Origin of the sequence: uncultured Roseovarius sp., assembly GCF_947259555.1 — a bacterium.
In the GTDB taxonomy this organism is placed as follows: Bacteria; Pseudomonadota; Alphaproteobacteria; order Rhodobacterales; family Rhodobacteraceae; genus Roseovarius.
The window spans coordinates 1-53,338 of the sequence record NZ_CAMYMD010000087.1 but is presented as its reverse complement, the minus strand read 5'-3'; the positions used below and the strand labels follow the sequence as shown (position 1 = coordinate 53,338).

Annotated in this window: 54 protein-coding genes; 33 read left to right on the top strand and 21 right to left on the bottom strand. The window is 62.6% G+C overall.

Features of this window, described 5'->3' with window-relative positions:
- Positions 1-221: 221 nt before the first annotated feature.
- The 4 genes from Q0X85_RS14885 to Q0X85_RS14870 all read right to left on the bottom strand — a co-directional run bounded on the left by Q0X85_RS14885 (position 222) and on the right by Q0X85_RS14870 (position 7,178).
- On the bottom strand, positions 222-2,237 hold the full coding sequence (locus Q0X85_RS14885; protein WP_297773178.1) for a CocE/NonD family hydrolase: 2,016 nt from the start codon (positions 2,235-2,237) through the stop codon (positions 222-224).
- 82 nt (positions 2,238-2,319) lie between these two features.
- Complete coding sequence (locus tag Q0X85_RS14880; RefSeq protein WP_297773177.1) at positions 2,320-3,618, bottom strand: ATP-grasp domain-containing protein; 1,299 nt, start codon at positions 3,616-3,618, stop codon at positions 2,320-2,322.
- A 70-nt stretch (positions 3,619-3,688) separates the two neighbouring features.
- Entirely contained in the window at positions 3,689-6,331 is a 2,643-nt protein-coding gene (gene cphA, locus Q0X85_RS14875; protein ID WP_297773175.1) for a cyanophycin synthetase, read from the bottom strand.
- Complete coding sequence (locus Q0X85_RS14870; RefSeq protein WP_297773174.1) at positions 6,318-7,178, bottom strand: cyanophycinase; 861 nt, start codon at positions 7,176-7,178, stop codon at positions 6,318-6,320. Before Q0X85_RS14870 ends, cphA begins: the two co-directional genes overlap by 14 nt.
- Before the next feature lie 218 nt (positions 7,179-7,396).
- On the opposite strand from Q0X85_RS14870, the gene Q0X85_RS14865 reads away from it, so the two are divergent.
- The gene (locus Q0X85_RS14865; RefSeq protein ID WP_297773172.1) at positions 7,397-8,323 is read left to right on the top strand and encodes an isoaspartyl peptidase/L-asparaginase; all 927 of its coding nucleotides are present in this window, start codon (positions 7,397-7,399) and stop codon (positions 8,321-8,323) included.
- 416 nt (positions 8,324-8,739) lie between these two features.
- Here the strand turns inward: Q0X85_RS14865 and Q0X85_RS14860 are convergent, their stop codons facing one another.
- Positions 8,740-8,952 carry a DUF1858 domain-containing protein gene (locus Q0X85_RS14860; RefSeq protein ID WP_297773171.1) on the bottom strand — a complete coding sequence of 71 codons (213 nt, stop codon included), beginning with the start codon at positions 8,950-8,952 and terminating at the stop codon, positions 8,740-8,742.
- A 120-nt stretch (positions 8,953-9,072) separates the two neighbouring features.
- Here Q0X85_RS14860 and Q0X85_RS14855 point away from each other — a divergent pair, with 120 nt between their 5' ends.
- From Q0X85_RS14855 to Q0X85_RS14825, 7 genes are read left to right on the top strand one after another with little or no spacing between them, the layout of a single operon-like run.
- Positions 9,073-9,525 (top strand): cytochrome c, encoded by a 453-nt coding sequence (locus Q0X85_RS14855; protein ID WP_297773169.1) that lies wholly within the window; start codon positions 9,073-9,075, stop codon positions 9,523-9,525.
- A 12-nt stretch (positions 9,526-9,537) separates the two neighbouring features.
- A complete protein-coding gene (locus Q0X85_RS14850; RefSeq protein WP_297773168.1) occupies positions 9,538-10,887 on the top strand; it encodes a cbb3-type cytochrome c oxidase subunit I in 1,350 nt (449 codons plus the stop codon).
- A gap of 3 nt (positions 10,888-10,890) precedes the next feature.
- Positions 10,891-11,685 carry a CbbQ/NirQ/NorQ/GpvN family protein gene (locus Q0X85_RS14845; protein ID WP_297773166.1) on the top strand — a complete coding sequence of 265 codons (795 nt, stop codon included), beginning with the start codon at positions 10,891-10,893 and terminating at the stop codon, positions 11,683-11,685.
- A 5-nt stretch (positions 11,686-11,690) separates the two neighbouring features.
- Positions 11,691-13,574 (top strand): VWA domain-containing protein, encoded by a 1,884-nt coding sequence (locus tag Q0X85_RS14840; RefSeq protein ID WP_297773163.1) that lies wholly within the window; start codon positions 11,691-11,693, stop codon positions 13,572-13,574.
- 1 nt (position 13,575) lies between these two features.
- Complete coding sequence (locus Q0X85_RS14835; protein WP_297773160.1) at positions 13,576-13,752, top strand: protein NnrT; 177 nt, start codon at positions 13,576-13,578, stop codon at positions 13,750-13,752.
- Complete coding sequence (locus Q0X85_RS14830; RefSeq protein WP_297773157.1) at positions 13,749-13,997, top strand: NnrT protein; 249 nt, start codon at positions 13,749-13,751, stop codon at positions 13,995-13,997. Before Q0X85_RS14835 ends, Q0X85_RS14830 begins: the two co-directional genes overlap by 4 nt.
- A 22-nt stretch (positions 13,998-14,019) precedes the next feature.
- Positions 14,020-14,142, top strand: a complete 123-nt coding sequence (locus Q0X85_RS14825) for a hypothetical protein (RefSeq protein WP_297773154.1) — start codon at positions 14,020-14,022, stop codon at positions 14,140-14,142.
- On the opposite strand, the gene Q0X85_RS14820 is transcribed toward Q0X85_RS14825, so the two are convergent.
- The 3 genes from Q0X85_RS14820 to Q0X85_RS14810 form a co-directional block, all read right to left on the bottom strand.
- Positions 14,139-15,182 carry a patatin-like phospholipase family protein gene (locus Q0X85_RS14820; protein WP_297773152.1) on the bottom strand — a complete coding sequence of 348 codons (1,044 nt, stop codon included), beginning with the start codon at positions 15,180-15,182 and terminating at the stop codon, positions 14,139-14,141. The two genes, Q0X85_RS14825 and Q0X85_RS14820, sit on opposite strands and share 4 nt — an antisense overlap.
- A 110-nt stretch (positions 15,183-15,292) precedes the next feature.
- Positions 15,293-16,306: an NAD-dependent epimerase/dehydratase family protein gene (locus Q0X85_RS14815; protein ID WP_297773150.1), complete on the bottom strand. Its 1,014-nt coding sequence runs from the start codon at positions 16,304-16,306 to the stop codon at positions 15,293-15,295.
- A gap of 22 nt (positions 16,307-16,328) precedes the next feature.
- Complete coding sequence (locus tag Q0X85_RS14810; protein WP_297773148.1) at positions 16,329-17,501, bottom strand: PatB family C-S lyase; 1,173 nt, start codon at positions 17,499-17,501, stop codon at positions 16,329-16,331.
- Between the two features lie 96 nt (positions 17,502-17,597).
- Here Q0X85_RS14810 and def (Q0X85_RS14805) point away from each other — a divergent pair, with 96 nt between their 5' ends.
- From def (Q0X85_RS14805) to Q0X85_RS14785, 5 genes are read left to right on the top strand one after another with little or no spacing between them, the layout of a single operon-like run.
- Entirely contained in the window at positions 17,598-18,116 is a 519-nt protein-coding gene (def, locus tag Q0X85_RS14805) for a peptide deformylase (protein ID WP_297773147.1), read from the top strand.
- Positions 18,113-18,601 (top strand): peptide deformylase, encoded by a 489-nt coding sequence (gene def, locus Q0X85_RS14800; RefSeq protein WP_297773145.1) that lies wholly within the window; start codon positions 18,113-18,115, stop codon positions 18,599-18,601. Before def (Q0X85_RS14805) ends, def (Q0X85_RS14800) begins: the two co-directional genes overlap by 4 nt.
- 59 nt (positions 18,602-18,660) lie before the next feature.
- The gene (fmt, locus tag Q0X85_RS14795) at positions 18,661-19,569 is read left to right on the top strand and encodes a methionyl-tRNA formyltransferase (protein ID WP_297773143.1); all 909 of its coding nucleotides are present in this window, start codon (positions 18,661-18,663) and stop codon (positions 19,567-19,569) included.
- A 4-nt stretch (positions 19,570-19,573) separates the two neighbouring features.
- Positions 19,574-19,816, top strand: coding sequence for a hypothetical protein (locus Q0X85_RS14790; RefSeq protein ID WP_297773142.1), 243 nt, complete (start codon positions 19,574-19,576; stop codon positions 19,814-19,816).
- 3 nt (positions 19,817-19,819) lie between these two features.
- Entirely contained in the window at positions 19,820-20,059 is a 240-nt protein-coding gene (locus tag Q0X85_RS14785; protein WP_297773140.1) for a GlsB/YeaQ/YmgE family stress response membrane protein, read from the top strand.
- 171 nt (positions 20,060-20,230) lie between these two features.
- On the opposite strand, the gene Q0X85_RS14780 is transcribed toward Q0X85_RS14785, so the two are convergent.
- Positions 20,231-21,070 carry a universal stress protein gene (locus Q0X85_RS14780; protein WP_297773138.1) on the bottom strand — a complete coding sequence of 280 codons (840 nt, stop codon included), beginning with the start codon at positions 21,068-21,070 and terminating at the stop codon, positions 20,231-20,233.
- 204 nt (positions 21,071-21,274) lie between these two features.
- Between Q0X85_RS14780 and ccoN the strand changes: the two genes are divergently transcribed.
- The 4 genes from ccoN to ccoP are packed head-to-tail and all read left to right on the top strand — an operon-like array spanning position 21,275 to position 24,693.
- Entirely contained in the window at positions 21,275-22,879 is a 1,605-nt protein-coding gene (gene ccoN / locus Q0X85_RS14775) for a cytochrome-c oxidase, cbb3-type subunit I (protein WP_297773137.1), read from the top strand.
- A 14-nt stretch (positions 22,880-22,893) separates the two neighbouring features.
- Complete coding sequence (gene ccoO / locus Q0X85_RS14770) at positions 22,894-23,619, top strand: cytochrome-c oxidase, cbb3-type subunit II (RefSeq protein ID WP_297773135.1); 726 nt, start codon at positions 22,894-22,896, stop codon at positions 23,617-23,619.
- Positions 23,620-23,631: 12 nt separating this feature from the next.
- Positions 23,632-23,826 carry a cbb3-type cytochrome c oxidase subunit 3 gene (locus Q0X85_RS14765; RefSeq protein ID WP_297773134.1) on the top strand — a complete coding sequence of 65 codons (195 nt, stop codon included), beginning with the start codon at positions 23,632-23,634 and terminating at the stop codon, positions 23,824-23,826.
- A 3-nt stretch (positions 23,827-23,829) separates the two neighbouring features.
- Complete coding sequence (gene ccoP, locus Q0X85_RS14760; RefSeq protein WP_297773132.1) at positions 23,830-24,693, top strand: cytochrome-c oxidase, cbb3-type subunit III; 864 nt, start codon at positions 23,830-23,832, stop codon at positions 24,691-24,693.
- 400 nt (positions 24,694-25,093) lie between these two features.
- On the opposite strand, the gene Q0X85_RS14755 is transcribed toward ccoP, so the two are convergent.
- Positions 25,094-25,261: a hypothetical protein gene (locus tag Q0X85_RS14755; RefSeq protein WP_297773130.1), complete on the bottom strand. Its 168-nt coding sequence runs from the start codon at positions 25,259-25,261 to the stop codon at positions 25,094-25,096.
- A gap of 102 nt (positions 25,262-25,363) precedes the next feature.
- Here Q0X85_RS14755 and Q0X85_RS14750 point away from each other — a divergent pair, with 102 nt between their 5' ends.
- From Q0X85_RS14750 to ccoS, 5 genes are all read left to right on the top strand, one after another.
- A complete protein-coding gene (locus tag Q0X85_RS14750) occupies positions 25,364-26,251 on the top strand; it encodes a LysR family transcriptional regulator (protein WP_297773128.1) in 888 nt (295 codons plus the stop codon).
- 96 nt (positions 26,252-26,347) lie between these two features.
- Positions 26,348-27,784, top strand: coding sequence for a cytochrome c oxidase accessory protein CcoG (ccoG, locus tag Q0X85_RS14745; protein ID WP_297773126.1), 1,437 nt, complete (start codon positions 26,348-26,350; stop codon positions 27,782-27,784).
- On the top strand, positions 27,784-28,239 hold the full coding sequence (locus Q0X85_RS14740) for a FixH family protein (RefSeq protein ID WP_297773124.1): 456 nt from the start codon (positions 27,784-27,786) through the stop codon (positions 28,237-28,239). Before ccoG ends, Q0X85_RS14740 begins: the two co-directional genes overlap by 1 nt.
- A 3-nt stretch (positions 28,240-28,242) precedes the next feature.
- Complete coding sequence (locus Q0X85_RS14735; RefSeq protein ID WP_297773122.1) at positions 28,243-30,426, top strand: heavy metal translocating P-type ATPase; 2,184 nt, start codon at positions 28,243-28,245, stop codon at positions 30,424-30,426.
- Between the two features lie 3 nt (positions 30,427-30,429).
- On the top strand, positions 30,430-30,588 hold the full coding sequence (ccoS, locus tag Q0X85_RS14730) for a cbb3-type cytochrome oxidase assembly protein CcoS (RefSeq protein WP_037241323.1): 159 nt from the start codon (positions 30,430-30,432) through the stop codon (positions 30,586-30,588).
- A 63-nt stretch (positions 30,589-30,651) separates the two neighbouring features.
- On the opposite strand, the gene Q0X85_RS14725 is transcribed toward ccoS, so the two are convergent.
- From Q0X85_RS14725 to Q0X85_RS14695, 7 genes are all read right to left on the bottom strand, one after another.
- Positions 30,652-32,109 carry a D-alanyl-D-alanine carboxypeptidase family protein gene (locus tag Q0X85_RS14725; RefSeq protein WP_297773121.1) on the bottom strand — a complete coding sequence of 486 codons (1,458 nt, stop codon included), beginning with the start codon at positions 32,107-32,109 and terminating at the stop codon, positions 30,652-30,654.
- A gap of 268 nt (positions 32,110-32,377) precedes the next feature.
- Entirely contained in the window at positions 32,378-33,370 is a 993-nt protein-coding gene (locus Q0X85_RS14720) for an ABC transporter substrate-binding protein (protein ID WP_297773120.1), read from the bottom strand.
- 33 nt (positions 33,371-33,403) lie between these two features.
- On the bottom strand, positions 33,404-34,249 hold the full coding sequence (locus Q0X85_RS14715) for an ABC transporter permease (protein ID WP_297773118.1): 846 nt from the start codon (positions 34,247-34,249) through the stop codon (positions 33,404-33,406).
- Entirely contained in the window at positions 34,249-35,124 is an 876-nt protein-coding gene (locus Q0X85_RS14710; RefSeq protein WP_297773115.1) for an ABC transporter permease, read from the bottom strand. The genes Q0X85_RS14715 and Q0X85_RS14710 overlap by 1 nt, the downstream gene beginning before the upstream one ends.
- A gap of 198 nt (positions 35,125-35,322) precedes the next feature.
- On the bottom strand, positions 35,323-36,108 hold the full coding sequence (locus Q0X85_RS14705; RefSeq protein WP_297773112.1) for an ABC transporter ATP-binding protein: 786 nt from the start codon (positions 36,106-36,108) through the stop codon (positions 35,323-35,325).
- Between the two features lie 95 nt (positions 36,109-36,203).
- On the bottom strand, positions 36,204-37,667 hold the full coding sequence (hydA, locus tag Q0X85_RS14700; RefSeq protein ID WP_297773110.1) for a dihydropyrimidinase: 1,464 nt from the start codon (positions 37,665-37,667) through the stop codon (positions 36,204-36,206).
- 77 nt (positions 37,668-37,744) lie between these two features.
- Positions 37,745-38,995, bottom strand: a complete 1,251-nt coding sequence (locus Q0X85_RS14695) for a Zn-dependent hydrolase (RefSeq protein WP_297773179.1) — start codon at positions 38,993-38,995, stop codon at positions 37,745-37,747.
- Positions 38,996-39,180: 185 nt separating this feature from the next.
- On the opposite strand from Q0X85_RS14695, the gene Q0X85_RS14690 reads away from it, so the two are divergent.
- The 10 genes from Q0X85_RS14690 to preA all read left to right on the top strand — a co-directional run bounded on the left by Q0X85_RS14690 (position 39,181) and on the right by preA (position 47,857).
- On the top strand, positions 39,181-39,822 hold the full coding sequence (locus tag Q0X85_RS14690) for a TetR family transcriptional regulator C-terminal domain-containing protein (protein WP_297773109.1): 642 nt from the start codon (positions 39,181-39,183) through the stop codon (positions 39,820-39,822).
- Positions 39,823-39,981: 159 nt separating this feature from the next.
- Positions 39,982-40,548: a dTDP-4-dehydrorhamnose 3,5-epimerase gene (rfbC, locus tag Q0X85_RS14685; protein ID WP_297773106.1), complete on the top strand. Its 567-nt coding sequence runs from the start codon at positions 39,982-39,984 to the stop codon at positions 40,546-40,548.
- 139 nt (positions 40,549-40,687) lie between these two features.
- Entirely contained in the window at positions 40,688-41,533 is an 846-nt protein-coding gene (gene rfbD / locus Q0X85_RS14680) for a dTDP-4-dehydrorhamnose reductase (protein WP_297773103.1), read from the top strand.
- 245 nt (positions 41,534-41,778) lie between these two features.
- Complete coding sequence (locus tag Q0X85_RS14675; protein WP_297773101.1) at positions 41,779-42,717, top strand: glycosyltransferase family 2 protein; 939 nt, start codon at positions 41,779-41,781, stop codon at positions 42,715-42,717.
- Between the two features lie 77 nt (positions 42,718-42,794).
- A complete protein-coding gene (gene cobO, locus Q0X85_RS14670; RefSeq protein WP_297773099.1) occupies positions 42,795-43,403 on the top strand; it encodes a cob(I)yrinic acid a,c-diamide adenosyltransferase in 609 nt (202 codons plus the stop codon).
- Positions 43,404-43,406: 3 nt separating this feature from the next.
- A complete protein-coding gene (locus tag Q0X85_RS14665; protein ID WP_297773098.1) occupies positions 43,407-43,754 on the top strand; it encodes a Lin0512 family protein in 348 nt (115 codons plus the stop codon).
- On the top strand, positions 43,751-44,137 hold the full coding sequence (locus Q0X85_RS14660; protein ID WP_297773096.1) for a Lin0512 family protein: 387 nt from the start codon (positions 43,751-43,753) through the stop codon (positions 44,135-44,137). The genes Q0X85_RS14665 and Q0X85_RS14660 overlap by 4 nt, the downstream gene beginning before the upstream one ends.
- A gap of 164 nt (positions 44,138-44,301) precedes the next feature.
- Positions 44,302-45,069: an FCD domain-containing protein gene (locus Q0X85_RS14655; protein ID WP_297773095.1), complete on the top strand. Its 768-nt coding sequence runs from the start codon at positions 44,302-44,304 to the stop codon at positions 45,067-45,069.
- 139 nt (positions 45,070-45,208) lie between these two features.
- Entirely contained in the window at positions 45,209-46,537 is a 1,329-nt protein-coding gene (locus Q0X85_RS14650) for an NAD(P)-dependent oxidoreductase (RefSeq protein WP_297773094.1), read from the top strand.
- A gap of 15 nt (positions 46,538-46,552) precedes the next feature.
- Positions 46,553-47,857 carry an NAD-dependent dihydropyrimidine dehydrogenase subunit PreA gene (gene preA, locus Q0X85_RS14645; RefSeq protein WP_297773092.1) on the top strand — a complete coding sequence of 435 codons (1,305 nt, stop codon included), beginning with the start codon at positions 46,553-46,555 and terminating at the stop codon, positions 47,855-47,857.
- Between the two features lie 36 nt (positions 47,858-47,893).
- Here preA and Q0X85_RS14640 read toward each other — a convergent pair whose 3' ends face one another.
- The 3 genes from Q0X85_RS14640 to Q0X85_RS14630 all read right to left on the bottom strand — a co-directional run bounded on the left by Q0X85_RS14640 (position 47,894) and on the right by Q0X85_RS14630 (position 51,443).
- Positions 47,894-48,898: a hypothetical protein gene (locus Q0X85_RS14640; protein WP_297773090.1), complete on the bottom strand. Its 1,005-nt coding sequence runs from the start codon at positions 48,896-48,898 to the stop codon at positions 47,894-47,896.
- A 33-nt stretch (positions 48,899-48,931) separates the two neighbouring features.
- Positions 48,932-50,353, bottom strand: coding sequence for a mannose-1-phosphate guanylyltransferase/mannose-6-phosphate isomerase (locus Q0X85_RS14635; RefSeq protein WP_297773088.1), 1,422 nt, complete (start codon positions 50,351-50,353; stop codon positions 48,932-48,934).
- A gap of 115 nt (positions 50,354-50,468) precedes the next feature.
- On the bottom strand, positions 50,469-51,443 hold the full coding sequence (locus Q0X85_RS14630) for a GDP-L-fucose synthase (RefSeq protein ID WP_297773086.1): 975 nt from the start codon (positions 51,441-51,443) through the stop codon (positions 50,469-50,471).
- Between the two features lie 216 nt (positions 51,444-51,659).
- On the opposite strand from Q0X85_RS14630, the gene Q0X85_RS14625 reads away from it, so the two are divergent.
- The gene (locus Q0X85_RS14625; RefSeq protein WP_297773085.1) at positions 51,660-52,118 is read left to right on the top strand and encodes a hypothetical protein; all 459 of its coding nucleotides are present in this window, start codon (positions 51,660-51,662) and stop codon (positions 52,116-52,118) included.
- A 10-nt stretch (positions 52,119-52,128) separates the two neighbouring features.
- Here the strand turns inward: Q0X85_RS14625 and Q0X85_RS14620 are convergent.
- The coding region (locus Q0X85_RS14620) for a cobaltochelatase subunit CobN (protein WP_297773083.1) at positions 52,129-53,338 on the bottom strand (1,210 nt) is incomplete at its 5' end.

Here is a 53,338-nt window from a genome sequence, read left to right as displayed (position 1 = left end):
GCCAGGCCGCGGGACGGCCCGGCGATCGCGCGGCACCTTCGGTGCTGTTCGCGCGGTTGGCTCTTAGGTCCGCTCAAGGCCAAGCCAAGCCGAGGTTCGTTTCTAACGCAATCGACAGTCTGGGCTCAGACCCGCCATTAGCTGCAGGCTAAACGAATGGCCGCTTTGGGAAACTGCGCCAAACTTTGCAAACTAACCTGCCCGCGACCGGTGCTTGCGCGTCACATGGCCTGTCTCGGAATGCTCGCCGTATAGGTCTTGTCGCGGACAAAGGTGTCTCCGTCGAAGGCCTGCATCCGCGCGCGGAGATGGAAATGCGTGCTGTCGCAAGACAGGTGGGTGTGCGTCACCGTCCGCACGATCCAGTCGTCGCGCCGCATCTCGTGGGTCCAGGTGACCTCTCCTTCGGCGGATGTGGGATCGCCCGGCAGAATGGAATAGCGCTCGGTGCATTCGGCGGAATGCGTCAGGCCGTGCTCGATTATACGGGCCGCACCTTCGTGGACGCCGATATCTGCCGTGACGCGCCCGGTGGTCCGGTCCTCTGTCACGGTCCATTCCGCGGTCGGGGGCGTCGCGACGTCCTGCTCCAGGGGTTCAGCCGCGCGTGGCGGGCCGAACGGCGCGGCCTCACTGTGATCGCCGTCCCGCAGCGGCAGGGTGAGCGTGCTTTGCTCGGTCAGGACGCGCAATTCAACCGGCTCGGGCGCAGGCCAGGCAATCGGGAAGTAGCTGGTCGACAGGGCCAGGCGGATGCGATGACCCGCGCGAAAGGTCTGGGCGACGTGCTTCATCGGCACATCGACGGTGTAGATCTGCCCCGGCGTCAGGGGCTCGGGGTGCTCGTGCCCGTCACGATGCGTGAGATTGAGCAAGCCGTAGCTGACCCGGGTCGCCGCCCCGTCGGGTGCCACGTCCATCAGCCGAACGGCGGCCTGCGCGACAGGCCGGTCCGAGGTGAACGTCAGTGTCAGGCGCGCATCGCCCACCATGTGCAGAGGCTCGGCAAGCGGCCCGGTTTCAAAGCACAGGCTGCCCGCGTCATCCCGCCGCTGATCGCCCGGCTGATCGCCGGGCAGCGCATAAGAGCACCACTTGCCGCCCTGAAACCCGACCCAGAGCGGCGAGGCGATGTTCAGCCAGCCGCCGGGGACTTGCCCGGCGCTCGACAGCCGCCCGTCGGAGCCCAGGGCGAATTCGGTCGGGGTGACAGTCGGCGAGGGCCAGGCCGGTTCTGTGATCCAGTGCCCGTCGCGGTGCTCGTAATGCGTTTGGGGCGCGGCGTGATCCTGAAGATAGACCCGCAGGGGTGGCTCATCCGCGATGCCTGTGTCGATGCCCTTGAGCCATTGATCCCACCACCGGGTTTCCTCGCTCAGCCAGTCGATCGCCGGGCCCGGCGCCCCGACATGCGGATAGCGATGCGACCAGGGGCCGATGATTCCCTTTGCAGGACCCTTGAGGTTCTCGACCAGCCGAAAGACAGCCCGGCAGTAGCCGTCGGCCCAGCCGCTGACGGCATAGACGGGCACCTCGATATCGCCGAAATCCTCGCAGACCGACCCGTGTTTCCAGAACGCGTCGCGGGTTTGGTGCTCCATCCAGGTCTCGAGCCAGAATCCCGACCCGTCGAGCCGCTCTTCCCAGATCTCGCGCCAGCGCTCGCCGACATGCGCGGGGTCCGGCGGCAGGGTGTTGATCCCGAACATCACCGACGCCCAGGACAGATGATCGCACAACATGGTACCGCCCATGTAGTGGATGTCGTCGGCATAGCGGTCGTCGGTCGAACAGATCGACACCACAGCCCTGAGTGCCGGGGGGCGCAGGGCCGCCAGTTGCAGCCCGTTGAAGCCGCCCCAGGAAATGCCCACGATCCCGACACCGCCATCGCACCACGGCTGATCGGCGATCCAGGCGATGACATCACATCCGTCCTGAAGCTCGATCTCGGTATATTCGTCGGTCATAACCCCCTCGGATTCGCCGGTCCCGCGCAGATCGACCCGGACATAGGCATAGCCCTGCGCCGCCATCCAAGGCGCGCGTGCATGGTCGCGTTCGAGCGTCTTGTCGTTCTTGCGATAGGGGATGTATTCGAGGATCGCGGGCACGGCCTGTCGTTCCGCCCCGTCCGGCATCCAGATACGTGCCGCGAGGCGGGTGCCATCCGGCATCGGGATCTCGAGATGCTCGATTTCCCGAATGGTGACGGGAAGCGGGTGGTCGATCTTCATGACGTTTATCCTGCATTACGTGCGACGCGATGCGCCCAGCCTATCGCGCCCCCGCGTCACAAAGTCCAGCGCTGGCGTTGGCCTATTCCTCGATGTCGCTGAACTCGTAATTCAGCTTCTTCATGACCTGCTCGTAATTCCACAACAGCTTGGATTGCTTGTTGGCCCCCATCCAGATCGACGCTACGGCATAGCTATAGGCATCCTGCTCGGGCAGCTCCGACAGGCGCATGCCCTTCTTGACGTAGGAGACGATGCGCGTGCCGTCGACCTGTTCCGAGGCGACCTCCAGCTCGGCGCGCGAGGGCGCGCGTGTGAGGGTCGCGTCGTTGAAGAACACCCGGTAGAAGAATTCGGCGGCGACATTCTCCGGCCCCTCGCCGCTGGGCATGTCGGGCTTGCGCCCGAGCCCCAGATCGACCGTGACCTGCTGATGGCTCACCCCGTCCACCATCTCGAACAGGTCGCAATGCGACTGCGCGATGCGGGTGTTGATCTCCAGCAGCCAGATCTTGTTCTGCACCTCGTCCCAGTAATACTCGATGTTGAAGCCCGCATTGTCATAGCCGATATGCGCCATCACCTTGCGGGTGATCTCGTTCATCTCGTCTTGCACGCGGCGCGGGAGGGTTGAGGGATAAAGATAGTAGAAAAAGCTGAGGACCTGTGGATAGCGGATCGAATCCACCGTGCCGTAGGGGACAACCTCGCCGTCATGCACATAGCCTTCCACCGTGCATTGACGCCCGCCGATCACGCGCTCGGCCATGCAATAATGTCCTTCGATCGCCTTGATGTCATCCGGCAGGTTCGCCTGATCGAGCACGTAATTGAACGGCTCGGATATCTGGCCAATTTCTGCCCGAAAGGCGGCAATCGCGTAGTCGAAATCCTCTGGGCTGTCGATGCGAAAGCCAAGCCGTGAGCCCGACGATTTGATCGGCTTGACGAAGAACGGAAAGCGCAGGTCTGCCTCGCCAATCTTGGAGAGGGCGTTGTCGTCGAACGGATCGAATGCGGTGAAGGTAGGCGTGTGGTCCGGCACCACTTCTGCCATGACCTTGCGCGACCAGAATTTGTGCTCGCATTTCAACAGGCTCTCCAGCGAGGCGTTGCGGGTGCCGTATTTCGCGCACAAGAGCGGCAGCATGGTCGAGACCGGAAAGTCGATATACCCCACGATGGCGTCAATCGAGCCGTCAAAGGCGTCGAGCGTCGCCTCGGCCTCGCGCAGCATTGCGGGGATGTCGAACTCCTGCGTGTCCGAGACCGCCTCGGAGGTCAGCAGCGGGTGAAAGACGATATCCTCGACCCCCCGCAACCGGGTCAGTCGCTCGGCGTTCATCGCGTTCAATCCGACGACGAAGACATTCTTGGTCATGATGTTGGTCCTTCCTGTTCAGGGCGTGCGCACCGGTGAGGCTGACGCACCGAATGGGTGCAGTTTGTCCTCAAGCCTGGGTGAGATCGGACTGAACCGGAAAACTCCGTCCCTTGAGCCGCTCCGTTGTGCCGGTGATATCGTCCACCAGCAACAGCAGGAAATCGCCCGGCACGGCATCCGCCATGGCCCGGTCAACGGCGTCTTTTTCCTTCATGATGACCTCGACCGCGCAGTCCGATCCGGAGTCGGCGGCGCCTTTGCGGATCAGGCCCGCGGTCTCGCCCTCGGCGCGCCCGCGCGCATCGGATTCGTAGACGTAGAGCACGTCACACATCTTGGCGAGTTGCGCGCCCAGAGCGGCAAGGTCTTCGTCGCGGCGATTGCCCGGCGCGGTCGACACGCCGATCTTGCGCTGTTGTCCAAGCCCGTTCACCAGCGGCTCCAACGCCACCAGCGCCGGCACGTTGTGACCGTAGTCGATCAGGCAGTAGACACCGTCGGCCTCGAAATAGTTGGTGCGCCCGGGCATCTGCGCCGGGGTCGGGTGGAAGGTCAGCAGCCCGGCGCGGATATCGTCGATCTCGATGCCATGCGCCAGTGCCACGGCGGCAGCGGCCATCGCGTTCTGCACGTTGAAGGGCGCGTGCCCCTCGAAGGCGATGGGCACATCGTTCACATCCACCACATCGACCAGAACCTTGCCGCGCAGCAAGACGATACGCCCGTTCTTGACGGTGACGACCATGCGCCGCTCGCTCAGGTGGTCTTGCAGGTCGGGGTTGTCCGGGTCCATCGTGAAATAGATGATCTCGCCCCGCGCCCAATATGTACCATGCTCCATCACCAGAGGATCATCGGCATTGAGCACGCAATAGCCGCCCTCCTTCTTGACCGAATCGACGACCACGGTCTTGCAGCGTGCCAGCTCTTCCAGCGTGTGGATATCCCGCTCGCCGAGATGATCCGACGCGATGTTCAGCAATACACCGACATCGCATTCATCAAAGCCCAGACCGCGGCGCATGACGCCGCCGCGCGCGACCTCGAGCACCGCATGCTCGACCGTGGGCTCGCGCAGCACGGCCTGTGCCGCCGCCGGACCGGAATAGTCGCCGCGCAGGATCACATGGTTGTCGATCTCCACCGTGCCGGTGCAGCCCATGCCCACCGAATGCCCCGACTGACGCAGGATATGCGTGGTCAGGCGGGTCGTGGTGGTTTTGCCGTTGGTGCCGGTGATCGCGGTGATCGGGATGCGGCCATCGTCGGTCGGGTCGGGAAACAGCATATCGACGACATGCTCGCCCACCGGGCGCGGGGTGCCATGCGTCGGGGCCATGTGCATCCGGAAACCGGGGCCGGCATTGACCTCGACCACGCCCGCCGACTGCTGGTCCAGCGGCTTGCTCAGCGTTTCCGCAAGCAGGTCTATGCCGATGACGTCCAGGCCCACATGCCGCGCGATCCGTTCCATCGCAAAGCGGACATCGGGATGGACCTCATCGGTCAGGTCGGTGGCGGTGCCGCCGGTCGAGATATTGGCCGTCGATTTCAGGAACACCATCTCGCCCTCGGGTGGCACGCTATCGAGCGTGAGCCCGGCCTGTTCGAGCACCCGGTGGGTCTGCACATCCACATGGATCTGGGTCAGCACGTTTTCGTGGCCGACACCACGCCGGGGGTCCTCGTTCGCCTTGTCGATCAGCGCCTGGATCGTCGATTTGCCATCGCCGGTGACATGCGCCGGGCGGCGGCGCGCGGCGGCCACCATCTTGCCGCCGATCACCAGGATGCGGTGATCCTCGCCCTTGATATAACTCTCGACGATCACGGCACCGGAATCGTCGCGCACCCGCGCCAGCGCCGCCTCGTAGCCCGATTCCAGATCTACCATATTGGCGATGTCGGTGGTCACGCCGCGCCCGTGATTGCCCGCCAGTGGCTTGGTGACCACCGGCCAGCCGATCCATTCGGCGGCCGCCTTGATCTCATCCCAGGAATAGCAGGTATAGCCCTGCGGCACCGCGATCCCCGCATCGCCCAATATCTGCTTGGTCCAGTCCTTGTCGTCGGCGATCGAGTGGCCGATGATGCCCGACTCGTCGGTCACCGTGGCCTGAAAGCGGCGCTGTTTCACGCCGTGCCCCAGCTGGGTATAGCTGGTCCCCTCGGTCAGATTGACCCAGGGGATGTTGCGCTCCTTGGCTGCATTTACAATCGACCCTGTCGAGGGGCCGAGCGCATTGGCGTCCCGCACCTCTTTGAGGTGCTCGATGATCGGCTCAAGATCGACATACTCGCTATTGTAGAGCTTTTGAACGATCTCGACGGCGGCCTCGCCCGCGGCAAGGCCTGTGGCCTCGTCGCGGTAGCGATAGACCACGTTGTAGACGCCGGTTTCATAGCTGTCGACGGTCTTGCCGTAGCCGACCGAGAACCCGAGCATGTTCTGCAATTCGATGGCCACATGTTCGACCATGTGCCCGGCAAACGTGCCGTTTTGCACCCGTTGCAGAAATCCGCCCGGCTCACCCACCGAGCAGCGATGCTCGTGAATTGAAGGTATGACCGCTTCCAGTTTTTCGGAAATACCGGGAACCTTGTCACTCGGGCGGTCTTCTAGTTCCTCGATGTCCAGCCGCATGAAAATCGCTTGATAGCGGCTGTAATAGTTCGGCCCGCGCAGCGCGCGATGCTCAAGTATACGCATTCCTTTGCTCCAGACTGCCAGCCCTGGACTCTGTTGGCCCAAGAACCCGCCGGTCCGTCAAACTGTACCCGTTCCCGTCGACCAGCGCATGCATTATGACATTGTGGACGCTCACCGCCTCACCGTCAGAAAGATCAAATACATTGGAACTGGTTATGGCCGAGCTGTCAACGAGGATGACGTGACCGGGGCCAAAAGCGTAAATTGTATCGTTCTCGAAGAGGACTGCCGCATCTTCTCCGAGACCAACGCCGAGATACTCGGGATTCGTCGTCCCGACCTCCATCAGACGCGAGAACCGCCCGCGTTCGAGGAAATGCGTGTCGATGATCACGCCCTCGATCAGGCCAAAGCCCGCAGACATCTTGACCGCGCCCTTGCGCAGGGAATCCGTCGCATGGCCGCCATAGACCATGGTGGTCGACTGGCACGCCGCACCCGCGCTTGTCCCCGCGATGACAGCGCCCTCGTCATAACGCTTGCGGATCATCCCAAGCGCGTCCGACGCGCCCAGGATACTGGTCAGGCGCATCTGGTCGCCGCCGGAAATAAAGATCACGTCACTGCGCGACAGCATGTCGAGCATAGCTGGTGCGGCCGCATCGGCGCGCTCGCGGATGCGAACGTCCAGTACGTCGCCAGCGCCCAACCTCTCGAACACCTGACGGTAATCAGAGAAAACATCGTCGGGAATACTGCTGGCCGTGGTGATGACCCCGACAACCGGTTCCGAGCTCTGGCTGAGTGCCAGAACCTGCCTCAGAATCTCGGTATCCGAGGTTTTATCCTCGGCGCCGCCGATAGCGACAAGTTTTCCTATGGGCACGGGACGAATCGACATGTCCATGAACGGACCTCCAGTCAACGGTAGACAAGACCTACATATTGTGGAAACTGTCACTCCACAAACAAGTTTGTCACAATATGCTCGACGTCGGTATGCGATGCGCCGCAACGTAACAAGCTTGTCACACTTTCAAACAGGTTTTCTCGGGCATTATGGTACCAGAAAGTCGGTGGCACCTGTGACACTGCATTTATGAATGACTCAAGGAGGGGTGTTCCATGACCAAAGGGTTCGTGCTTGCCATTCACGGTGGCGCCGGTGTCTTGCCTCGTGCCGAGATGTCGCCCGAACGCGAGGGCAGCTGCCACGCCGCCCTCGCGCGCGTTCTGGCCGCCGGAGAGGCGGTCTTGGCGCGCAACGGCACGGCCCTCGATGCGGTCACAGTCGCGGTCGAAACGCTTGAAAACGAACCTCTCTTCAATGCCGGGCGCGGCGCGGTATTCACCCGCGATGGCACGCATGAGATGGATGCCGCGATCATGGACGGCGGCGGCCGCAGGGCCGGGGCGGTCGCCGGCATCGCCGGGGTGCGCAACCCTGTACACCTTGCCCGCGCCGTCATGGAGCGGACCGATCACGTGCTTATGGTCGGCGACGGGGCACTTGAGATCGCGCGCGACGCGGGCCTGGCCTTTGAGGACGAGGCCTATTTCTTTACGCAGGACCGCTGGGACAGTCTGCAAAGCACCCTGAAGATGCAAGCCGATGGCACGCTCGACGATGACCCGGCCCGGCGCCACGGCACGGTGGGGGCCGTCGCGCTGGACCGCGCGGGCAATCTCGCCGCCGCGACATCAACAGGCGGCATGACGGCCAAGCGCAGGGGCCGTGTCGGCGACAGCCCGATCATCGGTGCCGGAACCTTCGCGGACGATGCCACCTGCGCGGTTTCGGCCACCGGCGACGGCGAGGCCTATATCCGCCTGTCGGTCGCGCATGAAATCGACGCACGCATGCGGCTGGCAGGACAATCGGTGACTGACGCGGCACAGCAAGTCATCCTGGGCGATCTGACCGCCATCGGCGGCTCGGGCGGATTGATTTGTGTCGGTCGGGACGGGGCAGTCGCCATGCCGTTCAACTGTGAGGGGATGTATCGGGGGGTCGTGGTAGAAGACAGCACGCCGGTAACGGCTATTTATTGAACCTGAGCCCGAAAAAAGCACGTTCAGGACATCAAATCGATTGGTTTGTACCCAGATACGCACTGCGACGCCTTTGAGGAGCGTAAGGTGTTATCCGTCCATACCGACATTCAGTACTTGGTCTTCACCCCCAAAGCAATTTCAGAAAAAGTTGATAGACTTTTTCGGTTCGAAATTTCGCAAAAACAACGAATTACAGCGTTACGACTGTTTCAACGAAAAGTCGAAACGCTGTAAGGTCAGGCCCGAAAAACTCAATCCTACGACAGAACGCGAACATCCGCTGCACACGGCGTCTAACACCGACGTGTATGATGGAGAATCCGGACCGTCCATCAAGAAACAGGCAAGATTGACTGTTCAGAAGGCGGCTCTGGTCGGTCCTGCAAACACGCGATGCCTTCGAGGGTCCGGTCTTACCCCGGGTCCGCCGCCTGGATCAGTTCGGCCAGGAAATCCTCTTCGTCGAGATCGTATTCTGCGCAGGCGTCCATCACCGTGTGAAACGGGCTGACGAGGCATCCGACGCAGAGCATCCGGTGCCGGACAAAGACCGGGACGGTCTGGGGCCATCGTGTCATCAGATCCGCCAGCGGCAGATCGGGGTCATCTGGTCGGGGGTGCCGCATCGTGCGCTCCTTTCTCCGACCAGCCTAGCCGCGCAATCGCGCCAAACGTTGCGCTGGCGCAAACTCGCATGCCGAGTGCCCGCCTAAAACAGGTCATCCCGAATTCAAGGAGGCCTGAACATGGCTGAAATCTTAACGAAATCGAGGGCGCGCAACATCTTCTACGGGGGCTCGATCTTCTTTGTCGTGATCTTCGTGGCGATGACCGTCCACAGCCACAAATACGTGGTCGAAACCTCGACGGCGGGCATGGCGCTCAGCGAAGAGGTGATCCACGGCAAGCATGTCTGGGAAGAGCATTCCTGCATCAACTGCCACAGCCTGCACGGCGAAGGCGCGTATTTCGCGCCCGAAGTGGGCAACGTGATGACCCGCTGGGGCGTGCAGGACAGCCCCGAAGACGCCTTCGAGGTGCTCAAGGGCTGGATGGAAAGCCAGCCGAGCGGCATCGAAGGCCGCCGCCAGATGCCGAATTTCAACCTCAGTGACGAAGATATCCGCGGCCTCGCGGAGTTTCTGCGCTGGGCCGATCAAACCGACACGCAGGGCTGGCCGCCCAATGATGCCGGGTAAGGAGTGAACCTCATGAAATACCAATCACAAAAAGTCGCGCTCTACTATTTCGTCGTGGCGATGGCCCTCTTTGGCATTCAGGTGCTGGGCGGGCTGCTGGCGGGCTGGGTCTATGTCTCGCCCAACTTTCTGGCCGAGATCCTGCCGTTCAACATCATCCGCATGATCCACACCAACGCCCTGATCGTCTGGCTGTTGCTGGGCTTTTTCGGGGCCGCCTATTTTCTCGTGCCTGAGGAATCGGAGCGTGAGATCTGGTCGCCCAAGCTGGCCTATCTGCAGCTTATCATTCTCGTTGTGGGAACGTTGGGGGCCGTGGGCTCCTATCTGATGGGCATCCATGGCGGGCGCGAGTTTCTCGAACAACCCTTGTGGGTCAAGTTCGGCATTCTCGTCGCGGCGCTGATCTTTCTGCTCAACATCTCGATGACGGTGCTGGCGGGCAAGAAGACCGCGATCACCAACGTGCTGCTGATGGGGCTCTGGCTGTTGTCGCTGCTCTGGGTTTTTGCCTTCATCAACCCCGACAACCTCAGCCTCGACAAGATGTACTGGTGGTTCGTCGTCCATCTTTGGGTCGAGGCGACCTGGGAATTGGTGATGGCTGCAATCCTTGCCTTCCTGCTCCTGAAGCTGACCGGGGTGGACCGCGAAGTGGTGGAAAAATGGCTCTATGTCATCGTCGCCACGGCGCTTTTCTCGGGCATTCTCGGGACCGGGCACCATTTCTACTGGATCGGTCTGCCGGGCTACTGGCAATGGGTCGGCTCGATCTTCTCGACCTTCGAGGTGATCCCGTTCTTCCTGATGATGTCGTTTGCCTTCGTCATGGTCTGGAAAGGCCGCAAGAACCATCCCAACAAGGCCGCGCTCTTGTGGTCGCTCGGGTCGAGCACGGTCGCCTTCTTCGGGGCCGGGGTCTGGGGCTTTCTGCACACGCTGCACGGGGTGAACTTCTACAGCCACGGCACGCAGATCACCGCAGCCCACGGCCACCTCGCCTTTTATGGGGCCTATGTGGCGCTGAACCTCGCGATCTTTACCTATGCGATGCCGATGCTGCGGGGCCGCGCGCCCTATAACCAGGTGCTGAACATGGCGTCCTTCTGGCTGATGACCGGCGGCATGGCCTTCATGACCTTCGTGCTGACCTTCGCGGGCACCATCCAGACGCATATGCAGCGCGTGATCGGCGACTACTACATGCCGGTGCAGGACAGCCTGTCGGTGTTCTACCTGATGCGGTTCGGTGCCGGTGCGGCGGTGGTGATCGGGGCCTTGCTGTTCCTCTATTCCATGCTGGTCGTGCGCAAATCCGAGGTGATCGCGCCCGGCCCTGCAAACCCTGTTCCGGGAGAATAAGCCATGAACATGGTCTATAAACCAACCCTGCCGTTCTATCAGGCAACGGGCCGCGAATGCGACCTCTTCGAGACGGCCCATGACAACGGTTTGCCCCTTCTTCTGAAGGGGCCGACCGGCTGCGGCAAGACCCGCTTTGTCGAGCATATGGCGGCCCGGCTGGGCAAGCCGCTCTATACAGTCGCCTGCCATGACGATCTGTCGGCCTCGGACCTGATCGGGCGCTACCTGCTCAAGGGCGGCGAGACGGTCTGGGTCGACGGGCCCCTGACCCGCGCGGTGCGCGAGGGCGGCATCTGCTATCTCGACGAGGTGGTTGAGGCGCGCAAGGATGTGACGGTCGTGCTGCACCCGCTGACCGATACGCGCCGCACGCTGATGATCGACCGCACCGGCGAAGAGCTGGTGGCGCCGTCGGGCTTCATGCTGGTGGCCAGCTACAACCCCGGCTACCAGAACGTGCTCAAGCGGCTGAAGCCATCGACGCGGCAGCGCTTCCTGTCGATCTCGTTCGACTTTCCGGGGGCCGAGACCGAGATTGCGGTGGTCGCCAGCGAAAGCCGGCTGGAGCCGGGGCGCGTGGCCCCTCTGGTGCGGCTGGCCGGGCATATCCGCAACCTCTCGGGCATGGATCTGGAGGAAGGTGTCTCGACCCGGTTGCTGATCTATGCCGCCACGCTGATGGCGGGCGGCATGGGCGTCGATCAGGCGTTGGAGGCCGCGGTGATCGAACCGCTCAGCGACGAGCCGGATGTGCAGCAGGCGCTGCGCGATCTGGTCGCGACGATCTACGGGTAAGTGCCATGCATCTTCTCGATCTCATGGAGCCCGAAGAGACGGTCGGCAACCTCTGGCATGACATGGCCAGCGGGATCGGGGCGGATATCGGCCACCCCGAGGCGGGTGTCACACTCGCCTCGGTCCGGCCCAGCCTTGCGGTGCTGTTTCGCGGTCTGGGTGGCGCACCCGGCGTGGAACTGAGCGAGGCGGCGGCGACGCTGGTGCGCCATCGCCGCACGCTGCGGCGCAAGCTGGGGGCAGAGCGCGACCGCGAATGGGTCGCGGTCTTTGACGGCGAGCGGCTGACGCTGCCGCCGGTTATCGCCGCCTTTCCCGACCCGGCACTGAACCGGGCCGCGTATTTCTGGCTTACGGCGCTGGCGGCGGTTTGCGATCTGAACGGGATCGACCTGACCGGTGAGGGCATGGCCTTTGATTGTGCACAGATCCGGGCCAATGCGGCGGCGGCGGATGCGGCCTATGTCGCCTGTGCCGGCCTGCGCAGCGCCTATGATCGCATGACGTGGCTTTGCATGCAGGGGCGGCCGGATGTCATTCGCCCCCCTCAGGAAGCGATCATCGAAACCGCCATTCGCAATCAGCTTACCGGTGCATCGCCCGAGGTCACGTCGCATTCTGTGCCGGGCAACTACATGCCATTTGCGCCGGTGCCGATCTGGCTGCGCTTTGCTCCAGCGTCTTCTGGCGAGGCCGCGACGGACGAGGCGGCCGACCCCGCAGCACCGCCCCCCGCTGCCGCGCAGACCAGCCGCAAGCTGGGACGGCGCAAGGATCAGGACCAGCAGAACCGCAAGGACAGCTTTATCATTCACCGGTTCGAGTCGATCCTGTCATGGGTTGAATCGATGAACATCAACCGCAGCGTCGATGATGACGATGACGAGAACGCCCAGAAGGCGGCGGATGATCAGGATGAAATCACGCTGTCCAAGCAGGTCCGCAAGGCCGCGACACGGCTGCGCCTGCATCTCGATCTGTCGCCCGCCGATGCCGATCACGAGGCGCTGGCAGGCACGCACACATACCCCGAATGGAACCACCGGTCGCGCAGCTACATGGCCGATCACTGCCGGGTTCTGGATGCACCGGTGGCCGCGTCCGACACGCCCTTCGTGCCGAACGAACGCCGCATGCGCGAGGTGCGGCGCCAGTTCGAGGCGCTGCGCCCGCGTCGTATCCTGCAACCGCGTCAGGTAGAGGGCAGCGAGCTTGATCTCGACGCGCTGCTGACCTCGCGCGCCGATCTGATGGCCACCGGGCGCGGCTCGGACCGGATCTGGCAATCGGCACGGCAGACCGAGCGTGACCTGTCGGTGGCCTTCCTGATCGACACGTCGCGCTCGACCGAGGCGGCGATTGGCGATACCTCGGTGATCGAGGTGGCGCGCGAGGCGATGGCGGCGCTGGCGGCAGGCATCGACGCGGCGGGCGACCGGCTGGGCATCTGGGGGTTTTCCTCGCTGCGCCGCGACCGGGTATTCCTGAGCCGCTGCAAGGGGTTCGGCGACGACCTGTCCCCCGCGATCACCGCCAATATCGGCGCGCTGAAGCCTGGGCATTACACCCGGCTCGGGGCGGCGATCCGCCATGTCAGTGCGCAACTGGCCAAAGAGCCGAGCGCGCGCAAGCTGCTCATTGTGCTGACCGATGGCAAGCCAAACGATCTGGATCATTACGAGGGCCAGCACGGTATCGAGGACAGTCACATGGCCGTCCGCGAGGCCCGCATGGCGGGCCACAGCCTGCATGGCATCATCATCGACGAGGACGGGCAGGACTGGTTTGCCCGTATCTTCGGGCGGGGCGGGTTCACCCTGCTGCCCGATCCCGCGCGCCTGACCCGGGCGCTTCCCGACATCTATCGCACCCTGACACAGGAGAATTGACATGCGTTATCTGACAGTTTTGATCGCGACCCTCATCGCGTCCCCGGTCCTTGCCAAGAGCTTTGACCGGCCGATCCCGCAGGCCCAATCCGCCACGGCCGAATTCTGGTATGCGCTGGCCTGCCTTGCGCTCATCGCATCCATGATCGCCGTACATCGGCTGGTCTCTCGCCGATGACACGCCAGGGCTGGTCCACGCGTCAGATCGCGCTCGCCCTCTATCCCTTTGGCGCAGGGGCAGCGGCGGTCAACGTGTTCTTCGCCTCGCTGATCTTCAGCTGGATCGGCGGGCCGGTGGCCTCGACCGCATGGTCGATTGGCCTCGGCTGCGTGATCGGGGCCCCCGCCACCTGGTATTTCGCCCGCCATATCCGTCACTTGATGGACGTGGCGGATACGCGCGCAGAAGGCTCTGACGCCTGAAACTCCACCGCTCTGCGAGCAGTTGACAGCCGAAGAGATCAAGGATCTCAAGACGACGGGCAGCAAATGGGGCGGCACGCTCAAGATGTATCTGGATGCGCTGAATACGCTGGATGACGGGCCGCACAACCCGTCCAGTGTCTAACCCTGGTGCTCTGCCCCGATGCCCTGGAACATGGCGCGCAGATCAACCGTGCTTTCGACGCCGATGCGGTCGTAAGTGGCATCGAGCCAGGCCGCTGCGGTAGATCGACCGATATCGCGCAGGCGGGTCAGGAACGCCCATTCCACATTCATCTTCGATGACGCGCCCATCGGGTTCATCAGGTCTTCATTCTCGATCAGGTGCACCTTGACGGGACGATAGTGATCAACGTCGAGCTTGCCCTCGTAGATCAGCCGGTCGACGAAATCAATCGCGCGCAATTCCTTGAGAAGACTGGCATTGAAGCTGATTTCATTGAGCCGGTTGTGGATCTCCTGCGCGGTGCGCGGTGCGCCCTTGCGTTCGATCGGGTTGATCTGGATGACCACGATATCGTCGGTTCCGGTCTTGCCATAAAGCGGAAACAGGGCCGGGTTGCCCATATAGCCGCCATCCCAATAGGGCACGCCGTCAATCTCGACCGCTTGGTAGAGATGCGGCAAACACGCCGAGGCCATGACCATGTCGGGCGTCAGATCCTCTCGCGGAAAGACCTTGACGCGCCCGGTCTCGACATTGGTGGCCGACACGAACAACTCGAAGGCGTCGCATTTGCGCACCATTTCGAAATCTATGCTCTCCTCGACCAGATCGCGCAGTGGATTGATGTTCATCGGATTGAGCTGGTAGGGCGACGCCACGCCGGTGATCGCGTTCATGAAGTGGTAAAAGGGATTGTTCTCAAGTCCCCAATTGCCTGTCATCCGGTCAACGGGCGTGCGTTGCAAGGGCGAGTGGCGCACGCTGCCGCTCATGCTCTGCCAGAAATGATCAAGTGCGGCGCGCGCGCCCTCGGGCCCGGCGCGGGTGTACCCATCGGCAAGGGCGACCGCATTCATGGCGCCGGCCGACGTGCCAGAGACGCCGGCGATCCGCAGGCGCCCATCCTCGAGCAGATAATCGAGCACGCCCCAGGTGAAGGCGCCATGCGCCCCACCGCCCTGAAGCGCGAGATTGATAGGTTTGCCGGTCGTGCCCATGGCCCGTTCACCTCTCTGGTACTGCGCCCCTGCGGCTGCGCGATCCCGAGGCTATCAGCCCCGGCGGTCGGGCGCCACCGGTGGCTGTGTTGGCCGGGTCACATTCGCGTTCAGACACCGTAATAGGCGCGATACCAGGTCACGAAACGGGCGATGCCGTCGCGGATGTCGGTTTGCGGGCGGTAGCCGGTCAATCTCTCAAGCAGCTGCGCATCGGCCCATGTGGCCGGCACATCGCCCTTTTGCATGTCCATCATGTTGCGAAGTGCCGGTTGCCCGACGGCCTCTTCGATGGCCGCGACGAAATCCAGTAGCCGGACCTTCTCGGAGTTGCCGATATTGACGATGCGATAAGGCGCCACGGGAGACAGGCTGTCACCGGGGCAGATATCTTCGGGGCGGTCCGGGCGCTGCGGTATCGCGTCCATCAACAGGCGGATGCCGCGTACCAGATCGGTGACATAGGTGAAATCCCGGTGCATGTCGCCGTGATTGTAGATGTCGATGGGGCGGCCTTCGAGGATCGCGTTCACGAACTTGAAATAGGCCATGTCGGGCCGCCCCCAGGGACCGTAGACCGTAAAGAACCGAAACATCGTGGTTGGCAGGTTCCATAGATGCGCATGGGCATGGCCCATCGATTCCGTCGCTTTCTTGGTGGCGGCGTAGATCGTCATCTGACTGTCGGCCTTCATCGTCTCGGTATAGGGCATGTCCGTATTGGCGCCGTAGACCGATGACGTGGATGCCATCAAGAGGTGCCGGACCGCGTGCCGCTTGGCCGCCTCCATCACGTTGAACGTGCCGATCACGTTGGCATCCAGATAGGCGCGCGGGTTCTCGAGGCTGTAGCGCACGCCCGCCTGGGCCGCGAGATGCACGATGATATCGGGCGCGCAGGCGTCTATCGCCGCGTTGACGGCCGCCTGATCTTCCAGCATCGCCTCGGTTGCCCTAAATGCCGGTTTCTGGAGAAGCATCTGGTGGCGGCGTTGCTTGAGCGTGACATCGTAGTAATCGGTCATGCCGTCGAAGCCGTGGACGGTCATGCCCTCACTCAGCAACAGATCGGCGAGGTGATAGCCGATGAACCCGGCGGTGCCGGTAATGAACACCCGTGTCATATGCGCCCCGCCCCGGTGATGGTCATTGAAGGTCGGCAAAGGCGGCTTGCATCCGCTCCACCGCCTCGGCCACCCGCGCGCGCGGCGTGGCGATGTTGAACCGCAGGAAAGTTTCGCCGCCGGTGCCAAAATCAGCGCCCACTGACGGAACGAGGCGCGCATCCTCATGGACCCTGCGCAGAACCTCTTTCATATCCATCCCGGTACCCTCGAAGTTGACCCAGGCGAGATATGTCGATTGCATCGGCATGGCCTTCAACGCGGGGATCTGACCGATACCATCGAGAAAAAGCCGGTGATTGTCGTCCAGATAGGCGACCAGTTGATCAACCCAGGCCGCGCCACCCGGCGAATAGGCGGCCCGTGTCAGCTCGACGCCCAAGAGATTGGGCTGGGTCTGGTGTTCGAGCAGCGCCTGCCGGAAGCGCTTGCGCAGGTCGGGATTGGGAATCGTGACCGTCCCGACGCGCGCGCCAGCGGTGTTGAAGGTTTTCGACGCGGCGGTGAGGACAAAGCTGCGATCCGCAGCCTCGGGGGCGGCATTGAGAAAATGCGTGAATGTCTGGCCGGGGAAAACGAGATCGTGATGGATTTCGTCTGCAACCATGATGAGATCGTGACGCGTGCAAAACTCGGACAATTGGCGCAATTCCCCGGGCGTCCAGATGCGACCTGCCGGGTTGTGCGGCGAGGAGATGAGCATCATCCGCTCCTTGCCGCTCAGCCCGGCCTCGAGCGCGTCCAGATCCATGTGGTAGATGCCATCCTCGATAACCAGCGGGGCTTCGTGGACGACGCGCTTGGTCAGTTCGATCTTGTGGGTGAACTCGTGGTAAACCGGGGTGAAGATGATCACCTCATCGCCGGGATCGGTGTAGGTCTCCAGGATCAGGGCTATGGCATGGCCCAGCCCGGCGGTGCTTGACATGTGGCTCGGGTCCACATCCCACTCGTGGCGCTCTTTCATCCACCACGCGACCGCCTCGTTCATTTCGTCGTCACCAGGGAAATAGCCGTAATTGGCGCGGTCCATGAGGCTTTGCATCGCGTCCTGCAAGACATCGGCCGCGCGAAAATCCATGTCGGCGACCCACATCGGAATCCCGTCAGCGGGCGAGACACCGCCATAGGCTTCCATTCTGTCCCATTTGGTGCTTCCCGTGCCGCGGCGGTCGATGATCTCGTCGAAATTCATGGATGTCTCCTTGGGGTGTCGCGGCGCAGGCTAGACGATTGCGCGGCGTGTGCAAGGCCGTTGCGGATCACGCGCCGATCCCCTAAATCAGACGCCATGAAACGCCCGATCCTCATTCACCCCGACCCGCGCCTGAAAAAGGTCTGCGCGCCTGTGCCCGATCTCAGCGATGATCTGCGCCGCCTCGCCGATGACATGCTGGAAACCATGTATGACGCGCCGGGCATCGGCCTCGCCGCGCCGCAAGTGGGGGTGACACGCCGCCTGATCGTCCTTGACTGTGTCAAGGAGGAGGGGGAGGAGCCGCGCCCGCTGGTGATGTTCAACCCCGAGGTGGTGGCCAGTTCGGACGAGACCAATACCTACGAGGAAGGCTGCCTCTCGATCCCCGATCAATATGCCGAGGTGACGCGGCCGAAGGTTGTCGATGTGCGCTGGATCGACCGGGATGGCAACCCGCAGGCGGAGACCTTCGACGGGCTCTGGGCGACCTGTGTGCAGCACGAGATCGACCATCTCAACGGCAAGCTCTTCATCGACTATCTGGGTGCGATGCGGCGGCAGATGATCACCCGGCGCATGCAAAAGCTCAAGCGAGAGCAGGCGCGCGCGTGAGGGCTGTCCTGCGCTGGCCCGACAAACGGCTGAGAACAGCCGCCGCACCGGTGACCGGGATCACCGATGCAACCCACGCGATCTGGGACGAGATGATCGCGGTGATGGAGGCGATGCCGGGCGTCGGGCTGGCGGCGACACAGCTTGGCGAGATGCAGGCGCTCGCCGTCGTCGATGCGAGCGAGGCGCGTGGGCAGGTCGTTCGCTTGGCCAATCCCGAAATCCTGCACGCGAGCGTGCATCTGCGCGAGCATCAGGAGGCCAGCCCCTGCCTTCCCGGCGTCTCGGCCCTGATCGAGCGGCCCCGCGCGGTGACGGTTCGGTTTCTCAATGCCGACGGCGAGGTCGAAGAGCGCGATTTTGTCGGGCTCTGGGCCACGTCCGTGCAGCACCAGATCGACCATTTGCAGGGGCGGATGTATTTTGATCGACTGGGCCGGGTCAAACGGGACATGCTGCTCAGGCGGGCGCGCAAGCGGGCCTGAGCGCATCGCCGGTGGCGCGGTCGGATGTGAGTATTTTGGGAACGGTGAAGGGGGCTGTGATGCGTGTGATCTTCATGGGAACGCCGGACTTCTCGGTGCCGGTGCTCGACGCGCTGGTCGAGGCCGGGCACGAGGTGGCGGCCGTCTATTGCCAGCCGCCGCGCCCGGCAGGCCGTGGCAAGAAGGACCGCCCCAGCCCGGTGCAGGCGCGCGCCGAGGATTTGGGTCTGCTGGTGCGCCATCCGGTCAGCCTGAAGGGCGTGGAGGAACAGGCGGCCTTCGCCGCGCACAAGGCCGATGTGGCGGTGGTCGTGGCCTATGGCCTGATCCTGCCGCGAGCGGTGCTCGATGCGCCCGCGAAGGGCTGTCTCAACATCCACGCAAGCCTCCTGCCGCGCTGGCGCGGGGCCGCGCCCATTCACCGTGCGATCATGGCGGGCGATGCCGAGACGGGCATCTGCATCATGCAGATGGAGGCCGGGCTCGATACCGGGCCAGTGCTCATGCGCGAGGCAACGCGGATCGGCGCGGACGAGACCACCGGGCAGTTGCATGACCGGCTGTCGGACATGGGCGCGCGGCTGATTGTCGAGGCGCTGAACCGGCTGGACCAACTGGAGCCGCAGCCCCAGCCCGAGGCGGGCGTCACCTATGCCGCCAAGATCGACAAGGCCGAGGCGCGCGTGGACTGGGGCCTTGACGCGCAAGAAGTCGACCGGCGCATCCGCGGCCTCTCGCCGTTTCCCGGCGCGTGGTGCATGGCGGGGGCTGAGCGGGTGAAACTGCTGGCCTCGCGCGTGGCCCAAGGGCAGGGCGCCCCCGGTGAGGTTCTGGACAGTGAGGCGTCGGTCGCCTGCGGGCGCGGCGCGGTGCGGCTTTTGCGCTTGCAACGCGCCGGCCGCGCGGCGCAGGATGGGCCCGAGTTCCTGCGCGGCATGGCCTGGCCGCGCGGCAGCCGATTGGAGTGACGCGATGTTCCTGCAACTTTTCGGCACGGTGGTGATCGCGGGCATCGTCGGCTATGCCAGCGAGAAAAGCGGCTTTACCCGCAACGGCTATCTCCCGTCGATCATCATCTGCGTCGGCGGTGCGTTCCTGTTTTACTTCATCCGCATCATGTTCGGCATCCGCTTCGGCGCGCCCGGGATTGATGCGATCCTGTCGTCGGTCGGCGCGCTGATCATCGTGCCGACCCATTGGCGCAGGCGGAGGTGAGGCATGGGTGTGGTCTACCTGATCATCGTGGGCGCGGCGGCGGGCTTTCTCGCCACGCGCCTGATGCGGATCGAGGCGGGGGTGGTGCAGACCGTGATGATCGGCATCGCTGGCGCGCTCATTGGCGGCGTGGTTATCCGGGTTTTGTTGATGGTGACGGGGCTGTTGGGCGGGCTGATTGGCGCGGTGCTGGGATCGCTGCTGCTGATCTGGCTCTACCAGATGTATCTGGGGCGCAAGTAGCGGCGGCCTCCAAAGGCTGGGCCCGCAATCAGCCCCTGCCGGGCGGTCCCGGGTTACAATTTGAGTCTTTCGCGCTCTGGTCTCATAGTTGGTGCATATCGGCGATTGGGGCCGGAAATGAAAAGGGCACCAAGGTTGGTTGGTGCCCTTTCCTTCATCAATCGGTATTGCTCAATGCGCCATGAAAACAGGTATCTTTGCTTGTTCCAGCATGTAGCGCGTGGCCCCGCCGAAGATCGCCTCGCGGAAGCGCGAGTGACCATAGGCCCCCATCACCACCATGTCGGCATCCATGTCACCCGCGTGGCGCAACAGCACGTCCGAGACGCGTGGCAGGGTCTTGGAGAGCACGTCGATCTCGACCTTGACGTCGTGACGCGCGAGATATTGCGACAAGAGGCCACCCGGATCAGAGCGGTTCGGTCCATGGGTCGGCGGATCAATCACCACGACATGCACCACATCCGCCGCCTTGAGCAGGGGCAGGGCGGCCCGCACCGCGCCAAGAGCTTCGCTGCTCTCGTTCCAGCCCAGCATGATGCGCGCGGGGCGTGGCACGGGAGCGCAACCGCTCGGGGCCACAAGGACCGGTGTGCGCCCTTCGAACAGCGCCGATTCGGTTACCGGCTCCAGTTCGGCACCACGTCCATCGCCGTAGGGCTGGGGCAAGATCACGAGGTCTGAAAACCGCGCACGCACCGCGACATGACGCCCCATGTCGGCCAGTTGGCTCACGCCGGACTCGACGCTCCAGCGCAGGGCGGACCCTCCGAGGACCTCGCGCGCCCGCGCTTCGATCGCCTCTGCGTCTTCCTGCGCGCGGGCGATCGTCTCCTGAAGCAGGATCGCACTGGCGCCTGCGTAGTAATATCCGGACTGGCTTCGGTCTACCCCGAGGCAAAGCACGTCAAGATGCGCGTCGTACTCTGTTGCCGCTGCCACAGCGTGAGCAAGGGTTTCTTCAACAAGAGACTCGTCGGTCAAAACTGAAAACAGGCTGTTGTAGGTCATGTCGCATTCCTTTGCGCGTTTAACACGATATGTCACATTAGGAGTGTAATGCATGCGCGCGCTTTGACGCGGATCAATCGAAGAGCGTCAGGGTTTTGACACAGATCAAGGATAGTTGAGTGCGATGCTAGCATTACGGGACCAGTCTAAACGCGCACGCGCGGGTCAGGGCGACTCGGGCGGAAAGAGACGAAGGGACGCAACATGACGAACTATATCAAGCTGATCGTGCTTGGTCTGATCACGCTTTTCGCGTTGATCGCGGCCAATTACGCGCGCGATCTGGCCTATCTGGTCAATGCGCTGACAGTGGCGCTGGTGGCCGGTGGCCTTTTTCTGTGGGTGCTGCGGCACACCGATGAGCCGACGGACAGTATCGACCTGTCGGGGGAATACATGGACGGTGTCGTGCGCGCCGGGGTGGTCGCGACGTGCCTTTGGGGCGTCGTTGGTTTCCTCGCGGGGACATTCATTGCCTTTCAACTTGCTTTTCCACAGCTCAATTTCGACTGGGCTCAGGGGTTTGCCAATTTTGGTCGGTTGCGTCCGCTGCACACAAGTGCGGTGATTTTCGCCTTTGGCGGCAATGCGCTGATTGCCACTTCATTCTATGTCGTGCAGCGCACAAGTGCCGCGCGGCTCTGGGGCGGGAACCTCGCGTGGTTCGTGTTCTGGGGCTATCAGCTGGTGATCGTGCTGGCCGCCACGGGCTATCTGCTCGGTGCCACGCAATCCAAGGAATACGCCGAGCCCGAGTGGTATGTCGACCTGTGGCTGACGGTGGTCTGGCTGGCCTATCTGGCCGTGTTCCTGGGCACTATCGTCAAGCGCAAGGAGCCGCATATCTACGTGGCCAACTGGTTTTACCTGTCGTTCATCATCACCGTGGCGATGCTGCATGTGGTCAACAACCTGAGCATCCCGGTTTCGGTCTTCGGCTCCAAGTCGGTGCAGGTCTTCTCGGGCGTGCAGGACGCGATGACGCAGTGGTGGTACGGGCATAACGCCGTGGGCTTCTTCCTCACTGCCGGGTTCCTCGGGATGATGTATTACTTCGTGCCGAAACAGGCCGAACGTCCGGTCTATTCCTACAAGCTGTCGATCATCCACTTCTGGGCGCTGATCTTCATCTATATCTGGGCCGGTCCGCACCACCTGCATTACACCGCGCTGCCGGACTGGGCCTCGACCCTCGGCATGGTGTTCTCGATCGTGCTGTGGATGCCGTCCTGGGGCGGGATGATCAACGGTCTGATGACGCTCTCGGGCGCGTGGGACAAGCTGCGCACCGATCCGATCATCCGCATGATGGTGATCTCCATCGGGTTCTACGGCATGTCGACCTTCGAAGGGCCGATGATGTCGATCCGGGCGGTCAACTCGCTGTCGCATTACACCGACTGGACCATCGGGCACGTGCACTCCGGTGCGCTCGGCTGGAACGGCATGATCACCTTCGGCGCGCTCTACTTCCTGGTGCCCAAGCTGTGGAACCGCGAGCGGCTCTATAGTCTGAGCCTGGTGAGCTGGCACTTCTGGCTGGCGACCATCGGCATCATTCTCTACGCCGCCGCCATGTGGGTGACGGGGATCATGGAGGGTCTGATGTGGCGCGAAGTGGATGCGAACGGTTTCCTCGTGAACTCTTTCGCCGATACCGTGGCCGCGAAACTGCCGATGTATATCGTGCGGGGCCTGGGCGGGGTGCTGTTCCTCTCTGGTGCCGTGATCATGTGCTACAACCTCTGGATGACTGTGAAGCGTTCGCCGGCCGTTGCGCCGACGAACAGCGCAGTCCCGGCTGAATAAGGAGGGCCGGAGAGATGGCAATTCTGGACAAACACGCAATCCTGGAAAAGAACGTCACGCTTCTGGCGATCTTTGCCTTCCTCGTGGTCACCATCGGGGGGATCGTACAGATCGCCCCGCTGTTCTGGCTCGAGAACACCATCGAGGACGTAGAGGGCATGCGCCCCTACTCCCCGCTGGAACTGACCGGGCGCGATATCTACGTGCGTGAGGGCTGTTACGTCTGCCATAGCCAGATGGTGCGCCCGATGCGCGATGAGGTGGAGCGCTATGGGCATTACTCATTGGCGGCGGAGTCGAAGTACGATCACCCGTTCCAGTGGGGGTCCAAGCGCACCGGGCCGGATCTGGCCCGTGTCGGGGGCCGCTATTCGGACGAGTGGCATGTCGATCACCTGCGCGATCCGCAATCGGTGGTGCCGGAATCAGTGATGCCGAAATACGGCTTCCTCGAGGACCGGCTGATCGAGCCGGAGCATATCGAGGATCTGCTGGGGACGCATCGTCTGGTTGGCGTACCCTATACCGACGAGATGATCGACAACGCCAAGGCAGATTTCAAGGTGCAGGTCGATCCGTTCGGCGATACCGACGGTCTGCTCTCGCGCTACCCCAAGGCGCAGGTGCGCAATTTTGACGGGCAACCGGGGATTTCCGAGGCCGATGCGTTGATCGCCTATCTGCAAATGCTGGGCACGCTGGTGGATTTCTCGACCTTCACGCCCGTTGCAAGCCGGTAAGGAGGACAGATCATGGAAACATATTCCCTGCTGCGCCAATTCGCCGATAGCTGGATGTTGCTGGTGCTCTTCGCGTTCTTCATCGGGGTGGTGATCTGGGTCTTTCGGCCCGGTGCCACGAAGACCTATGAGAACCCGTCGAACATCCCCTTCCGGCACGAAGACAAACCGGCACGCGACGACGATGCCGACGCCAAGGAGGCGTAAGACATGGCCAAGAAACCAACCAAGAAACAGGAACCGGATACCACCGGCCACGAGTGGGACGGTATCCAGGAATACAACAACCCCTTGCCGCGCTGGTGGCTGTGGACCTTTTACGCCACTATTGTCTGGGCGCTTTGGTATGTCATCGCCTATCCCGCCTGGCCGCTGATCAACGAGGCGACGGCAGGCTACAAGGGCTGGTCGACCCGCGCCAATGTGGCCGAGGAGATCGCCGAGGCCGAGGCCGCCAATGCCGAGATCAACGCACAACTCGCGTCTGTTGAACTGACCGGGATCGCCGACAACCCGGAGCTTCAGGGCTATGCCACATCGGCGGGATCGGCCGTGTTCAAGACCTGGTGCGCACAGTGCCACGGCTCGGGGGCGGCGGGGGCCAAGGGCTATCCCAATCTACAGGACGATGCATGGCTCTGGGGCGGCACGATCGAGGATATCCATTACACCGTGGCGCACGGTATCCGCAACGAGGAGGATCCCGATTCGCGGTATTCCGAGATGCCGGCCTTTGGCGATATTCTGGAGTCTGCGCAGATCGAAGAGGTCGTCAACTACGTGATGTCGCTCTCGGGCGAGCCGCAGGATGCCAGCCTCGTGGCGGCAGGTGAGACGGTGTTCATGGATAACTGCGCCGCCTGTCACGGCGAGCAGGCGCAGGGCGATATCTATCAGGGTGCGCCCAACCTTTCGGATGCGATCTGGCTCTATGGCGGGGATTACGAGACGGTGAAATACACGGTCGTCAATTCGCGCTATGGCGTGATGCCACCGATGGGCGGGGCCGATCTGAGCGAGGCCGAGATCCGCGCCGTCGCGCTCTATGTCCACCAGTTGGGCGGGGGCGAGTAAGCCCTGAAAAGAATACCCCGGGCCGCGAGGCCCGGGGGATGGCACCGGTCTTTCCGTCCTGTTCGCGCGTTTCCTGGAAGGACCGGTGCCGATTTCACCGGCAGATTGTTTGATTTGTCAAGCTGGCCCGCGTCTTGGTGTGTTGTTGCCATTCGATCAGCAGACCTGGCGCGGAACAAGGCCGAAGGCCGCCGCGCCATCGCCAGGCCGCCCCCACGGACTGGCGATTTGTCCAAGTCGGCGCGCCGATCGGGGCTTTTCGGATTTGGCAGATATAAAGTGCACTGAAAGATCGTTAGATCGCCAGCCCGCGGCCTGGCAATGGCGCGGCTCACTCCAACTGCAGCTTCAGGCCAAGACTGTCTTTCGTCGCGCCATTCCGCTCTGATCCGGTTCAGGCTTAGTACCGCCGCCGGGCCACAAGATGCGCCTCAAGATCCGCGCCGCTGCGTGCGTCGAACCGTTCTGCCGGCGGCCAGTGGGCGCGGCCCTGATGGCGGTGGCGGGTCTCGGGGCCGGTATCTGTCCGGGTGGCCGTTCTGAAAGTATTCGCGAAGATTCCAAGCATCGTTTCGTCCTTTCCTGTGCTGCTGTTATGCGCTCAATATGGGGCATAATGGCATGACACGCGACTCTGGAAAATTTCCAACTTGTAAGCTAGGCTAACATCATGGATTGGCAGGCCCTTCCCCCTCTGACCGCGCTGCGCGCCTTTGCGGCCTTGGCCGAGACCGGCGGCACAGCCGCCGCCGGGGCGCGGCTCAATGTCAGCCACGCGGCTGTCAGCCAACAGGTCAAGCAGCTTGAGGCGCATCTGGGCGTGGCGCTGGTGGACCGGACGGGGCGGCAGTTGCGGCTGACCGCAGAGGGGCGCGATCTGGCCGATGCGCTCAATCTGGGCTTTGGTGCGATCGCGCGGGCGGTCGAGACGCTGACCGGTGCCGATGCCGACCGCCCGCTGCAAATCTCGGCGACGCCAAGTTTTGCGGCGCATTGGTTGATGCCCTGCCTGAGCGCGTTCCGGCAGGCGCATCCGCAGATCGACCTGATGATCGACCCGACACCGCAGCTCGTCGAGATGGAGCCGGGCAGTATAGATATTGCCTTGCGCTATGGCACCGGGCAGTGGCCGGGGCTGGAGGCGGCGCTTTTGTTCCGCTCGCCCATCGTCGCGGTCGCGGCGCCACAGCTTGTGGACGGCAAGCAGATTGACAGCCCTGCCGATCTGGCCGCGCTGCCGTGGTTGCAGGAATTCGGCACCAATGAGGCCAGCGACTGGCTGCGCCGTCGCGGCGTGGTCAAGGAGCGCGCGGCGGGGCTTGTGCAAGTGCCCGGCAACCTGCTGCTCGATGGGTTGCGCAACGGGCAGGGCGTGGCGGTGACGGTGCGCGAATGGGTGCGGCAGGATATCGCGGCCGGTCGGTTGCGGCTTTTGTTCGAAGATGCCGAGGACTCGGGCTATTATATCGTTACGCGGCCGGGTGTGCTGCGCGCGCCGGCCAAGGCGTTTGTCACATGGTTGCGCCGACAGGCGCGAGAGACTGTCTTCTGTGAATAGATCGATTCAGGAGTCAGAATTTGATGCAGGTCAAAGCTCTTGACCCGGCATACTGCGAAAAGACGATCAGCGAAGTAAAAATATCGGAGTAGCTCCGTGGCCGATTCTCAGCCAGACGCCCCTCAATCCCTCTATGCCGCGCGCGAGCCGGTGTTTCCCAAAAAGGTCTATGGCCCGTTCCGCAACCTGAAATGGGTGATCATGATCGTCACCCTGGGCATTTATTATATCACCCCGTGGATCCGCTGGGACAGGGGCCCGAACCTGCCGGATCAGGCGGTGTTGCTCGATCTGGCGGAGCGGCGGTTCTTCTTTTTCTGGATCGAGATCTGGCCGCATGAATTCTATTTCGTGGCCGGGCTGCTGGTGATGGCCGGTCTCGGCCTCTTCCTGTTCACCTCGGCGCTGGGCCGGGTCTGGTGCGGCTATGCCTGCCCGCAGACCGTGTGGACCGATCTCTTCATCCTCGTGGAACGCTGGATCGAAGGCGACCGCAACGCGCGCCTGCGTCTTCATCGGCAAAAGAAGCTGGATGTGCGCAAGGTGCGGCTGCGGCTGACCAAGTGGATCACGTGGGCTTTGATCGCGGCGGCCACAGGGGGCGCGTGGGTGTTCTACTTTACCGATGCGCCGACGCTCTTGGTCGATCTCTTCACCCTCGATGCGCATCCGATCGCCTACACCACCATTGCCGTCCTGACCGGCACCACGTTTTTCTTTGGCGGGTTCGCGCGCGAGCAGATCTGCATCTATGCCTGCCCCTGGCCGCGTATTCAGGCCGCGATGATGGATGAGGACACGCTCACCGTCGGGTATCGCGAATGGCGGGGCGAGCCGCGCAAGAATTCCGAAGAGGTCAGGGCCGGGGCCGAGCAGGGCGATTGCATCGACTGCATGGCCTGCGTCAATGTCTGCCCGGTGGGGATCGATATTCGTGAGGGTCAGCAACTCGAATGCATCACCTGCGCGCTCTGTATCGACGCCTGCGACGACATCATGGCCAAGATCGGCAAGCCGCGCGGGCTGATCGACTACATGGCGCTTACCGACGAGGTGAACGAACGTGCGGGCAAACCGCCCAAGCCGATCTGGAAGCACATTTTCCGTCCGCGCACGATATTGTATACTGCATTGTGGTCGCTGGTTGGGATTGGTCTCGTGGTCGCGCTGTTCATCCGGTCGGATATCGACATGACCGTGGCGCCGGTGCGCAATCCGACCTTTGTCACCCTGTCCGATGGCTCGATCCGCAACACCTACGAGGTGCGTCTGCGCAACAAGCATCACGAGGCGCGGCGCTTCAATCTGGCGGTGACGGGTGATCCGGCGGTACGGCTGCAACTCGAGGGCACGCCCTACAGCTCGATCATGGTGCCCGCCGACGAGATGCGCCTGCAACGGGTCTATCTGGTCGCCGCACCGGGGTCTGATGCGGCGCAGGAAGAGCGGTCGGATGTCCGGCTCTGGATCGAGGACACGCTGAACGGCGAGCGCGCCTACAAGGACACGATCTTCAACGGAAAGGACAATTGATGACCGAGCGTCAGATCACCGGCAAGCATGTCTTCATCGGCTTTGCCGCCGCCTTTTCGATCATCATCGCGGTCAATCTGGTGCTGGCCTTTTCGGCGGTGCGCACTTTTCCGGGGCTGGAGGTCAAGAATTCCTATGTCGCCAGTCAGGAATTCAACGAGCGCAAGGCCGCGCAGGAGGGGCTGGGCTGGACCATCGCGGCGGAGCATGCGGACGGGGTGCTGACCCTTGGGATCACCGATGACGCGGGCCAGCCTGTCGAGGTGGCACGGCTGGAGGCCACGGTGGGGCGCGCGACGCATGTGTTCGACGACCAGACCCCCGAGTTTCGCTTTGACGGCACCGCCTATGTCGCCCCCGTGGCGCTGGGCGATGGCAACTGGAACATCCGCATGAAGGCGTGGGACGAGGCCGGCACGCTCTTTCAGCAGCGGGTCGTTCTGCACAAGGACTAGGATATGACTGCCACAATGCGCCCCACGCCCTCGGCCTGTCCGGCCTGCTCCGCTGCGCCTGCGGCAGAGGCATTGGCGGCGCGCGAGCTGCCCAATGCGCAGATTGCCCTGTCATTGCCGACGATCCATTGCTCGGCTTGCATCTCCAAGATCGAGCGGGCGCTGAACGATCATCCGCAGGTCAATTCGGCGCGGGTCAACCTGACGCTCAAGCGGGCCAGCATCGACGCCGCCCCTGAGGTGACGGCAGAGGAGATGCGCGCGCTCGTCGAGGGGCTGGGATACGAGGCGCATGAGCTCGATGCGGGCACGCTGAATGCCACCGCGACGGACAAGGCGGGGCGTGATCTGCTGATGCGGCTGGCCGTGGCGGGCTTTGCCAGCATGAATGTCATGCTCCTGTCGGTCTCGGTCTGGTCGGGGGCAGAGGATGCGACGCGGGACATGTTCCACTGGATCTCGGCGGCGATCACGTTGCCCGCGATTGCCTTTTCCGGGGTGCCGTTCTTTCGCAATGCCTGGGCCGCGCTGCGCAACGGGCGGCTCAACATGGATGTGCCGATCGTTCTGGCCATCGTTCTGGCCATCGTCACCTCGCTGTGGGAAACGATGCTATCGGGCGCGCATGCCTATTTCGACGCCGCTCTTGCGCTGACGTTCTTCCTGCTGGCCGGGCGCTATCTCGATCACCGGACGCGGGCCATTGCCCGCTCTGCCGCCGAGGAACTGACCGCGCTGGAAGTGCCGCGCGCGACGCGGGTCAGGGACGGCGTCGAAGAAGTGGTGAACGTGGCCGACCTGGCCGTGGGCGATCTGATCCTCGTGCGGCCCGGCGGGCGGATGCCGGTGGATGGCGAGATCGTGCAAGGCACGTCCGAGATCGACCGCTCGTTGCTCACCGGCGAGACGCTGCCGGTCTTTGCTGGCGAGGGGCAGGCGGTCAGCGCGGGCGAGGTCAATCTGACCGGCCCGCTGATCATCCGCGCCAGTGCCGTGGGGGCCGAAACCTCGCTGCACCGGATGGCCGATCTTGTGGCGATCGCGGAATCGGGGCGCTCGCGCTACACCTCGCTGGCTGATAAGGCGGCCAAGCTTTATGCGCCGGGCGTGCATATCCTGTCGGGGCTGAGTTTCATCGGCTGGTATCTCTATACCTGGGACATGCGCACGGCGCTCAATATCGCCGCTGCCGTGCTGATCATCACCTGCCCCTGTGCGCTTGGCCTTGCCGTGCCAGCGGTCACCACGGCGGCCTCGGGGCGGCTCTTTCGCCGGGGGATGCTGATCAAGCACGAAACCGCGCTGGAGCGGCTGGCACAGGTCGACACGGTGGTGTTCGACAAGACCGGCACGCTGACCACAGGTACGCCGCATCTGACCAATCTCGACGCCCTGCCGCGCGACGCGGTGGAAACGGCGCTGGCACTGGCGCAGGGCTCGTCGCATCCGCTGGCGCAGGCGACCACCAAGGCGGCGCGCGCGGCGGGCTATGCGGCGGCGGAGGTGGCTGACGTGACCGAGGTGCCGGGCTATGGCACCAAGGGGCTGATTGCAGGCGAGGAGGTGCGGCTTGGCCGCGCAAGCTGGACCGGGGCCGAGGGACTGGCACAGACCGCGACCTATCTGAAGATCGGCGATGCGGCCCCTCTGGCGCTGACCTTTACCGATGCCCTGCGCCCCGGCGCAGAGGAGGCGATGCAGGCGCTCGTCAAAGGGGGCAAGCGCGTGATCCTGATGTCGGGCGACACCACCCCGGCGGTGGAGGCATTGGCGCAGCGTCTGGGTATCCCGCAGTGGATGGCCGAGGCACTGCCCGCCGACAAGGCGGCGCGCGTCGAGGCGCTGCGCGCCGAGGGGGCGCATGTGCTGATGGTGGGCGACGGGCTCAACGATACCGCCGCATTGGCCGCGGCGCATGTGTCGATCTCGCCGGCCACCGCGCTCGATGCCGCACGGGTGGCATCGGATATCGTGCTTCTGGGCAATGACCTCTCGCCCATCGGGGCGGCGTGCGAGACGGCCAAATCCGCCACCCGCCGCATCCGCGAAAACTTTCGCATCGCGACGGTCTACAACATTATCGCGGTGCCGCTGGCGGTGGCAGGGCTGGCGACGCCGCTGATCGCGGCCTTGGCCATGTCGCTCAGTTCGATTACGGTGTCCCTGAATGCCCTGCGACTGAGGTAAGCGATGAATATCCTCACCTACCTGATCCCGATCTCGCTCATTCTTGGGGGCGTTGGCCTCGTGGCCTTCGTCTACACGGTGCGCAGCAACCAGTATGACGACCCCGAGGGCGACGCGCGGCGCATCCTGTCGGATGACTGGGACGACCACCCCAAACCCTGAGCCATTTTCTTCTGGCCGGAAATATCCCGGGGGATTGGGGGCTGGCCCCCAATCCGGCGGCTGTCAGCTTGGCCCGATCATAAAGCAGGTGACCTGCTTGGCCTGCAAGCGGCGGCAGGCGAGGTCGGCGCTTTCGCGGGTCATGCCCATGAAATTCGCATCGAACCCGGTGGGCCGCTTCACGACCTTTCGCAGGCTTCCATCCAATGCCGACATCTCGCTGAGGGCGGTTTTCAAGAGAACCTGACGCGCCTTGTACTGGCTGGGGTAGCGGCCCACGTTGACGCCCCAGTGCCGACCGCCGGACGTGGAAACGCGGGTCACGACCTCCGGCTCGGGATCGCTGGCCTGCACGCTGGCGAGCACGATGTCGTCGGGGCGTGGTTCAGGGCGAATGTCGGGTGTGACCGAAATGCTGCCTTGGGCCACCGCCTCTGTTGCAGGCGTCGCATCGGCCACTTGTTGTGCGGCTTCCAGAGCACGTTCTATGTCGGCCTTGTCGGCGACAAGGAGCGGAGCCGGTTCAGCCAGCGGACGGGGTTGCGGGCGCAGGCTCTGCCGGACGGCAGCAGCGGATGTGAGGCGCACGGTCTTGGCGGCATAGGCCGGGCGGTCTTCGCCCGCCGCAATCATGACCGGGGTATTGCCCAGCTTGCCGAGATAGGCCGGACGGGTCGGGCGGACGAGCGCCACGCGGCTCGGTGATTTCTTGAAGCCCAGATCCAGAAGCTCCGCGACCTTGGCATTGCGCGATGTCGTGGACTGACCGCCAAACACGGTTGCGATGATCCGCTCTCCGCCGCGTTCAGCGCTTGCGGTGAGGTTGAACCCGGCCGCGCGGGTATAGCCGGTCTTGATCCCGTCCGCGCCGCGATACGCCTGGAGCATGCGCCGGTTGGTATGGCTGACCGAGCGGAGCCCCGCATCGGCGGTGATCCGGGAAAAGAGATTGTAATACTGCGGGTAATCGTAGAACAGGTGCCGCCCCATGATCGTCATGTCGCGGGCGGTGGACAGGTGCCCGCTCTCGGTCAGGCCATGGGCATTCTTGAATGTCGTGCGAGTCATGCCAAGCGCCTTGGCGGTGCGGTTCATACGGCGTGCGAATTGCGCCTCTGACCCTTCGATCGCTTCTCCAAGGGCGGTCGCGGCGTCGTTGGCTGATTTCACGGCCGCCGCACGGATCAAATAGCGCAACGCGATGCTCTGACCGGGGCGCAGGCCGAGTTTGCTGGGCGGTTCGCTGGCGGCGAATTTGGAAATACGAACCTTGTCATCCAGCCCGATTTCACCGTTCTCAACCGCCTCGAAGACGATGTAGAGGGTCATCATCTTGGTGAGAGACGCCGGGTGAAGCCGCGTATCCGCGTTGCGTGAATAGAGCACCTTGCCATTTCGTGCGTCCATGACCAGACCGGCATAAGGTGCCGCTGACGCGCTCAGTGGAACGATGATCAACATCCAGATCATCGCCAATAGCACCAGTCCCCAATGGACCGGGTTACTGCCCCGTGTTTTCATAGAACCGCTCTTTTTACTGCCTCGCGCCGCCGATTTTTCGACTGACATTTATTTATACCGTTAATGATACCATAAGAGCGTTTCTGTTTAAAGCGTTCATTTACATGGTGTTTTTCAGATTATGCACGCGTGTTGGGCCAATATGTAGTGGCGCCTCGGGCTCTATCCCCCAGATAATCCCCGCATGCCGGGGGCGGCATGACGCGCCTGCTTTCATCGGCCCGTGCATTAGGCCTGCACGGGCCGATTGCCGCCTGTCAGAACTGGATCAGTTCAGGGCCTTGTCTGTGACCTCATGCGTCCAGGCCCCGTCTCCGGGATGCTTGCTGATCACCGGATCAGAGCCGCCGGACAGCAAGGATTGCACGGTGCGCTCATAGTCCTCGGGGTCGAGCGCGCCATTCGAGCCGGCCGTGAGCTTGGCCACTTCGCTCATCATGCGGATCTGGTGCTTTTCGGTCTGCGCCCCGGTGGCGTCATTGTCGAGCACGATCATCGCGGCCTCCTCGGGGTTTTCTTCCGCCCATTTCCAGCCTTTCATCGAGGCCCGCACGAAGCGCGCGAGCTTGTCAACCTCGGCCGGGTCGTCGAGCTTTTCCTCCAGCACATAAAGCCCGTCCTCAAGCGTGGCGACGCCCTGATTCTCGTATTTGAACGTGATCAGCTGATCCTCGGTGATGCCGGCATCGATCACTTGCCAGTACTCGTTATAGGTCATGGTCGAGATGCAGTCGGCCTGCTTTTGCAACAGCGGATCGACGTTGAAGCCCTGTTTCAACACGGTCACGCCATCCTCGCCGCCATCGGTGGGGATGCCCAACTGGCTCATCCATGACAGGAACGGAAACTCGTTGCCAAAGAACCAGACGCCCAGCGTGCGCCCCGGAAAGTCCTCTGGTCCGGTGACCCCGGTTTCCTTGAGGCAGGTCAGCATCATGCCCGAGGATTTAAACGGCTGTGCGATATTCACCAGCGGCAGGCCCTTTTCGCGCGCCGAAAGGGCGGCGGGCATCCATTCCACTGTTACATCCGCGCCACCGCCCGCAATCACCTGTGTGGGGGCAATGTCGGGCCCGCCCGGTTTGATGGTGACGTCGAGATCCTCGTCCTCGTAAAAGCCGCGATCCTGCGCCACGTAATAGCCCGCGAATTGCGCTTGGGTGACCCATTTGAGTTGTAGCGTGAGGTCGTCGGCCGCCTGCGCCATGCCTGCGAGGCCGGTCAGCGCCGCGAGGCTAAAAGTTCCAATCAGTGTCTTCATCTTTCTTCTCCCGTGTTGAGGTGTTTGTCTGCCTTATGCCCGGCCTCTTTGTGACGGATGCCAGAAGGTCACCGTCTTTTCGATCAGCGCAACCGCGCCGTAGAACCCAGAGCCTGCGAGGGCCGCGACCACGATCTCGGCCCAGACCAGATCGAGCGCCAATTGCCCGACGGAGGTGGATATGCGAAAGCCCATGCCCTTGATCGGTGATCCGAAGAATTCGGCGACGATTGCCCCGATCAGCGCCAGCGTCGTTGCGATCTTGAGGCCGTTGAAGAGAAACGGCATCGCCGCTGGCAGGCGTAGCTTGAACAGCGTCTGCCAATAGCTTGCCCCATAGGTCCGCATCAGGTCGCGCTGCATGGAATCGGTGTCGGTCAGCCCCTGCACGGTGTTCACGAGCATGGGAAAGAACACCATGACCACCACCACCGCCGCCTTGGATTGCCAGTCAAAGCCGAACCACATGACCAGAATGGGCGCCATGCCGATGATTGGCAATGCGGCCACGAAATTGCCCACGGGCAAGAGCCCGCGTTGCAGGAACGGAAACCGGTCGATGGCGATGGCCGTGAGAAACGCCGCGCCACAGCCCATGACATAGCCGGTCAGCGCGCCTTTGAGGGCGGTCTGAACAAAATCCTGCCAGAGGATATGCGTGGATTTGGCAAATGTCGCGGCAATCGCGGTGGGGGCGGGCAAGAGCACCGGCGAGATTGACAATCCGCGCACAAGGCATTCCCAGATCACGATTACCGTCACACCGAATATCACCGGCACGATGAACCTGTTGAGCCGCGTCTTGGGTTGATGCGAAAGGCGGGAATTGACCCACCATCCGAGTGCCCAGACCACAAGCGCAAGTGCCAGCCACCCCATCACGCCATCCCCATCTTTTTCAGCGTGATCCGTTGCAAGAGGCCAATCAACCCGACCAGAACCGCCGCCAGTGTCGCGGCCATGATCAGCGCGCTCCAGATCTGGATGGTCTGGCCATAATAGCTACCCGCCAGCAGGCGCGCGCCCAGCCCCGCGACCGCCCCTGTGGGCAACTCGCCCACGATGGCCCCTACCAGGCTTGCGGCCATGCCGACCTTCAATGATGTAAAGAGATACGGCATCGACGAGGGCAGGCGCAGCCGCCAGAAAGTCTGGCTCGCACTCGCATTCCATGTGCGCATCTGGTCGAGTTGCATGGGCGACGGGCTGCGCAGCCCCTTGACCATGCCGACCACCACCGGAAAGAACGACAGGTACATCGAGATCATCGCCTTGGGCAACAGCCCGGAAATGCCGACCGCGTTCAAGACCACGATGATCATCGGCGCGATGGCGAGAATGGGAATCGTCTGGCTGGCGATGACCCATGGCATCACGCTCATATCCATCGTGCGATTGTAGACGATCCCGATGGCCAAGGCGATCCCGAGACCGGTGCCCAGCAGAAACCCGAGCGCCGTGGCGCTGAACGTGATCCAGCTGTGATAAAACAGCGAGCGTTTGGACATGCCGCGCCCGGCAAGCGCCATCGCGCCGGTCGTGTTCCAGATCTCGGCGGCAACCTGATGCGGGGCGGGCAGCTTGGGTTTGTCCTGCGACCATGTGTCGGCGACGATGGCGCTCAGGCTGATCTCCTGCCCCGCCCGCGCGGCCTGATCTCTCGCCCATTGCGCATTGAGCGCCACGGCGGCGGCATACCATATCAGCACGATTGCGGCGACGATGGTGAGAATGGGCAGCAGATTGCGCATCATGCCCCCGCTGCTTTCACTGTTCCGCAAATACTCAAATACCGGCACTGAAACAGAGCGCGAATTTTGAGTATTTTAAGAACGATGAAAGGAATTGGTGGTTTCCTGCGGCCACGGTACAGGCTGGAGAGCCGATGACCGTGAACGGTGAAAGTCCCTCTCCCCGTCGCGGGGGAGGGGGCATTTCCGGGGCTTGCGGGTTCAGACCTCATCGCCATGCCCGGCGCGCAGGCCATCGCGCACGCGATGGGCGATTTCCAGAAATTCCGGTGTGTCGCGGATGTCGAGCGGGCGCGTGCGGGGCAGGGGGCTCTCGATCACGTCGGTGATTCGGCCCGGCCGGGGTGACATCACGACGATCCGGGTGCTCAGATAGACCGCCTCGGGGATAGAGTGGGTGACAAAGCAGATCGTCTTGGTCGTCCGCTCCCATAGCTTCAAGAGTTGCTCGTTTAGGTGATCGCGCACGATCTCGTCCAGCGCGCCAAAGGGTTCATCCATCAAAAGGATGTCCGCGTCGAAGGCGAGGGCGCGTGCGATCGAGGCGCGCTGTTGCATGCCGCCCGAGAGCTGCCAGGGAAACTTCTTTTCAAACCCTGTCAGGTCGACCAGTTCCAACACCCGGTTCACCCGCTCGGTCTGGTCGGATTTGTCATAGCCCATGATCTCAAGCGGCAAGCGGATATTGCCGCCGATGGTGCGCCAGGGGTACAGCCCCGCCGCCTGGAACACGTAGCCATAGGCGCGCGCGCGGCGGGCCTCTTCGGCGCTCACGCCATTGACCGTGATCGTGCCGCCTGTGGGGTGCTCCAGATCGGCCATGCAGCGCAGCAAGGTCGTCTTGCCGCAGCCAGAAGGGCCGATAAAGCTGACGAAATCGCCTTTGCCCACCTCCAGATTGACATCCTTGAGCGCGTGCACCGGCCCGTCATTGGTTTGAAAAGTCAGCGACAGATCGCGCGCGCTGATCACGGTATCGTTGCTCAAGTCTCATCCCCTGCTGGCCCGGGGCATACTGCGCCCGGCTGGCTCGTTCTTGTCAAGTGGTGCGCCCCCGCAAACTGGACGGGCGCACCCGTTTTTCAGATCCCCGCCGGGATGTTCAGCGGATCGCGCTGGATCATCTTGGGGGCGGTCAGCGCCTTCCATTTCGACAGCGCCTGATGGGCGGATGGAAAGGCGGGCCGTGGCACGAACCGGCCGCGCCCGGGCTGGGGCTGCGAATTCTGCCCCCATGCCCAGATCACTTCGCCCCGGCTGATGGTGTAGCGCGGTTGCGCCTTGACCTCGAAGCCCTCGAAGACGTTGTAATCGAGGATCGAATGATGGTTCGAGGCGCTGATCGTCTTGCTGATCTTCGGGTCCCAGACGACGATGTCCGCATCCGCCCCTTCCACGAGCGCGCCCTTCTTGGGGTAGATGTTGAGGATCTTGGCCACGTTCGACGATGTCACGGCGACAAATTCATTGAGCGTCAGGCGGCCGGTCTCGACCCCATGCGTCCAAAGCACGGCGAGCCGCTCTTCGAGGCCGTTGGAGCCATTGGGTATCTTGGTGAAGTCACCCAGACCCATGCGTTTCTGCTCGGTTGAAAAGGCGGCGTGATCTGTTGCCACGACCTGCAGCGAGCCGGCCTGAAGCCCGGCCCAGAGACCGTCCTGATGGTCCTTGGACCGGAACGGCGGCGACATCACGCGGCGCGCGGCATGATCCCAGTCGGTGTTGAAATACACCGACTCGTCCAATGTCAGGAATTGCGCCAGTGGCTCGCCATAGACCCGCATGCCCTTTTGCCGCGCGCGCCGGATCGCCTCATGCGCCTGCTCGCAACTGACATGCACGATATAGAGCGGCACCCCCGCCGCGTCGGCGATCATGATCGCGCGGTTGGCCGCCTCGCCCTCGACCTCGGGCGGGCGCGAATAGGCGTGCCCCTCGGGGCCGGTGATGCCCTGCTCCAGCATCTGTTGCTGCAGGTCGGCCACGATGTCGCCGTTCTCGGCATGCACCATCGGCAGCGCGCCCAGCTCCTTGCAGCGCTTGAAGGAGGCGAACATCTCGTCGTCCTCGATCATCAGCGCGCCCTTGTAGGCCATGAAATGCTTGAACGAGTTGACGCCCATCTCGACGGCGTCTTTCATTTCGTCAAAGATGGTCTCGTTCCAGCCGGTGACCGCCATGTGATAGCCGATGTCAGAACAGATCTGCGGAGCCGACTTGCGGTGCCACTCGTTGATCGCATTCTTGATCGAGCCGTCCGCGCCGGGCAGGCAGAAATCGACCAGCATGGTGGTGCCGCCACAGGCCGCAGCCCAGGTGCCGGTCTCAAAGGTTTCGGCGGCCGTGGTGCCCATGAACGGCATTTCCAGATGTGTGTGCGGGTCGATCCCGCCGGGGATCACATAGGCCCCCTCGGCGTCGATATATTCGTCGCCTTTGAGATCTTCGCCGATCCGGCTGATGGTCTCGCCTTCGATCATCACGTCGGCCTTCCAGGTGCGGTCGGCGGTGACAACGGTTCCGTTCTTGATGACTTTGGTGGTCATGTCCTGTCTCCCTGTCTACTTGCCCCCGGGCTTCATCGTTCCGAAAATACTCCGGGGGTTTGGGGGCTGGCCCCCAATCAATCCACAATCTCCGCCGTCTCCAGCACCGCGTGCAGCAGCACATCCGCCCCCGCGCGCGCCCAGTCGGGGGTGATCTCCTCGGCCTCGTTATGGCTCAGCCCGTCCTTGCAGGGGCACATCACCATGGTGGTGGGATAGATCTTGTTGACCCAGCAGGCATCGTGCCCGGCGCCCGAGACGATATCCATATGGCTGTAGCCCAGACGTTCGGCGGCGTTGCGCACCCGGCCCACCAGGGTCTCGTCAAAGGCGGGCGGATCAAAAAAGCCCACCACTTCGGATTTGAAATTGACGCCCACATCGGCACAGAGCCCCGGTGCGGTCTCGTTCAGCTCGGTGACCATCGCCTCCAGCGTCTCGAGCACGTGAGAGCGGAAATCGACGGTGAACACGACCTTTTCGGGGATGATGTTGCGGCTGTTGGGATAGACGTCGATCTGGCCGATCGCGCCCACGGCATTGGGCTGATATTGCAGGGCAATTTCATGCACCAGTTCGGTCACCCGCGCCAATGCCCGGCCCGCGTTGCGGCGCATGTACATCGGCGTGGAGCCGGTATGCTGGCCCTTGCCGGTCACCGTGCATTCGATCCAGCGCAGGCCCTGACCGTGGGTGACGACGCCGACCTGCTTGTTTTCGGCCTCCAGTATCGGGCCCTGCTCGATATGCAGCTCGAAAAAGGCGTGCATCTTGCGGTCGCCGACCTTTTCGGGGCCCTTCCAGCCGATCCGCTCCAGCTCGTCGCCAAAGCGCTTGCCCGCGGCATCGACCCGGTCATAGGCCCAATCGCGGTCGAGCACCCCCGCGAACACGCCCGAGGCCAGCATGGCGGGGGCAAAGCGGGTGCCTTCCTCATTGGTCCAGTTGGTGACGACGATCGGATGCTTTGTCTTGATATCGAGGTCGTTGAGGGTGCGGATGATCTCCAGCCCGGCCAGCACGCCGAGCACGCCGTCGTATTTGCCGCCCGTGGGCTGGGTGTCGAGATGGCTGCCCACGTAAACCGGCAGCGCCTGCGCGTCGGTGCCTTCGCGCCGCGCGAACATGTTGCCCATCTCATCGAGGCCCATGGTCATGCCCGCCGCCTCGCACCAGGACTGAAACACCGCGCGCCCCTCGGCATCCTCGTCGGTCAGCGTCTGGCGGTTGTTACCGCCTGCCACGCCGGGGCCGATCTCGGCCATTTCCATGATGCTGTCCCACAGCCGCTCGCTGTTGATCTTCAGGTTTTCGCCGGGTGCCGTCATCATTGCCCTCATTGTGTCGATGCAAGGGGAGTCTTGTGGACCCTTGCCGCTTTTTTACCATTTGGTAAACTTACGATTGCGTGGGGCATGGTCCCTGTCAAGATTCGTCTTGGGACAGAGTGCCGATCTGGCTAAGCTGCATGCAAGGGCGGTCAAAAAAGTGCCCCTTCAGGGAAAGGACGAGAATGCCACAAGCCCCCGTTGCACAGGCCAGTCGAAAACCAAGCAGAATTCAGCTGCGAAACCGCAAGCGCATCCTCGATGCTGCGCTGGAGGTGTTTTCCGCGCATGGATATCGCGGGGCGACTCTGGATCAGATCGCGGCAGAGGCCGGGCTGAGCAAGCCGAACATTCTTTATTATTTCGAAGGCAAGCAAGAGATTCATGTCACCTTGCTCAATCAACTGATGCACGCGTGGCTGGCCCCCTTGCGCGCGGTTGATCCTGATGGAAATCCGCTTGAGGAACTCATGACCTATGTGCAGCGCAAGCTGGACATGTCGCGGGATCTGCCGCGCGAGAGCCGTCTGTTCGCCAATGAGATCTTGCAGGGCGCGCCGCGCATGGCCCCGCATCTGGAAAGTGTCCTGAAGCCGCTAGTCGATGAGACTGCGGCGGTCATCGATGGCTGGATCGAGGCTGGACGGCTGGCGCCTGTCGATCCAAGGCATCTGCTCTTTTCCATCTGGGCCACGACGCAGCATTATGCAGATTTCGAGGCGCAGGTGCGGGTGTTGACGAGCGCGCAGGATGTGCATGACACTGCGGCGTCGCATCTGGACCGGATGTTTCGCAGGTTACTGACACCTGATCGGGATGTGATCTAGGTCAACGTATTGACGTTAAACAACTTTCAGCGCTGATGGCCCCTGTACGCAGTTTTTGACGGTATTGGCTCTGGTAGAGGTCGCCACGATTTGGCACAAGTCTGCTCAGGCAGGTTCCATCAAGACAGCCGCCGATTGAAAAGAAAGACATGCCAGCCAATGCAGATTGAACCGACCGTTTTACCAGGGGTGTTTATCGTTTCGCCTGCCCGACATGGTGACAGTCGGGGGTTCTTCAGCGAGAGTTGGAGCCGCCGGTCGATGGCGGAGGCCGGACTCGACGTTGATTTCGTGCAGGACAATCATTCCCTTTCAGAGCATGCCGGGACCATTCGCGGGTTGCATTTTCAGGCGCCCCCGCATGCGCAGGCCAAGCTGGTACGGTGTGGTCGCGGCGCGCTTTTCGACGTGGCGGTGGATGTGCGCCGGGGCAGCCCGACCTATGGGCATTGGGTCGGGGTGGAGCTGAGCTTTGAAAACGGGCGCCAGCTCTTTGTTCCCGAAGGGTTCCTGCATGGCTTTATGACGCGTGCGCCGATGACGGAAATCATTTACAAATGTTCGGATTATTACGCACCCGACTGCGATGGCGCGGTCCGGTTCGACGATCCGGACATCGGCATCGACTGGGGTGTTGATCGCGCCGACGTTATTCTGAGCGATAAAGATGCCCGGGCGCAAAACCTGTCCGGGTTCCAAAGCCCGTTCACGATCGAGGAGACATAGTGATCGGGCCAGCCATAACCGCAACCGGGACTTGTGGCCATCATCCGGGGCCGTCGCGTGAGCTTGCGTCGACGCGGGGCGGCCGGGCTCAAAAAGACGCAGGGCGCGATGTCAAAGTTGCACCAACAGGGAGCGTGGGATGAACATCCTTGTGTTTGGCAAGACGGGACAGGTGGCGCGTGAGTTGCAAAGGATTGCAGATGTAACGGCATTGGGCCGCGATGACGCGGATCTGAGCCGGCCCGAACGCTGCGCCGAGGCGATCAGGACCGCCGCGCCTGATCTGGTGATCAACGCCGCCGCCTACACCGCCGTTGACCGGGCCGAGGAGGACGAAGCGCAAGCGACTCTGATCAATGCCGACGCGCCGGGGGCGATGGCGCGCGCCTGCGCCGCGCAGAACATTCCATTTTGTCACATTTCGACGGATTACGTGTTTGACGGCACCGGCACCGAACCGCGCAGCCCATCCGATCCGGTGGCACCTTGCAATGCCTACGGTCGCAGCAAGCGTGCAGGCGAGGTGGCGGTGCGCGATGCGGGCGGACGCGCGGCGATCCTGCGCACGTCCTGGGTCGTCTCGGCCCACGGCAACAATTTTATCAAGACGATGCTGCGCCTCGCGGAAACGCGCGAGAGCCTCACTGTTGTTGAGGATCAGATCGGCGGACCGACCCCTGCGGCGGATATCGCGGCGGCGCTGTTGCGGATCGGGCGCGCCATGGTCGCAGGACACGAGGGCGGACTATACCATTTCAGCGGTGCGCCGGATACCAGCTGGGCCGGTTTCGCACGCGAGATATTCTCGCGCTCCGGTGCCGAGGTCGATGTATTCGGGATCCCGACATCGGAATATCCGACGCCGGCACCAAGACCGCTGAATTCCCGGCTTGACTGCGGCACGCTGGAGGCGGACTTTGGCATCGCGCGCCCGGACTGGAGAGCCGGTCTATCACTTATTCTTAAAGATCTGGCGCTAACATGACTGTCTTGCAAGCAGACACGGCCCTTGTGCTAGGCAAAAGTGGGCCACAAAGTTCGGAGCACCATTTGCAGAGGCTGACACAACATTCGGCCCACTTATCCAACCGGTATCTCACGTGGCGTGAATATCGCCATGTTGCGAATTTGCAGAGTGTCCCTGATCAGACTGTTCCCGTCCCGTTTAAAGAAAACCCAACGTCTAGTGCGGACTGTGAGTGCCATCCAGTCAAAGTTGCGTTCTGAGTCATGCCAAAGAAACCCAAGCCTCACGTTGTCATTCTAATGGCCGTATATAATGGCGGTGAGTTTCTGTCCGAACAATTGCAGAGCATCGTGGCGCAGGACCATCCGCACTGGCAGTTGATCGCCAGCGATGATGGCTCGTCTGACGGCAGCGCGCGTGTGCTTGAAGAGTTTGCCGCAACGACGGCGGCCACCTGCCTGTCAGGGCCGGGTCAGGGCGGTGCCGCGAATTTCTTGTCCCTGATTCGCCGGGCGGCCGATCATGCGCCGCCTGATCATTGGCTGGCGTTTTGTGATCAGGATGACGTGTGGTTGCCTGACAAGGTTTCTCGGGGGGTTGCGGCGCTTGAGGCTGAGGATCCGCAGCGCCCGGCGCTCTATTGTAGCCGTACATGGATCGTGGATGATACGCTGGATAACAGACGTCTTTCCGCCGAGCGCCCCCGCTGCCCGTCCTTTCGCAATGCGCTGGTGCAAAATGTGGCGTCGGGCAACACGATCATTCTCAACGCCGCTGCCGCGCGTCTTGTCGAGGCGTCTTCGGAACATGTCGAGCGGGTCGTTGTGCACGATTGGTGGGTTTATCAATTGATCACCGGGGCGGGTGGTGTGGTGGTGCATGACGACGCGCCAACGCTTTTCTATCGCCAGCATGGCGTGAACCAGATCGGTGCGAATGATACTGGCGCGGCTCGTCTGCGGAGGCTGTGGCAATTGTTACAGGGTCAGTTCCGCGACTGGAATGAGACCAATATCGCGGCGCTATCGCGGCTTGAGGGTAATCTGACGCAGGAAAACCGTCAGATCCTGTCGGAATTCGTAGCCATGCGTGAAGGGCCATTGCCGAACCGTTTGGCGCGTTTGCACCAACTGGGTCTTTACAGGCAAAGCCGCATAAGTACGCTGGCGCTTTGGGTGTCGGTGGTGCTGAAACGGCTCTGAGTGGCGCAGAAAGGGCTTGCACGCCGGAGGCGGTCTGCCACACTTTCGCAAACGATATATCCCGGCAGGAGCCAATGATGACCGACGATCCCGACCGCCATGCGATGAAGATGGCCAAGAAAAAAGCGGCCCGTGACAAGATCATGGCCACCAAGACCGATGAGAAGGGCCTGATCATCGTCCACACCGGAAAGGGCAAGGGCAAATCCTCTGCCGCGTTCGGTATGATCTTTCGCTGTATCGCGCATGACATGAAATGCGCGGTGGTGCAGTTCATAAAGGGGGGGATGAGCACCGGCGAGCGGGACATGATCCTGTCGAAATTTTCGGACACCTGCGCGTTTCATACCATGGGCGAGGGGTTTACCTGGGAAACACAGGATCGCACCCGTGACACGGAGATGGCACAGGCGGCCTGGGCCAGGGCCAAGGACCTGATCCGCGATGAGAGCAACAAGATGGTGTTGCTGGACGAAATCAATATTGCCCTGCGCTATGACTATCTCGATATCAACGAGGTGGTGCAGTTCCTCGCCGAGGAAAAGCCCCACATGACCCATGTCGTGCTCACCGGGCGCAACGCCAAGGATGAGCTGATCGAGATCGCCGATCTCGTCACAGAGATGGAACTGGTCAAGCATCCGTTCCGCTCGGGCATCAAGGCGCAGATCGGGGTGGAGTTCTGAGCGATGGCCAAGACCCGGTTGCTGACCGAATTCGGCATGGGCACGTCGCTGCGGCGCCAGGATTACACCGAGGCCGCCGCACGCGCGGTGCGCGATGCGCTCTGGCACAACTCGATCAATCTGGCAGAGCTGTTCGGCTTTGAAAAAACCGACATGCTGATCGATCTCGATATCGCGGTGCAGGCCCCCGACGCCGTGGATGTCGACGCCCTGCGCGCGATCTTTCCTTATGGTCAGGTCACGGTTCACGTGGCGCAGGGCGGTCTCGATATTCCGCGCCCGGTGGGGCGGCCCACGGTCATCGCCAATGCCGCTATATCTGTGTCCTTCGACATGGAGCCAAGCGCATGAGCGAGCAGCGTTTCATTATCGAGATGGGCATGGGCAACGATCTGCACGGCATGGATTATCAAAAGGCCGCCGCCCGGGCGATCGAGGATGCGATCCGCCATTCCACGATACCGATGTTCTTGAATACGACCCTGCGGCATCAGGACATGCGGGTTGTCGTGACGGTCGGCGTGCAAGAGCCTGAACAGGTCGATCCCGAGGCATTGACCGAAGGCCTGCCACGGGGACAGGCCAACGTGCGGGTTGTGCCCGGCGGGCAGAACGTGACCGATCCGGTCAGTGGAGAAACGCTGGTGATCGCCACTGCGGCAGTCGAGGCGTTTTTTCCGTCTCAGACAAAGCAATGGAGTTTGACCGGGACAGATGTTGGATCGGTGAACTGATTGTTATTGAGCGGCCTTTGGCCGCGTATCGCGCGGCGTGCCTCAATCGGATCCCGGCGCATGACCACCCTTGGCCGTTAGCAAGCTGCCACCAAGACCAAAGGACAGGCTTGCCGTATTTGGGGTGCGGTCATATGATCTGACCAATTCATAAGGGCGCGCGCATGCCATTTCAGAAAGTCACACCGGAAAAACTCTCGACCGCCGTTACCCGGCAAATCGAAAAACTCATACTCAGGGGCATTCTGCGTCCGGGTGAGCGTTTGCCCGCAGAGCGGGAACTTGCCGAGAAGCTTGGCGTGTCGCGGCCATCTCTGCGCGAGGCTGTTTCGGAATTGCAGGACAAGGGCCTGCTGAGCGCCCGCGCCGGCGCGGGCATTTACGTGGCTGATGTTCTGGGCAGCGCATTTTCCGCCGCGTTGATCCAGCTTTTCGCCGAGCATGACGAGGCCGTATTCGACTATATCGGCTTTCGCCGTGATCTGGAGGGACTTGCGGCCTGCCGCGCCGCGCGTCTGGCCTCCGACACGGATTTGCAGGTGATCCAGACACTTATGGACAAGATGGAAGCGGCCCACAGGAAAACCAACCCGGCAGACGAGGCGCGGCTCGATGCCGAGTTTCATATGGCGATCATCGAGGCCAGTCACAACGTGGTCATGCTGCACATGATGCGGTCGATGTTTCAGTTGCTGCGCGAGGGCGTGTTCTACAACCGCCAGGTGATGTTCAAACAGCGGACCACGCGCGGCGCATTGCTGGATCAGCACCGGGCCATCAATACAGCCATTCAGGCGCGTGACCCGGATGCGGCGCGCAAGGCGGTCGATGCCCACCTCAACTACGTTGAAAAAGCACTGGCCGATCAGAAGAAAGCCGACCGGAACGAGGCCATTGCGCGGCAGCGGTTCGAGCACGAACAATCGCGCTAAATCCGACCCGCCAAAAATATCAGCATCGAAGGCCACGATCGCGCGGCAGAGGCTTTTTTTGCTCCATATAAATTTTACCAATTGATAAAATTTCGAATCGTGGAATACTGAATTCAGCCATCTTTGACTGGAGACAGCCATGAGTGACCGCATGTTAGACCCTGGTATTGCCGCTGGCCGCCTTGAGCCCGAGCAGTTGAGCGGAAACTTTTCCGACCTGCACCCGCCCCTCGACGATCACGAGGCGCTGGTTGCCGCGGATCGGTGTTATTTCTGCCATGATGCGCCCTGCATCACGGCCTGCCCCACCTCGATCGACATCCCGCTCTTTATCCGGCAGATCGCCACCGGCACCCCCGAAGCGGCGGCCGAGACGATATTCGAGCAGAATATCCTCGGCGGGATGTGCGCCCGCGTGTGCCCCACGGAAACGCTCTGTGAAGAGGCCTGCGTGCGCGAGGCGGCAGAGGGCAAGCCCGTGCTCATCGGCCAGTTGCAGCGTTACGCCACCGATACGGTCATGGCGCAGGGCGTGCACCCGTTCACCCGCGCGGCGCCGACCGGGCGGCAGGTTGCGGTCGTGGGGGCCGGGCCCGCCGGTCTGGCCTGTGCGCATCGGTTGTCGATGCACGGGCATGACGTGACGCTCTACGATGGCCGGGCCAAGCCCGGCGGCCTGAATGAGTTTGGCATCGCCGCTTACAAGAGCACCGACAGTTTCGCGGCGCGCGAGGTGGATTGGCTGATGCAGATCGGCGGCATCACGCTGGAGACCGGCAAGCGCCTTGGACGCGAACTGTCCCTCGCGGAACTGCGTGAAGGGTTTGATGCGGTATTCCTCGGCATTGGCCTTGGTGGGGTGAACGCGCTGGACTTGGCAGGCGAAGATCGCGAAGGCATGCGCGACGCGGTCGATTTCATCGCCGATTTGCGTCAGGCCGAGGATCTGGCCGGTCTGCCGATCGGGCGTGACGTGGTGGTGATTGGCGGCGGCATGACGGCGGTGGATGCAGCCGTGCAAGCCAGGCTTCTGGGCGCGCTCAACGTCAGCCTCGTTTACCGGCGCGGACGCGAGCGGATGAACGCCAGCCGCTATGAGCAGGACCTGGCCGCCGCCAAGGGGGTGCGCATCATCACCAATGCAACGCCAATTGCCGTGCATGGCAATGGCGCGGTGCGTGAGGTCGAGTTCGAGTATACCGACGACGCGCTGACGCCCACCGGCCAGCGGTTTCGACTGGCGGCCGATCAGGTGTTCAAGGCCATCGGCCAGACCCTTGAAGGGCCCGATTTACCTGAATTGGATGGGCGCAAGATCGCCATCAGCGGCGCCGGGCGCACGTCTCTGCCCGGTGTCTGGGCCGGGGGCGATTGTTCGGCAGGCGGCGATGACCTGACCGTCACGGCGGTGGCCGAGGGCCGCGATGCCGCCGAAGATATCCACGCCAGCCTCGGCGCACAGGCGTAGAAGGGAGATAGAGTCATGGCTGACCTTACAACGAATTTCATCGGCATTACCTCACCCAACCCGTTCTGGCTGGCCTCCGCGCCGCCGACGGACAAGGAATACAACGTCCGCCGCGCCTTCGAGGCCGGCTGGGGCGGGGTTGTCTGGAAAACGCTGGGCGAGGCGGGGCCGCCGGTCGTCAATGTCAACGGTCCGCGATATGGCGCGATCTACGGGGCCGACCGGCGCCTGCTGGGCCTCAACAATATCGAGCTGATCACCGACCGCTCTCTCGAAGTGAACCTCGAAGAGATGACGCGGGTCAAGCGGGATTGGCCCGACCGCGCCCTGATCGCAAGCCTCATGGTGCCCGTCAATGAAGACAGCTGGCGCGACATCCTGCGCCGGGTCGAGGATACCGGCTGCGATGGCGTCGAACTGAACTTTGGCTGCCCCCACGGGATGAGCGAGCGCGGCATGGGCAGCGCCGTGGGGCAGGTGCCGGAATATGTCGGTCAGGTGGCGCATTGGTGCAAAAAGCACTCTAGCCTTCCGGTCATCGTCAAACTGACGCCGAATATCACTGATATCCGCAAACCCGCGCAGGCGGCCAAGGACGGCGGCGCCGATGCCGTCAGCCTCATCAACACCATCAATTCCATCACCTCGGTCGATCTCGACCTCTTTTCACCAGAGCCCACGATCGACGGCCAAGGCGCGCATGGCGGCTATTGCGGACCTGCGGTCAAGCCCATCGCGCTCAACATGGTGGCCGAGATCGCCCGCGATCCGGCAACCCGAGGCATGCCGATCAGCGGCATCGGCGGCGTGACCACATGGCGCGACGCAGCCGAGTTTCTGGCGCTCGGTGCGGGCAACGTGCAGGTTTGCACAGCCGCCATGACCTACGGGTTCAAGGTCGTGCAGGAAATGATCTCGGGCCTGTCGCAATACATGGACGACAAGGGCTTTGCCTCGGTTGACGAGTTGGTGGGCCGCGCGGTGCCCAATGTGGTCAATTGGCAGGATCTCAACCTCAACTATGTCGCCAAGGCGCGGATCAATCAGGACGAGTGCATCAAATGCGGGCGGTGTTATGCCGCCTGTGAGGATACCAGCCATCAGGCCATCGCCATGTCGGAAGACCGTGTCTTTACCGTCAAGGACGAGGAATGCGTGGCCTGCAATCTCTGCGTCAATGTCTGCCCCGTCGAGGGCTGTATCACGATGGAGCCGATGGCGGCGGGGGCCGTTGACCCGCGCACCGGCGAGGTGGTGCGCGAAGACTATGCAAACTGGACCACGCATCCCAACAATCCGGGGAAATGCGCGGCAGAGTAGCTTGTGTGCGGCGTGGCTCGCGGCACGCGCCTCGTGTCAGCCGCGCCTGCTGCCCCGCACGAGGGATCGGAGGCGGTGCCTGATCCGCATTGGCAAAGAGCGCATGAGGGTCGCCACTTTGGCTTCCAGATCCCGAATGTGCGCCTCGCGGGCCTCCAATTCCTGCTGCTTCGCCGCGACACGGCCTTCCAACTCTGCGGCCCTGTCGCGTTGCGCACCGAGGGCGGCATCCTTGTCCCGGATCGCGTCCTCAAGCGCGGCAATGCGTTTGCCGCGTTCCAACAAGCCGGTGGCGTCATCCTTGCGTATCTGGTGAAAGCGGGTCTGTTGTTCGGCGAGGATCGCATCCTTTTCTGACAGCTCGGCCTGACACGCCTTCAAGTGCTTGCGTGCCGCCTGAGCCTCGGCGCGGGCCGAGTCGCGCGCGCGCTCAGCCTCTGCCATACGCTGACGGTCGGCGCGGTAGTCCTCAAGCGCCATTTCGGGTGAGACGTCACGCCGGGAAACCGGGTCATCGGACAGATGATCGGTGCTGTCCTGCACCGCGTCGATCAGCGCGACAAGATCTTGCCTGTCACGTATGAGGGCCTCGGAGATGAGGCCGGGCACGGGACCGGGTGCGACCGGTTCCCGTGTATCCACCATGGGCGCGCGTGGCATGGGATGCAAACCAAGCCGCTCAAGACCCTTGAGCCGATTGGCGTGCAGGTCTTCGGCCTCGAAGAGACATGCGCGGTCCTGATACTGCCGACGCAAGGTCAGCATCTCGCGCGCCGCGTCCGCCCAGCTGTCAAGCACCGTGCCGGGGTCCGCCTCCGCGTCGATTGCCCGCGCCACAAATCCGACCGGTGCGGGGTATATCAGGCACAGCCTTGCCGTCTCGTCGGTCGCGAGAGCGGCACGCGCACCGGCGGCACCCCGGCATGTCTGAACGCGCCATGTGCTGCTCGTCTGATCGTCGGGCGGCGTCAGCGTCGCGGCGCATGTGGCGGCGTCGTGCTCTGAAACGGTCCAGATAACGACGCTGATTTCCTCTGGCATCACAATATCCGTTTCTGACCGTCGCACACGGCCTCAGCCACGCGCGTAGATGTCCTCGTAACGGATGATGTCATCCTCACCCAGATAGGTGCCGGTCTGCACCTCGATCAGAACCATGGGCACCTTGCCCGGGTTCTCCATCCTGTGAACCGCGCCAAGCGGGATATAGACCGACTGGTTCTCGGTCACCAGCGTGACCTTGTCGTCTATCGTCACCTTGGCGGTGCCTTCGACCACGATCCAATGCTCCGAGCGATGGTGATGGCTCTGCAACGAGAGGGCGGCACCGGGATGCACATGGATGCGTTTGACCTGAAAACGGTCGCCCATCACGAGGCTCTCGAACCAGCCCCACGGACGGTGATCCTTGGGAAAGCTCTCGGCTTGCTTGCGCCCCTTTGTCTTGAGCGCGCTGACCACTTCCTTGACATCCTGCGCGCGCGACACGTCGGCGACAAGAACCGCATCGGGCATGGCCACCGCGATGATATTGTCGAGCCCGATGCCGACAACCTCGAGGCCGCCATCCTCGGAGCGCAGCAATGTGTTGTCGCAATCGATGGCCGTGGCCTGGCCTGACGTGGCCACACCGCGCGCATCTGGGCCGGTCTCGCGCCAGACGGCATCCCAGTCGCCCAGATCCGACCAGCTGCCGGCAAAGGGAATGACCGACAGGTTGGTTGCCTTTTCCATGACCGCATAGTCGATCGAGATGTCCTCGGCTTCGGCCCAGGCCATGGGGTCAAGGCGGTGAAAGCCCAGATCTGGCAGGCTTTTCTCGATGGCGGCCTCTACCGGGCTGATCAACTGCGGCGCATGGATACGGAACGCATCCAGGATCGCGCTGGCCTTGAACAGGAAAATTCCGGCATTCCAAAGGTATGTGTCCTGTGACAGCATATTCGCAGCGGTGTCCGCGTCGGGCTTCTCGACAAAGCGCTTCAGGCCGATTGGGTGGGGCGAAAAATCGCAGGCATCGCCGTCAAGCTCCAGATAGCCATATCCGGTTTCGGCATGGTTTGGCTTGATCCCGAAGGTCACGAGCCGGCCACCACGGGCAGTGTCCATACCCGCAGCCACAGCTTGCCGGAAGGCGGCAGCGTCCGGCACCACGTGATCGGAGGGCGCGACCAGCATCAGCGCCTCAGGGTCGGTGCGCGCCAGCCAGAGCGCGGCGGCCAGCACCGCGGGGGCTGTGTTGCGCCCTGATGGCTCGATCAGGACCGCGCCCGGCTCAATCCCGATATCGGCCAGTTGTTCGCCCACAATGAACCGAAAGTCGGCATTGGTCAGCACAATAGGTGCCGCAAAATCAGCCCCCGACAGACGTTCGGCCGAGGCTTGGAACAATGTCCGGTCCCCCAATAGGGGCGCGAATTGCTTTGGGTAGGATTTGCGCGACAAAGGCCATAGCCGTGTTCCTGAACCGCCACAGAGAAGAACTGGGGTAATCATCAGGCGTCCTTTGCAAGTCTGACTGAAAGTTCAAAAGGTATCCCGAATCCGGGACAGGGAGGCAAGGCAGAATCTGACCAGCCCTCGGTTTCCGCCGAAAATATGCGCCGGGACGTCACCTCGCGCGCAACTGGGCCGGGTCCTGCCGGCAAAACCACTCATAGGTCTGACGCACGCCGTCCCGGAGGGAAATTCCCGCGTGCCAGCCCATGGCCGAGAGGCGGCTCACATCCAGAAGTTTGCGCATGGTGCCATCCGGTTTTGACGGATCGGTGATGATACGACCCTGAAATCCCGTGACCTGCGCCACGAGCTTGGCAAGCTCCAGGACCGAGATATCGGTGCCGGTGCCCACGTTGATGTGGCTCAGCATAGGTCTGGTATTGGCGCAGTAGGTCCGGTGATCGAGGCCCATCACGAAGAGCGAAGCGTCTGCCATGTCGTCAACATGCAAAAACTCACGTCGGGGCGTGCCGCTGCCCCAGATCACGACCTCGTCGCGCCCGTCTTGGGCGGCTGCGTGAAAGCGGCGTATAAGTGCAGGCAGGACGTGGGAATTCTCGGGGTGAAAATTGTCGCCCGGACCATAGAGGTTAGTGGGCATCACCGAGCGGTAGTCGGTGCCGTGCTGGCGGTTATAACTCTCGCAGAGCTTGATGCCCGCGATTTTGGCAATGGCGTAGGGCTCGTTTGTGGACTCGAGTATGCCTGTCAAAAGCGCATCCTCGCGCATCGGTTGCGATGCATCTTTGGGGTAGATGCAGCTTGACCCCAGTTGCAGCAGGCGCTCCACCCCGGCGGCGAAGGCTTGATGGATCACGTTGCATTCGATCATGAGATTGTCGTGGATGAAATCGGCAGGGTAGGTTTTGTTGGCATGAATACCCCCCACCCTTGCGGCTGCGAGGATCACGGTATCGGGCCGCTCTTCGCGCATGAAATCGCGCACCGCATGTTGGTCGGTTAGGTCGAGCTCTGAATGTGTGCGAGTAATGAGGCTCAGATCCTCGCCCGCCGCGCGTCGCGCCTCCAATCGACCCAGGATAGCACCGCCCACCATGCCGCGATGGCCCGCAACATATATACGCATATCGTGTCTCCTGTGTTCCTTATCGCCGCGATACCTTGTTCCAGCCGGATTGTCAGCCGCCTGAGGTAACTTTGGCGATTGATGGGCCGGGCCATTCGCGGTCGAGACGTCGGAACGCAGCTTTCACGCAGGCCGTGTTCCCGGCTGGATAGGATCGAAGCTCTGATCATCGCCAATACCGCTGGTCAGTAAAATGGCGTTTCAATGCACGCCTGCATGCAGGAAGCGAAGGGTTCACTTAAGCGCGCGTTAAGCTTCTGTCAGGCACACTTCCCCATGGCCTTCAAGCAAACGACTCTTTTGATGCTGTGCGTTCTTGCCGGTTGTGGGGTGCCCGGCCCGGCGTTTCGCGGCATTGCGCCGCAAAGTGTCATGGTCGGTCCTAGTATCTTCGAGGTGTACGTGGCGGATATGCGTGCGTTGGCAGTCCGGGTCAATCCTGAATGGGCCCCGCGTTTTGCCTCGGTCGCTCCGCGCGGCGTGGCGGCGATCGAGTTGGTCAGCGGGTGTCGCGTGTCGCGCCTCTGGGGCGATCAGGCGGTAATGGAGGCGTATTTGGATTGTGGAGCAGCCAAGCAGCCCGCGCCGGTCTTGCTCTCGGCGCGCCGTTATGACTGTGAGATCGAACCTGTCTATCGCGGATATGCGGACTTGATCTGCGCCCCGAGTCCTTGAAATCCTCGCGTTATTCTTGTCGCGCCGCGTCGATCCGTGCTCGCGCCGAATTGGACCGTGGCAGCCAGAGCCCCCGGTCAATCGCCTCGGACAGGCGCTCTGCCAGTTCGCGCAGCGCGGGCGGGTTATGCTCCGAGATGAACTCCCGCGTGTCGTCATCCTCAAGAAACGCCGCCTCGACCAGATCGAAGTGATGACCGCGTACCGCGCCCGTCGTGGCGGCAAACGCAAACAGATAATCGACCGTTGCTGCGATCTCGAACGCGCCTTTGTAGCCATGCCGCTTGACGCCTTCGATCCATTTCGGATTGACGACACGTGACCGCACCACGCGGCCGATTTCATCCTCCAGCGTGCGGATGAGAGGGCGCTCGGGGCGGGAATGGTCGTTGTGATAGATCGGGCGGTCGCGACCTTGCAAGGTGCTGACAGCCGCCGCCGCCCCGCCCTCGAATTGATAGTAATCGTCGGAATCAAGCAGATCGTGCTCGCGGTTGTCCTGATTTTGCACGATGGCTTCGGTCTGCCGCAGACGGGTCTCGAACCCGGCGCGATCTGGCGTGCCCGTGTCATTGGCACCGTAGGCATAGCTGCCCCAGGTCAGATAGGCCTCGGCGAGATCCGCCTTGTTCGCCCACAGGCGTTCGTCGATCATCGCCTGAAGGCCTGCACCGTAGGCCCCCGGCCTTGCACCGTAGATGCGTGCGCTCGTGCCCTCACGCCGCGCGCGCGCGGCGGCCGGGTTGGTCTCCTCGGACTCGTCCAGCGCCTGCACGGCACGCGCGGCACTGTCAAAGAGCGCGATCAACTGTGGAAACGCGTCACGGAAGAACCCCGAGATGCGCAGGGTCACATCCACGCGCGGCCGCCCGAGCACGCCCTCGGGCAGGATCTCGAACCCGGTCACGCGGCGGTTGGCGGCATCCCATCTCGGCTTGACCCCCATCAGCGCGAGGGCCTGCGCGATGTCGTCGCCGCCGGTGCGCATGTTGGCCGTACCCCATGCCGTGAGCAACAGGGTGCGCGGCCAGTCGCCATGGGTTTGAAGGTGTTTTTCAATCAACAGGTTGGCCGATTTCCACCCCAATGCCCAAGCGGTTGGTGTGGGCACTGCGCGGCTGTCGACGCTGTAGAAATTGCGCCCCGTGGGCAGGGTGTCGAGCCGCCCGCGCGTCGGTGCCCCGGACGGGCCGGGCGCGAGTGCCCGCCCGTCGAGCGCG

What these genes read in the sequence shown, in the direction of transcription:
- Q0X85_RS14885 (WP_297773178.1), bottom strand. Translation starts at nt 2,237, where the DNA reads ATGAAGATCGACCACCCGCTTCCCGTCACCATTCGGGAAATCGAGCAT.
- Q0X85_RS14880 (WP_297773177.1), bottom strand. Translation starts at nt 3,618, where the DNA reads ATGACCAAGAATGTCTTCGTCGTCGGATTGAACGCGATGAACGCCGAG.
- cphA (WP_297773175.1), bottom strand. Translation starts at nt 6,331, where the DNA reads ATGCGTATACTTGAGCATCGCGCGCTGCGCGGGCCGAACTATTACAGC.
- Q0X85_RS14870 (WP_297773174.1), bottom strand. Translation starts at nt 7,178, where the DNA reads ATGGACATGTCGATTCGTCCCGTGCCCATAGGAAAACTTGTCGCTATC.
- Q0X85_RS14865 (WP_297773172.1), top strand. Translation starts at nt 7,397, where the DNA reads ATGACCAAAGGGTTCGTGCTTGCCATTCACGGTGGCGCCGGTGTCTTG.
- Q0X85_RS14860 (WP_297773171.1), bottom strand. Translation starts at nt 8,952, where the DNA reads ATGCGGCACCCCCGACCAGATGACCCCGATCTGCCGCTGGCGGATCTG.
- Q0X85_RS14855 (WP_297773169.1), top strand. Translation starts at nt 9,073, where the DNA reads ATGGCTGAAATCTTAACGAAATCGAGGGCGCGCAACATCTTCTACGGG.
- Q0X85_RS14850 (WP_297773168.1), top strand. Translation starts at nt 9,538, where the DNA reads ATGAAATACCAATCACAAAAAGTCGCGCTCTACTATTTCGTCGTGGCG.
- Q0X85_RS14845 (WP_297773166.1), top strand. Translation starts at nt 10,891, where the DNA reads ATGAACATGGTCTATAAACCAACCCTGCCGTTCTATCAGGCAACGGGC.
- Q0X85_RS14840 (WP_297773163.1), top strand. Translation starts at nt 11,691, where the DNA reads ATGCATCTTCTCGATCTCATGGAGCCCGAAGAGACGGTCGGCAACCTC.
- Q0X85_RS14835 (WP_297773160.1), top strand. Translation starts at nt 13,576, where the DNA reads ATGCGTTATCTGACAGTTTTGATCGCGACCCTCATCGCGTCCCCGGTC.
- Q0X85_RS14830 (WP_297773157.1), top strand. Translation starts at nt 13,749, where the DNA reads ATGACACGCCAGGGCTGGTCCACGCGTCAGATCGCGCTCGCCCTCTAT.
- Q0X85_RS14820 (WP_297773152.1), bottom strand. Translation starts at nt 15,182, where the DNA reads ATGGGCACGACCGGCAAACCTATCAATCTCGCGCTTCAGGGCGGTGGG.
- Q0X85_RS14815 (WP_297773150.1), bottom strand. Translation starts at nt 16,306, where the DNA reads ATGACACGGGTGTTCATTACCGGCACCGCCGGGTTCATCGGCTATCAC.
- Q0X85_RS14810 (WP_297773148.1), bottom strand. Translation starts at nt 17,501, where the DNA reads ATGAATTTCGACGAGATCATCGACCGCCGCGGCACGGGAAGCACCAAA.
- def (WP_297773147.1), top strand. Translation starts at nt 17,598, where the DNA reads ATGAAACGCCCGATCCTCATTCACCCCGACCCGCGCCTGAAAAAGGTC.
- fmt (WP_297773143.1), top strand. Translation starts at nt 18,661, where the DNA reads ATGCGTGTGATCTTCATGGGAACGCCGGACTTCTCGGTGCCGGTGCTC.
- Q0X85_RS14790 (WP_297773142.1), top strand. Translation starts at nt 19,574, where the DNA reads ATGTTCCTGCAACTTTTCGGCACGGTGGTGATCGCGGGCATCGTCGGC.
- Q0X85_RS14785 (WP_297773140.1), top strand. Translation starts at nt 19,820, where the DNA reads ATGGGTGTGGTCTACCTGATCATCGTGGGCGCGGCGGCGGGCTTTCTC.
- Q0X85_RS14780 (WP_297773138.1), bottom strand. Translation starts at nt 21,070, where the DNA reads ATGACCTACAACAGCCTGTTTTCAGTTTTGACCGACGAGTCTCTTGTT.
- ccoN (WP_297773137.1), top strand. Translation starts at nt 21,275, where the DNA reads ATGACGAACTATATCAAGCTGATCGTGCTTGGTCTGATCACGCTTTTC.
- ccoO (WP_297773135.1), top strand. Translation starts at nt 22,894, where the DNA reads ATGGCAATTCTGGACAAACACGCAATCCTGGAAAAGAACGTCACGCTT.
- Q0X85_RS14765 (WP_297773134.1), top strand. Translation starts at nt 23,632, where the DNA reads ATGGAAACATATTCCCTGCTGCGCCAATTCGCCGATAGCTGGATGTTG.
- ccoP (WP_297773132.1), top strand. Translation starts at nt 23,830, where the DNA reads ATGGCCAAGAAACCAACCAAGAAACAGGAACCGGATACCACCGGCCAC.
- Q0X85_RS14755 (WP_297773130.1), bottom strand. Translation starts at nt 25,261, where the DNA reads ATGCTTGGAATCTTCGCGAATACTTTCAGAACGGCCACCCGGACAGAT.
- Q0X85_RS14750 (WP_297773128.1), top strand. Translation starts at nt 25,364, where the DNA reads ATGGATTGGCAGGCCCTTCCCCCTCTGACCGCGCTGCGCGCCTTTGCG.
- Q0X85_RS14740 (WP_297773124.1), top strand. Translation starts at nt 27,784, where the DNA reads ATGACCGAGCGTCAGATCACCGGCAAGCATGTCTTCATCGGCTTTGCC.
- Q0X85_RS14735 (WP_297773122.1), top strand. Translation starts at nt 28,243, where the DNA reads ATGACTGCCACAATGCGCCCCACGCCCTCGGCCTGTCCGGCCTGCTCC.
- ccoS (WP_037241323.1), top strand. Translation starts at nt 30,430, where the DNA reads ATGAATATCCTCACCTACCTGATCCCGATCTCGCTCATTCTTGGGGGC.
- Q0X85_RS14725 (WP_297773121.1), bottom strand. Translation starts at nt 32,109, where the DNA reads ATGAAAACACGGGGCAGTAACCCGGTCCATTGGGGACTGGTGCTATTG.
- Q0X85_RS14720 (WP_297773120.1), bottom strand. Translation starts at nt 33,370, where the DNA reads ATGAAGACACTGATTGGAACTTTTAGCCTCGCGGCGCTGACCGGCCTC.
- Q0X85_RS14715 (WP_297773118.1), bottom strand. Translation starts at nt 34,249, where the DNA reads ATGGGGTGGCTGGCACTTGCGCTTGTGGTCTGGGCACTCGGATGGTGG.
- Q0X85_RS14710 (WP_297773115.1), bottom strand. Translation starts at nt 35,124, where the DNA reads ATGATGCGCAATCTGCTGCCCATTCTCACCATCGTCGCCGCAATCGTG.
- hydA (WP_297773110.1), bottom strand. Translation starts at nt 37,667, where the DNA reads ATGACCACCAAAGTCATCAAGAACGGAACCGTTGTCACCGCCGACCGC.
- Q0X85_RS14695 (WP_297773179.1), bottom strand. Translation starts at nt 38,995, where the DNA reads ATGACGGCACCCGGCGAAAACCTGAAGATCAACAGCGAGCGGCTGTGG.
- Q0X85_RS14690 (WP_297773109.1), top strand. Translation starts at nt 39,181, where the DNA reads ATGCCACAAGCCCCCGTTGCACAGGCCAGTCGAAAACCAAGCAGAATT.
- rfbC (WP_297773106.1), top strand. Translation starts at nt 39,982, where the DNA reads ATGCAGATTGAACCGACCGTTTTACCAGGGGTGTTTATCGTTTCGCCT.
- rfbD (WP_297773103.1), top strand. Translation starts at nt 40,688, where the DNA reads ATGAACATCCTTGTGTTTGGCAAGACGGGACAGGTGGCGCGTGAGTTG.
- Q0X85_RS14675 (WP_297773101.1), top strand. Translation starts at nt 41,779, where the DNA reads ATGCCAAAGAAACCCAAGCCTCACGTTGTCATTCTAATGGCCGTATAT.
- cobO (WP_297773099.1), top strand. Translation starts at nt 42,795, where the DNA reads ATGACCGACGATCCCGACCGCCATGCGATGAAGATGGCCAAGAAAAAA.
- Q0X85_RS14665 (WP_297773098.1), top strand. Translation starts at nt 43,407, where the DNA reads ATGGCCAAGACCCGGTTGCTGACCGAATTCGGCATGGGCACGTCGCTG.
- Q0X85_RS14660 (WP_297773096.1), top strand. Translation starts at nt 43,751, where the DNA reads ATGAGCGAGCAGCGTTTCATTATCGAGATGGGCATGGGCAACGATCTG.
- Q0X85_RS14655 (WP_297773095.1), top strand. Translation starts at nt 44,302, where the DNA reads ATGCCATTTCAGAAAGTCACACCGGAAAAACTCTCGACCGCCGTTACC.
- Q0X85_RS14650 (WP_297773094.1), top strand. Translation starts at nt 45,209, where the DNA reads ATGAGTGACCGCATGTTAGACCCTGGTATTGCCGCTGGCCGCCTTGAG.
- preA (WP_297773092.1), top strand. Translation starts at nt 46,553, where the DNA reads ATGGCTGACCTTACAACGAATTTCATCGGCATTACCTCACCCAACCCG.
- Q0X85_RS14640 (WP_297773090.1), bottom strand. Translation starts at nt 48,898, where the DNA reads ATGCCAGAGGAAATCAGCGTCGTTATCTGGACCGTTTCAGAGCACGAC.
- Q0X85_RS14635 (WP_297773088.1), bottom strand. Translation starts at nt 50,353, where the DNA reads ATGATTACCCCAGTTCTTCTCTGTGGCGGTTCAGGAACACGGCTATGG.
- Q0X85_RS14630 (WP_297773086.1), bottom strand. Translation starts at nt 51,443, where the DNA reads ATGCGTATATATGTTGCGGGCCATCGCGGCATGGTGGGCGGTGCTATC.
- Q0X85_RS14625 (WP_297773085.1), top strand. Translation starts at nt 51,660, where the DNA reads ATGCAGGAAGCGAAGGGTTCACTTAAGCGCGCGTTAAGCTTCTGTCAG.